Source organism: Diplocloster modestus (genome assembly GCF_019042245.1).
In the GTDB taxonomy this organism is placed as follows: Bacteria; Bacillota; Clostridia; order Lachnospirales; family Lachnospiraceae; genus Diplocloster; species Diplocloster modestus.
In genome coordinates, this window is the sequence record NZ_JAHQCX010000015.1 from 57,672 (window position 1) to 115,342 (window position 57,671).

At 50.0% G+C, this 57,671-nt stretch carries 43 protein-coding genes and 3 pseudogenes (2 of these 46 cut by a window edge); 12 read left to right on the forward strand and 34 right to left on the reverse strand.

Annotated features, from left to right (window positions below):
• Positions 1-374: the 5' end (the start) of a Gfo/Idh/MocA family protein gene (locus KTH90_RS18370; protein WP_238727237.1), read on the reverse strand. It extends 604 nt beyond the left edge of the window; 374 of the gene's 978 nt are visible here — the first part of the coding sequence; the start codon lies at positions 372-374; the stop codon falls past the left edge of the window.
• A 197-nt stretch (positions 375-571) separates the two neighbouring features.
• On the opposite strand from KTH90_RS18370, the gene KTH90_RS18375 reads away from it, so the two are divergent.
• Positions 572-2,056, forward strand: a complete 1,485-nt coding sequence (locus KTH90_RS18375) for a DUF1846 domain-containing protein (protein WP_158354288.1) — start codon at positions 572-574, stop codon at positions 2,054-2,056.
• A 305-nt stretch (positions 2,057-2,361) separates the two neighbouring features.
• Here the strand turns inward: KTH90_RS18375 and KTH90_RS18380 are convergent, their stop codons facing one another.
• From KTH90_RS18380 to ssnA, 5 genes are all read right to left on the reverse strand, one after another.
• A complete protein-coding gene (locus tag KTH90_RS18380; protein WP_158354287.1) occupies positions 2,362-2,745 on the reverse strand; it encodes a RidA family protein in 384 nt (127 codons plus the stop codon).
• Between the two features lie 80 nt (positions 2,746-2,825).
• The gene (gene xdh, locus KTH90_RS18385) at positions 2,826-5,390 is read right to left on the reverse strand and encodes a selenium-dependent xanthine dehydrogenase (RefSeq protein ID WP_158354286.1); all 2,565 of its coding nucleotides are present in this window, start codon (positions 5,388-5,390) and stop codon (positions 2,826-2,828) included.
• A 120-nt stretch (positions 5,391-5,510) separates the two neighbouring features.
• On the reverse strand, positions 5,511-6,299 hold the full coding sequence (gene yqeB, locus KTH90_RS18390; protein WP_158354285.1) for a selenium-dependent molybdenum cofactor biosynthesis protein YqeB: 789 nt from the start codon (positions 6,297-6,299) through the stop codon (positions 5,511-5,513).
• Between the two features lie 91 nt (positions 6,300-6,390).
• On the reverse strand, positions 6,391-9,381 hold the full coding sequence (gene ygfK / locus KTH90_RS18395) for a putative selenate reductase subunit YgfK (RefSeq protein ID WP_158354284.1): 2,991 nt from the start codon (positions 9,379-9,381) through the stop codon (positions 6,391-6,393).
• Between the two features lie 26 nt (positions 9,382-9,407).
• Complete coding sequence (gene ssnA, locus KTH90_RS18400) at positions 9,408-10,739, reverse strand: putative aminohydrolase SsnA (RefSeq protein ID WP_158354283.1); 1,332 nt, start codon at positions 10,737-10,739, stop codon at positions 9,408-9,410.
• 340 nt (positions 10,740-11,079) lie between these two features.
• On the opposite strand from ssnA, the gene KTH90_RS18405 reads away from it, so the two are divergent.
• The 5 genes from KTH90_RS18405 (at position 11,080) to arcC (ending at position 16,781) form a co-directional block, all read left to right on the forward strand.
• The gene (locus KTH90_RS18405; RefSeq protein WP_158354282.1) at positions 11,080-11,724 is read left to right on the forward strand and encodes a helix-turn-helix transcriptional regulator; all 645 of its coding nucleotides are present in this window, start codon (positions 11,080-11,082) and stop codon (positions 11,722-11,724) included.
• Positions 11,725-11,767: 43 nt separating this feature from the next.
• Positions 11,768-12,964, forward strand: coding sequence for a diaminopropionate ammonia-lyase (gene dpaL / locus KTH90_RS18410; RefSeq protein WP_158354281.1), 1,197 nt, complete (start codon positions 11,768-11,770; stop codon positions 12,962-12,964).
• A gap of 77 nt (positions 12,965-13,041) precedes the next feature.
• Complete coding sequence (locus tag KTH90_RS18415; RefSeq protein ID WP_158354280.1) at positions 13,042-14,235, forward strand: YgeY family selenium metabolism-linked hydrolase; 1,194 nt, start codon at positions 13,042-13,044, stop codon at positions 14,233-14,235.
• 111 nt (positions 14,236-14,346) lie between these two features.
• Positions 14,347-15,540, forward strand: a complete 1,194-nt coding sequence (gene ygeW / locus KTH90_RS18420) for a knotted carbamoyltransferase YgeW (RefSeq protein WP_158354279.1) — start codon at positions 14,347-14,349, stop codon at positions 15,538-15,540.
• Between the two features lie 299 nt (positions 15,541-15,839).
• On the forward strand, positions 15,840-16,781 hold the full coding sequence (arcC, locus tag KTH90_RS18425) for a carbamate kinase (protein WP_238727238.1): 942 nt from the start codon (positions 15,840-15,842) through the stop codon (positions 16,779-16,781).
• 8 nt (positions 16,782-16,789) lie between these two features.
• Here arcC and KTH90_RS25150 read toward each other — a convergent pair whose 3' ends face one another.
• From KTH90_RS25150 to KTH90_RS18460, 7 genes are all read right to left on the reverse strand, one after another.
• Positions 16,790-17,740: a DMT family transporter gene (locus KTH90_RS25150; RefSeq protein WP_158354278.1), complete on the reverse strand. Its 951-nt coding sequence runs from the start codon at positions 17,738-17,740 to the stop codon at positions 16,790-16,792.
• A gap of 242 nt (positions 17,741-17,982) precedes the next feature.
• A complete protein-coding gene (locus KTH90_RS18435) occupies positions 17,983-19,224 on the reverse strand; it encodes a threonine synthase (RefSeq protein ID WP_158354277.1) in 1,242 nt (413 codons plus the stop codon).
• Between the two features lie 20 nt (positions 19,225-19,244).
• Positions 19,245-20,729: a pyridoxal-5-phosphate-dependent protein subunit beta gene (locus KTH90_RS18440; protein WP_238727239.1), complete on the reverse strand. Its 1,485-nt coding sequence runs from the start codon at positions 20,727-20,729 to the stop codon at positions 19,245-19,247.
• Between the two features lie 177 nt (positions 20,730-20,906).
• A complete protein-coding gene (locus tag KTH90_RS18445) occupies positions 20,907-21,611 on the reverse strand; it encodes a LytR/AlgR family response regulator transcription factor (protein ID WP_238727240.1) in 705 nt (234 codons plus the stop codon).
• A gap of 219 nt (positions 21,612-21,830) precedes the next feature.
• Entirely contained in the window at positions 21,831-23,174 is a 1,344-nt protein-coding gene (locus KTH90_RS18450) for a uracil-xanthine permease family protein (RefSeq protein ID WP_158354274.1), read from the reverse strand.
• Between the two features lie 196 nt (positions 23,175-23,370).
• Positions 23,371-23,550, reverse strand: coding sequence for a (2Fe-2S)-binding protein (locus KTH90_RS18455; protein WP_158354273.1), 180 nt, complete (start codon positions 23,548-23,550; stop codon positions 23,371-23,373).
• Entirely contained in the window at positions 23,550-24,062 is a 513-nt protein-coding gene (locus KTH90_RS18460) for a ferritin (protein ID WP_158354272.1), read from the reverse strand. Before KTH90_RS18460 ends, KTH90_RS18455 begins: the two co-directional genes overlap by 1 nt.
• Positions 24,063-24,235: 173 nt before the next feature.
• Here KTH90_RS18460 and KTH90_RS18465 point away from each other — a divergent pair.
• Positions 24,236-24,522 (forward strand): annotated as a pseudogene (locus KTH90_RS18465) (ISNCY family transposase); the annotation flags it as partial.
• A gap of 101 nt (positions 24,523-24,623) precedes the next feature.
• Positions 24,624-24,758: pseudogene (locus tag KTH90_RS25350) on the forward strand (iron dependent repressor, metal binding and dimerization domain protein); the annotation flags it as partial.
• 8 nt (positions 24,759-24,766) lie between these two features.
• Here KTH90_RS25350 and KTH90_RS18475 read toward each other — a convergent pair.
• From KTH90_RS18475 to KTH90_RS18515, 9 genes are all read right to left on the reverse strand, one after another.
• Positions 24,767-25,411 carry a DUF4367 domain-containing protein gene (locus KTH90_RS18475; RefSeq protein WP_238727241.1) on the reverse strand — a complete coding sequence of 215 codons (645 nt, stop codon included), beginning with the start codon at positions 25,409-25,411 and terminating at the stop codon, positions 24,767-24,769.
• A complete protein-coding gene (locus KTH90_RS18480) occupies positions 25,404-26,018 on the reverse strand; it encodes an RNA polymerase sigma factor (protein ID WP_238727242.1) in 615 nt (204 codons plus the stop codon). Before KTH90_RS18480 ends, KTH90_RS18475 begins: the two co-directional genes overlap by 8 nt.
• A 67-nt stretch (positions 26,019-26,085) precedes the next feature.
• Positions 26,086-26,562, reverse strand: a complete 477-nt coding sequence (locus KTH90_RS18485; protein ID WP_158354270.1) for a DUF4367 domain-containing protein — start codon at positions 26,560-26,562, stop codon at positions 26,086-26,088.
• Positions 26,563-26,961: 399 nt separating this feature from the next.
• Positions 26,962-30,258, reverse strand: a complete 3,297-nt coding sequence (locus KTH90_RS18490; RefSeq protein WP_158354269.1) for a response regulator — start codon at positions 30,256-30,258, stop codon at positions 26,962-26,964.
• Positions 30,259-30,331: 73 nt separating this feature from the next.
• On the reverse strand, positions 30,332-33,121 hold the full coding sequence (locus KTH90_RS18495) for an ATP-binding protein (RefSeq protein WP_158354268.1): 2,790 nt from the start codon (positions 33,119-33,121) through the stop codon (positions 30,332-30,334).
• Between the two features lie 37 nt (positions 33,122-33,158).
• Positions 33,159-37,430, reverse strand: coding sequence for a hybrid sensor histidine kinase/response regulator (locus tag KTH90_RS18500; RefSeq protein ID WP_238727243.1), 4,272 nt, complete (start codon positions 37,428-37,430; stop codon positions 33,159-33,161).
• 38 nt (positions 37,431-37,468) lie between these two features.
• Positions 37,469-38,881: a GntR family transcriptional regulator gene (locus KTH90_RS18505; protein ID WP_158354267.1), complete on the reverse strand. Its 1,413-nt coding sequence runs from the start codon at positions 38,879-38,881 to the stop codon at positions 37,469-37,471.
• Between the two features lie 82 nt (positions 38,882-38,963).
• Positions 38,964-39,428 (reverse strand): Hpt domain-containing protein, encoded by a 465-nt coding sequence (locus tag KTH90_RS18510; RefSeq protein WP_330656092.1) that lies wholly within the window; start codon positions 39,426-39,428, stop codon positions 38,964-38,966.
• Positions 39,388-41,976, reverse strand: a complete 2,589-nt coding sequence (locus tag KTH90_RS18515; protein WP_238727244.1) for an EAL domain-containing protein — start codon at positions 41,974-41,976, stop codon at positions 39,388-39,390. Before KTH90_RS18515 ends, KTH90_RS18510 begins: the two co-directional genes overlap by 41 nt.
• A gap of 439 nt (positions 41,977-42,415) precedes the next feature.
• Between KTH90_RS18515 and KTH90_RS18520 the strand changes: the two genes are divergently transcribed.
• Positions 42,416-43,912: a GntR family transcriptional regulator gene (locus tag KTH90_RS18520; RefSeq protein WP_158354265.1), complete on the forward strand. Its 1,497-nt coding sequence runs from the start codon at positions 42,416-42,418 to the stop codon at positions 43,910-43,912.
• Between the two features lie 117 nt (positions 43,913-44,029).
• On the opposite strand, the gene KTH90_RS18525 is transcribed toward KTH90_RS18520, so the two are convergent.
• From KTH90_RS18525 to KTH90_RS18575, 11 genes are all read right to left on the reverse strand, one after another.
• The gene (locus KTH90_RS18525; RefSeq protein ID WP_158354264.1) at positions 44,030-44,569 is read right to left on the reverse strand and encodes a hypothetical protein; all 540 of its coding nucleotides are present in this window, start codon (positions 44,567-44,569) and stop codon (positions 44,030-44,032) included.
• A gap of 10 nt (positions 44,570-44,579) precedes the next feature.
• The gene (locus KTH90_RS18530; RefSeq protein WP_158354263.1) at positions 44,580-45,368 is read right to left on the reverse strand and encodes an ATP-binding protein; all 789 of its coding nucleotides are present in this window, start codon (positions 45,366-45,368) and stop codon (positions 44,580-44,582) included.
• Between the two features lie 429 nt (positions 45,369-45,797).
• Positions 45,798-46,937 carry an iron-containing alcohol dehydrogenase gene (locus KTH90_RS18535; RefSeq protein WP_158354262.1) on the reverse strand — a complete coding sequence of 380 codons (1,140 nt, stop codon included), beginning with the start codon at positions 46,935-46,937 and terminating at the stop codon, positions 45,798-45,800.
• On the reverse strand, positions 46,927-48,300 hold the full coding sequence (locus KTH90_RS18540; protein ID WP_158354261.1) for an aspartate aminotransferase family protein: 1,374 nt from the start codon (positions 48,298-48,300) through the stop codon (positions 46,927-46,929). The genes KTH90_RS18535 and KTH90_RS18540 overlap by 11 nt, the downstream gene beginning before the upstream one ends.
• A 5-nt stretch (positions 48,301-48,305) precedes the next feature.
• Positions 48,306-48,821, reverse strand: coding sequence for a DUF1097 domain-containing protein (locus KTH90_RS18545; protein ID WP_238727245.1), 516 nt, complete (start codon positions 48,819-48,821; stop codon positions 48,306-48,308).
• 26 nt (positions 48,822-48,847) lie between these two features.
• Positions 48,848-49,612, reverse strand: coding sequence for a 5-oxoprolinase subunit PxpA (locus KTH90_RS18550; RefSeq protein WP_238727246.1), 765 nt, complete (start codon positions 49,610-49,612; stop codon positions 48,848-48,850).
• A 15-nt stretch (positions 49,613-49,627) separates the two neighbouring features.
• Positions 49,628-49,849 (reverse strand): acetyl-CoA carboxylase biotin carboxyl carrier protein subunit, encoded by a 222-nt coding sequence (locus tag KTH90_RS18555; protein ID WP_158354260.1) that lies wholly within the window; start codon positions 49,847-49,849, stop codon positions 49,628-49,630.
• 90 nt (positions 49,850-49,939) lie between these two features.
• Positions 49,940-50,923: a 5-oxoprolinase subunit C family protein gene (locus KTH90_RS18560; protein ID WP_158354259.1), complete on the reverse strand. Its 984-nt coding sequence runs from the start codon at positions 50,921-50,923 to the stop codon at positions 49,940-49,942.
• A gap of 13 nt (positions 50,924-50,936) precedes the next feature.
• Entirely contained in the window at positions 50,937-51,920 is a 984-nt protein-coding gene (locus KTH90_RS18565; protein WP_158354258.1) for a 5-oxoprolinase subunit B family protein, read from the reverse strand.
• Between the two features lie 82 nt (positions 51,921-52,002).
• Entirely contained in the window at positions 52,003-53,967 is a 1,965-nt protein-coding gene (locus KTH90_RS18570; RefSeq protein WP_238727247.1) for an ATP-binding protein, read from the reverse strand.
• A gap of 172 nt (positions 53,968-54,139) precedes the next feature.
• Positions 54,140-55,000 carry a biotin--[acetyl-CoA-carboxylase] ligase gene (locus KTH90_RS18575; RefSeq protein WP_158354257.1) on the reverse strand — a complete coding sequence of 287 codons (861 nt, stop codon included), beginning with the start codon at positions 54,998-55,000 and terminating at the stop codon, positions 54,140-54,142.
• Between the two features lie 84 nt (positions 55,001-55,084).
• Here KTH90_RS18575 and KTH90_RS25515 point away from each other — a divergent pair.
• From KTH90_RS25515 to KTH90_RS18585, 3 genes and pseudogenes are all read left to right on the forward strand, one after another.
• A pseudogene (locus KTH90_RS25515) lies at positions 55,085-55,459 on the forward strand (PucR family transcriptional regulator ligand-binding domain-containing protein); the annotation flags it as partial.
• 15 nt (positions 55,460-55,474) lie between these two features.
• The gene (locus tag KTH90_RS18580) at positions 55,475-56,233 is read left to right on the forward strand and encodes a PucR family transcriptional regulator (RefSeq protein WP_238727248.1); all 759 of its coding nucleotides are present in this window, start codon (positions 55,475-55,477) and stop codon (positions 56,231-56,233) included.
• Positions 56,234-56,466: 233 nt separating this feature from the next.
• Positions 56,467-57,108: a PduL/EutD family phosphate acyltransferase gene (locus KTH90_RS18585; protein ID WP_158354255.1), complete on the forward strand. Its 642-nt coding sequence runs from the start codon at positions 56,467-56,469 to the stop codon at positions 57,106-57,108.
• A gap of 55 nt (positions 57,109-57,163) precedes the next feature.
• On the opposite strand, the gene KTH90_RS18590 is transcribed toward KTH90_RS18585, so the two are convergent.
• Positions 57,164-57,671: the 3' portion of a DUF4097 family beta strand repeat-containing protein gene (locus KTH90_RS18590; RefSeq protein ID WP_238727249.1), read on the reverse strand. 512 nt of this gene lie beyond the right edge of the window; 508 of the gene's 1,020 nt are visible here — the last part of the coding sequence; its start codon lies beyond the right edge, outside the window; its stop codon occupies positions 57,164-57,166.

A 57,671-nucleotide genomic window follows, 5' to 3' on the forward strand; every position in this document is an offset into this window, starting at 1 on the left:
GTCCATATCGCTTCCATCAGAAGTACGCCCTGCGCTTTGGCCATTTCGATAATTTCCCTTGCCTGGCCTGCGTTGGCGGTAAATGCCTTCTCACACAGGATATTTTTCCCGTGGGCCAGACACAGCTTCATATGCTCATAGTGATGGGAATGGGGCGTAGCGATGTAGATCAGATCCAGGCCGTCATCTGCCGCCAGCTCTTCGTAACTGCCATATGCTTTCTCAAATCCATACTTCGCGGCAAACTCTTTCGCCCGATCATAATCCCTTGCCGCCACCGCTGTGACCGCCGCCTCATCCATGCGCCCGATCACAGCCGTCAGAGTATTTGCGATACCGCCTGCCCCTAAAATTCCTATCCTGATTTTTTCCATAGAAAATCTCCTTCTCCTATTATAGATTTTAGTGTCGCCCTCTTTTTTGCTATGTGCGTTGCTATTCTTTATACATCATATGACAGCCCTTAAGCCGTCCGCAAGTCTTTTTTTCATAAAAGCGGTTGAATCGACAGAAAGAATTCTATATAATGGAAATGTTGAGTAAAGAAATGAACATTCGAGGAGAGAGATTGATGAGAACAGGTTTTGACAATGAGAAATATGTAAAATTACAGTCCGAGCATATCAGAGAGCGGATTTCGTCTGCGGGAAATAAACTGTACCTGGAATTCGGCGGAAAGCTTTTTGACGACTTTCATGCTTCGAGAGTGCTGCCCGGCTTCAAACCTGACAGTAAGATTAAGATGTTGATGCAGATGAAAGATCAGGCAGAGATCCTCATCGTCATCAACGCTTCCGATATTGAGAAGAACAAAGTCCGCGGAGATCTTGGAATCACCTACGATTCCGATGTACTCCGTCTGATCGATGCCTTTCACAGCATCGGATTGTATGTGGGAAGTGTCGTAATCGCCCAGTTCGCGGGCCAGAGCGCCGCGGAAACCTTCCAGAAACGGCTGGAGTCCCAGGGGATCAAAGTATATCTGCACTATCCGATTCCCGGTTATCCCACCAATATCCCGCTGATCGTAAGCGATGAGGGTTATGGGAAAAACCAATATATCGAAACCACAAAACCCCTGGTCGTGGTGACCGCTCCGGGTCCTGGCAGCGGTAAGATGGCCGTCTGCCTGTCCCAGCTCTACCATGAGTATAAAAGAGGCATCAAAGCCGGTTATTCCAAGTTCGAGACCTTCCCGATCTGGAACCTGCCGCTCAAGCATCCGGTCAATCTGGCCTACGAGGCCGCCACTGCCGACCTGAACGATGTGAATATGATTGACCCGTTCCATCTGGAGGCCTACGGTAAAACCACCGTCAATTATAACCGGGACGTGGAGATCTTTCCGGTTCTGAACGCGATTCTGACCAGGATCCTGGGTGAGAGCCCCTACAAATCCCCCACCGACATGGGTGTCAACATGGTGGGCAACTGTATTACTGACGACGACGCGGTTCAGGACGCCGCCCGCCAGGAGATCATCCGCCGCTATTACACAGCCCTCTACGAAAAACAGCAGGGGCTGGTAGACGATGAACAGATCTACCGCTTTGAGCTGCTGATGAATCAGGCCAACACCAGCATCGAAGACCGCCGGGTGGTAAACGCTGCTTTAACCCGCTCCGAGGAGACGGACCAATTGCCCGCCGCCGCTATTGAGCTGACGGACGGCAGAATTATCACCGGCAAGACCACTTCTTTGCTGGGAGCTTCTTCCGCCGTCTTGTTAAATGCCCTCAAGGCCCTGGCCGGAATCGATCACGATGAGCACCTGATCTCCCCCACCATCCTGGAGCCGATCCAGCACTTAAAAGTCGACCACCTGGGCAACCGGAATCCCAGGCTTCACACAGACGAGACCCTGATCGCGCTCTCCATCAGCGCCGCCACGAATCCTCACGCGGAGCAGGCCATGGCCGAGCTTGAAAATCTCCGGGGCTGCGAGGTCCATTCTTCGGTCATCCTGGCTCAGGTCGATGTGAACACCTTTAAGAAGCTGGGTGTGAACCTGACTTTTGAGCCTCGGTATCAGACGAATACTTTGTATCATAAGTAACCGGGGCCGGAAGGCGGGGGAGGCGCTCCAAAGGCAGCGGAACCCAAACCGCTTGAGGGCAGATCTTAGAATGGGTTACGTAGAAGGAGGAAGAACCTGGCAGGACCCGGGGGCGTGTCTGAGCCGAATGGCGAGTTTGCCCCCGGGTTCTGCTAATAAGAGGTTCTTCCTCCTTCGTAGTTACCCATTCTTAGATCTGTCCGAAGCGGTTTGGGTTCCGCTGCCTTTGGAGCGCCCCCTCCGGAATCCGCCCTTCGGTCCGCCAGACTCCCGGTCCCAGTCCCCCAGGCCCCGGCTCCCCAGGCTTAGTCCTCCTTAACAGCGACAGCCTCGATCTCCACCAGGCCTCCCTTGGGAAGGGCCGCTACCTGTACGCAGGAACGGGCGGGGGTGTCTCCTTCAAAATAGTTCGCGTAGATTGCGTTGACTGCGGCGAAATCACCTATGTTATCCAGGAATACTACGGTTTTAACAACGTTTTTTAAGGAAAGACCGGATGCTTCCAATACTGCTTTCAGGTTTTCCAGGGCCTGGGTAGTCTGCGCTTCCACTCCTTCTTTTAGTTCTCCGGATACGGGGTCAAGGCCCAGTTGTCCTGAGGTGAATAATACATCGCCTGCCATTACGGCATGGGAATAAGGTCCTACTGCTGCGGGTGCTTTCTGTGCGGTGATTACCGATTTTTTCATAATTCAATCTTCCTCTCTTTTTAGCTGAGTTATCTAGCATATATTATGGGGACATGCCCGTTTCAGACATGCCCTCCATCCTACTTTTTCGGCTTTCGATAGAACGTGTCGTCTAAGGGGAGCTTGGTTCGAAACGTCCCATCTAACCGATAGTAAGCATTCTGACAGGCCGGTGCGGTGGGGACACTGCATATTTCACCAATCCCCTTGGCACCGTAGGCCATTTCGGCAGGATTGCCGGAATTGACGAAGATCACTTCCACCGGCGGTACATCGGTGGCCCGAAGCAGTCCGAGCCGGCCGTATTTGAGGATGGGATACCCGCCTTCCACCGGGAAATCTTCGGTCAGGCCATATCCTAATCCCATGACTACTCCGCCTTCGATCTGGCCTTGTGCCGACTGCGGATTGATCACGGTTCCTGCGTCGTGTGCGGCAACTACTTTTTCCATCTTCCCCTCTTCATTCAGGATTACCACCTGGGTCGCGTATCCATAGGCCACATGGCTGACCGGGTTGGGTTTCTCAGATCCCATCGGATCGGTTTTGCCCAGGTATTCTCCCGTGAAGAGCCTGCCTTCTAAGGCTTCCAGGGAACCGGCTGTCTCAAGCGCTTCTTTTAATTTGAGCGCAGCCCTTCTGGCTGCCTCTCCCATAAAGAGTGTCTGCCTGGACGCGGTGCTGGTACCGGAATCCGGGGTTCTTGCGGTATTGCCCCGCTCATATACGGTCAGGGAAGGTTTGATTCCCAAGGTCTGGCAGACGATGTGGGTCGCGGTAGTTCCGATCCCCTGGCCCATACAGGCGGCCGAGGTCAGGATATGCACATGGCCGTCCCGGATCTCCAGGTTGCATCTGCCGGTATCGGGAATGCCTACGCCCACGCCGCTGTTTTTCATACAGCTGGCGATTCCGGCGTAAGGGCTGGATTCGTAGATTTCTTTTACCGCTTCCAGAGTCTCCAAAAGGGCAGTGTCGGGAGTGGCGATCTGGCCGTTGGGCAGTACCTGCCCGGGACGGATCGCATTCCGGTAACGGATCTCCCAGGGGGTGATCCCGGCCAGCTCCGCCAGCTCATTGATGTTGCATTCGGTGGCAAAACAGCTCTGGGTCACGCCAAAGCCCCGATAGGCTCCGGCCGGTATATTATTCGTATAGACACCGTAGCCTGTGATGTCCACATCGTGATAGTTATAGGGTCCGGCCGCATGGGTACAGGCCCTCTGCAGGACCGGTCCGCCCAGGGACGCGTAGGCGCCTGTGTCTGAATAGATGACGGCCTTCATTCCGGTCAGATATCCGTTTTCATCGCAGGCCGTGGTGAATTCCATCTCCATAGCGTGGCGCTTCACGTGGCAGCGGATGCTCTCTTCTCTGCTGAATTTTACTTTTACCGGACGTCCGGTAAGCCAGGCCGCCAACGCGGCGTGGTGCTGGACACTCATGTCTTCTTTTCCGCCAAATCCGCCGCCCACCAGCTTTGTCTCACTGATTACTTTTTCCACGGGCAGATTCAATATATGGGCGATCTCATGCTGCTCATCATAGATGGACTGGGAGGCTGTGTACAGATGCAGCTCTTCCCCCTGCCGGAAGGCGATCGCACACTCCGGCTCCATGAACGCGTGGTCGGTAAACGGTACCTGATATACGTGGGAAACGACGTATTTGGACCCGGCGATCGCCGCATCCGCGTCTCCTCGTTTCAGCACTTCCTTTGTCAGCAGGTTTCCGCTCTCGTGGATCTTCGGCGCATCTTCTTTGAGCGCGTCTCTTGGCGAGGTTACCGGAGGCAGCTCCGTATCATCCACCTCGATCAGATCCAGGATTTCATCCAGCGTTTCCTTATGCTCCGATACCACCAGTGCCAGCGCATCCCCGATATAGCGGGTAATATCGCCCTCCGCGATCATGACGTCCCAGTCTTTTTTCAGATGGCCGTGTTTATTATTCGGCACATCTTTTGCTGTGTAGACCGCGACACAATCCGGGTGTGCCTCCGCCTTTGACAGGTCAATTTTATTGATTCTGGCTCTCGGGTATCTGCTTCTTAACGCTTTGGCGTATACCATATCCGGCAGTACGATGTCATCCACAAACTGGCCCGTGCCCAATACTTTTTCTCTGGCATCCACGCGGGGAAACCGCTCGCTGACCAGCAGATGGTCCGGTTCCTTCTGCGGTATCTCACGGTTTTCCCGGAAATATTCCGCAGCCATAAGGATCGCGTCCTCGATCTTCTGGTAGCCGGTACACCGGCAGATATTCCCGCGGATTGCTTTTTTGACATCTTCCCGGCTGGGCGTGAGCGTCTCATCCAGCAGCACCTTCGCGGATATTACCATGCCCGGTATGCAGAAACCGCACTGCACCGCTCCGGCCTCCGCGAAACAATAGGCATAGACCTCTTTTTCCCGGCTGCTTAAGCCCTCCACCGTGGTAATGCATTTTCCGTCCATTTTCGAGAGCTTCTGCACACAGGCCTTGACCTTCCTGCCATCCGCGATAATGGTACAGGCGCCGCATGCCCCCTCACCGCAGCCCTCCTTTACGGAGGTCAGCCGAAGTTCATCACGCAGATAGTCGATCAGGCGGATATCTTTATCACTTTGACATTCCTTTCCATTTACAATAAATCGAAACATTTTCATGCTCCTTTCCTTAGATCTGCCTTGTATTTTAAGGCATCCAGGTATACCCGAAGGGTGTTTCCTTAGATCTGCCTTGTACTTCAAGGCATCCAGGTATACCCGAAGGGTGTTTCATTAGATCTGCCTTGCCTTTCGCAATATGGCTTCCAGCACACCGCCCCCGATGGCCCTGGCCTTATCTGAAATGGTAAAGCAATACTCTCTCTCGCATCTGGCGTCGATGTCGCCGCATTTCATCCCTTCTGTGACCAGGACACCCGCCTGCAGCATGCCCCGCACCATACCGGACATCTGTGCCCGGATAGGAACGCCGCCGCTGCTGGCGACCACCTGCCCTTCCTTTACGGTATCCCCGATCGAAACCACAGGCTTAAATGGCCCGCCAGACTCCGCCCGGATCAGCCGCTCGGACGTATAGCCGGCTACTTCACCGGGTATTCCCGTATTTGGTATTGCACTTCCCCGTTCGATCACCCTTCCAAGATAGTGACCCCTTTTTGTCTCCACTACCAGATGGCAGTCCTCCCCTGCCGTAAACCCTGGCCCGACTCCGATCACCAGCGCCGCGTCGTCTATCCGGGTTCCCAGGTTCTTTTTTGCCAGTATGGCATCCACCACCACGTCCGGCTGCCAGGTCTCTTTGATCTCCGCTTCCGGATCTGCCAGCACAGCGATGTCTCCCTCTTTCACGATCTGCCGCACCTCTTCGCTCCCTGCTGCAAAGACGGCCAAGAGCCCCTCAACTCTTGCCTCGCCTTCATATACCGCGCGGGAAAATGCCACGGTGCGCCGTACCGTAGTCGGCACGGCGATCTCCGTCATACAGATATCAAAACCGCAGCGCTTCAGCCTCCATGCAATTCCGGTTGCCAGATCCCCGGCTCCCTTAATCAAGATCTTCATATCGCGTCATTCCTTCAAGTTCTATTCATAAACAAACCATACTCAGCATGCTCTTTCAATGATTCAGCTCCGGCGAAACTACAGGAATAAACTACAGTAACAGGTAAGTGTAATCACAGATCACTGCCTGCATGAGCTGGATCAGCTGTCCCGGCAGTCCATTTTCGCCGTTCAATTCGATCTCGGATTCCCTGCCGGTAAAACGGACCTTTACCCTCTGTCTTTTCTGATCCAGCACCACAAATCCTTCATTTTCACTGTCTGCGAAATCCGCTGCATTCGCGAACAGGGTAAATTTCTCTTTGTACGGCGCGCTGTCGTATGGACAGAAGCTGGCGCAATTCCCGCATTCATTACACATATCATCTACATGGATAATCTGTGCCATCCGCATTCCCGGCACCTTCACCGAGATATTCGCCCTGTTGGGACATACGTCTGCACAGTTCTCGCATACGGCTCCGCATTCCAGACAGCGGTAATTCTCACCTGCCGCCTCATGGGCTTCTTTGAGCACACCCTTCTTTTCCGCGATCGCTTCTTCCAGTCCTGTCTCCTCACGGTCCGCTCCTACCGGATCTCCCAGAATCACAGCCGCGGCCAGGGATGCATCCCGGATCGCCTCCACCACCGTCGCCGGTCCATTCACGCCGTCACCGGCCACATAGACGCCTTCGACGCTGGTTTCCAGGGTCTGCTCATTGACCTTCGCCCGTCCCCTGTCATCGGTCAGAATCCCGTTCACCTGATACCATGCGCCGTTCACCTGTTCCCCGGTAGCGGCGATGAGTGTATCGGCTGGTATCGTAACCGTCTCTCCTGTCTCTACCGGCCTTCTTCGGCCAGAGGCGTCGGCATCCCCAAGCTTCATCTTATTACAGACCAGGACGTTATCTTCCAAAGACACAGGGGATAACAGTTCCGCAAATTCCACACCATCCTCGACAGCCAGTTCCAGTTCTTCCGCATCTGCCGGCATATAGCGCTTAGTCCTGCGGTAGACCAGGGAGACTTTCTTCACTCCATCCGCCCGTTTGGCTGCTCTTGCCGCGTCCATGGCCGTATTGCCGCCGCCGATGACCACGACTTCACTTCCCAGATTCAGATGGCCGTCCGCTTTCTTGAATTCTTCCAGGAAAGCCAGCGCATTTACCGCTTCCCCCTTCTCAAGGTTTAACAGCCCGGGTTTGGAAGCGCCCACAGCCAGTATGATTTTCCCATATCCCATTTCTTTCAGGGATGATATCGTCTTTATTTCCTGATTCAGCTTAACCTCAACACCCATCTTTTCCATCAGCGCCACATCTTTATCGATAGAGGCGGAAGGGATTCGGAATTCCGGAATCACATACCGGACTACTCCGCCAAGGGCGTCCCTCTTTTCAAACAGCGTCACTTTCCGGCCTGCTCTGGCCAGGAAATAAGCTGCCGCGATACCAGCCGGCCCGCCGCCGACTACGGCAATCGCTTCCGTCTGATCCTTCGGAGGCTCCTGAAGTTCTGCGATCAGCCCATCATATCCGCCTTCTGCCGCTTTTAACTTCATATCGCGGATACGGACCGGTTCCTCATAGAAGTTTCTGGTACATTTACTCATACAGTTATGGGCACAGATCGTGCCTGTAATAAATGGAAGCGGATTCTTATCGGTAATCACTTCCATGGCCTCTTTATATTTTCCTTCCCCGGTCAGCTTCATATAGGCGGTGATATCCTGATGAATCGGGCATCCCTCTTTGCAGGGCGCAACGAAGCAGTCAATCAGCGGAACTTTTCTCTTCATCTTACGGGAAGCCAACGGTTTGACCGCCTTCTTATGATGCCGGTCCTGTCTGGATGCTTCCGCCAGATCCTCCAGTTCCCTTTCGTCCACTCCGGTGTACGGATGATATCCGCCTTCCGCCAGAAGCTCTGCGATCTGCACCATTCTTTGATAACCGCCGGGTTTTAGCACGGTCGTTGCCACAGTGATGGGCCAGATGCCGGTATCGAATATCTGACGGATATTATATTTATCCGCGCCGCCGGAATAAGAGATCCGCAGTTTTCCGCCGAATTCTTTTGATAATCTGGCCGCCAGCGCGATAGACAGCGGATATAGAGAACGGCCGGACATATACATCTCCTCTCCCGGAAGCTCGGAAGCTTTGATATCTACCGGGAAGGTGTTGGTTAATTTCACACCGAAAGCCAGCCCCTTCTCATCGGCCAGATCCTGCAGACGGTGCAGCATCGGTACTGCGTCTTCATACTGCAGATCGTCTTTAAAGTGGAAATCACCAAAGGCTACATAGTCGTATCCCATGTCGTCCATGGTCTTTCTGGCAAACTCATATCCTAAGAGAGTCGGATTGCATTTGATAAAGGTATTCAGTTTCTTCTCTTTAATCAGGTAGGTGGCGATCCGCTCGATCTCCGCCGGAGGACAGCCGTGCAGCGTGGACAGCGTGATGGAATTACATACATGCGGGGAAATTTCCTCCACATCTTCCCTGGTAATATGCTCGAACCGCCCCAGATTGGCCAGAAGCCATTCCCGGCATTCCCGGAAAACCGGCGTTTCGGAAGCGTCTTTTAAGCCTTCAATAAAGCGGTCTATCTTCTCAGACTTGATGCCCTCCAGATCATAGCCCACACTCATATTAAACTGGAAACCGTCAGGGGATCCCAGGCCGAATTCCTTTGACAGTACCTTTATGGCCATCCACGCCTTTACATATTCATCAAAGGCCTGAGGAACATACAGCTCTGTTGACCATTCCACATTATAGCACTCATCATCCGCTTTAATACAGGGCTTGGAAACCGGCAGATCTTCGCCGTCCAGGATCTGTACGGTTTTCAGTTCAAAAAAACGGCTGCCTGCGCAGTAAGCGGCCACCAGATTCTGGCACAGCTGGGTATGGGGACCTGCGGCCGGTCCGAAGGGTGTCTCCAGCGCCCGCCCGAAGATCATCAGACTCTGCCCGGCGTCAGCCGTATATGGTTTTCGGATACCGAACACGGTTCCTTTTGTTTTCTTTTCTTCTAAAATCCAATTCATAAACCCGGCAAACGGGATAGGTGTCATACGATCGCTCATTCTTTTTTCCTCCTGATCTTTATGGTTTAACCGTTAATGGAATGCCATAATTTCTCTGCCTCTGCCCGGCAGTCCGCCATCGCTTTTTCTTCGTCCACGCCGGTCAATACCCTGTCTTTCATCAGAACTTTACCATTACACACCGTTGTCGTCACATCATGTCCGCTCATTCCGAAAAGGATATGTCCGTTACAGTTTTCGCCATTCATGGGGGTCAGCGGATCGTAGGCGGCCACGATCACATCGGCGGCGGCCCCTGCCTTCAGGACACCCAGAGTCTTTTTAAAATACCGGTTGGCGATCCTGGCGTTATTTTGGAACAGCATCTCAGGCACCTCCGCCCATGCTGCATTCGGGCTACACAGATGATGCTTGTGCAGAACATTCGCTGCTTTATATGATTCTAACATATCATGGGTATAGCCGTCCGTGCCAAGTCCTGTCAGAATTCCATGCCGGAAGATCTCCATGGTAGGAGGACATCCGCAGGCGTTCCCCATGTTGGATTCAGGATTATGTACGACCATGGTATCCGTATGTTTTAACACATCCATCTCGTGTTCATTTACATAAATACAGTGAGCAGTAATGGTCTTGGGTCCCAATATATTCAGATCCATCAGACGGTCAATGATCCGCTTTCCGTATTTCTTCAGGGAATCATAGAGATCTTCGATACCCTCAGCTACGTGAATGTGATATCCTGCCTCCGAGGGCTTATTCACCGCGCAGTATTCCAGCGTATCATCGGAAAGAGTAAAGGAAGCATGCAGCCCCATCATACCTGCCGACATATCGTCTTCTTCCGCCAATGCCGCCCTTATAAAAGCGGCGTTTTCCTGCACGCCTTCCCGCATCTTCTCCGTGCCGTCCCGGTCGGACACCTCATAACACAGGCAGGTGCGCACTCCCAGTTCCCTGGCCGCGTCCTGTATGGTAAACAGGCTGTCTTTGATGGAACCATAGCTGGCATGATGGTCAAACACGGTGGTGACTCCGTTCTTAATACAATCAATATAGGTAGCCATAGCGCTCTGCTTTACCTGTTCCAAAGTCAGATGGCGGTCGATGGTCCACCACATACCGTCCAGAATATCCAGGAAGCCGTCCGGGTTATATCCGTTGATGGAAAGTCCTCTGGCCATGGCGCTGTAAATATGCTCATGCGTGTTGATCAATGCCGGCATGATAACACCGCCTTTGGCGTCTATGTATTCCGCATCCGGATATTCCATTTTCAACTCCTGCGTTGTTCCTACTTTTTGAATCACCTTGCCGTCTATCAGTACAGCGCCGTTATCAAAAAAAGTATTCTTCTCATCCCTGGTAATCAGCCTGCCATTTCCTATTAACAGCATAATCCTATTCTCCTTTCAATTACAAATCTCTTCCAGAACTTCAAGCTTCCAGAACCACACCTACGATAATCCCTAGGTTTTTGCACAATCTTTGATTTCCCCAACCCAAAATCATTTATGCAATATCCACAGAATCCATTTCTATAATGATAGTTTACTACTGAAAACTATATAATGCAAGACAAAAATCAAAAAATTTTGAGGTTACCTAAAAATTTTTGTAAAAAACTATTGAATTTCTGAAATTATATGCTATGATGGATTTATAAGAAACAAAACTGCTGTGATTTTACACCCCAAAATCTTCGGCAGCCACTCTTTGCGCAGGGAGGATTCTTACATGAAATTTCAACTAGAGTTTCTGAAACAGGTAGCACGCGGAATAACCAAACAGTTCGGACAGAACTGTGAAGTCGTTATACATGATCTGACCACCGGTGACCTGGAGCATTCCATTGCTTTTATCGAAAATGGCCATGTCTCTAACCGCGCTTTAGGCGACGGACCCTCTCATGTGGTTCTGGAAACCTTGCGAAAAGGCGCCGATGAACTAAAAGATCATCTGGGATATCTGACCAGGACAACCGACGGCAGAATTTTAAAATCCAGCACGATCTACATAAGAAACGACCAGGACCAGATCCGCTATATTTTTTCCATCAATTATGATATTACCGCCCTTCTGACGGTAGAAAATGCTCTAAAATCGCTGACTGCCACCGAAACAACGGCCAAAGAGCCTGAAAAAATCACCCAAAATGTCAACGACCTGTTGGACGATCTGATCGAACAGTCCGTTGTCCTCGTCGGGAAGCCGGTAGCGATGATGAACAAGGACGATAAGGTCCGCGCCATCCAATTTCTGAATGAGGCCGGTGCTTTCCTTATTACAAAGTCAGGTGACAAAGTCTCCAATTACTTCGGTATCTCCAAATACACGCTCTACAGCTATCTGGACGCCGGGAAAGAAAATGACAACGCCTGATCCTTAAGTTACGAACACATTGTATATGGAAGGAGTTAATAAAATGAACGACATTTTATGGGTTGAAAACACGATGCCACAGACCGACGACAAGAACCTGGAGATCATGGCACTGGAAAATGTCCGCAAAGCCCGGGCTTTCCATGAGAGTTTTCCCCAGTACACCAGAACCCCTCTGGCCAAGCTGGAACGCATGGCGACCTATCTTGGGATCAAGGAATTATATGTGAAGGACGAATCCTACCGGTTCGGTCTGAACGCTTTCAAAGTATTGGGCGGTTCCTTCGCCATGGCCCGTTACATAGCAAAACAGATTGGCAGGGATGTATCGGAACTTCCCTACCGGGTACTGACTTCCGACGCATTGAGAGAGGAATTCGGTCAGGCCACTTTCTTCACTGCGACGGACGGCAATCACGGCCGCGGCGTTGCGTGGTCGGCAAATATCCTGAAGCAGAAAGCTGTGGTATTTATGCCGAAGGGCACGACCAAGACCCGTTTTGATAATATTGAACGTGAAAATGCGACGGTGACCATCGAAAACGCCAACTACGACGAGTGTGTCCGGATGGCCGCCGAAGCTGCGGAAAATACAAAAAATGGTGTCGTCGTTCAGGATACCGCTTGGGACGGCTATGAAGAGATCCCCTCCTGGATTATGCAGGGTTACGGAACCATGGCTGACGAAGCCAACGGGCAGATGCAAGCCTATGGCTGTGAATGTCCCACCCATGTATTCGTCCAGGCCGGCGTAGGCTCCTTAGCAGGCGCCGTACAGGGATATTTCGCCAACCGTTATCCGGAGAATCCTCCCATGGTGATCGTAGTTGAGGCACAGGCCGCTGACTGTCTGTATCGAAGCGCCGCCTCTCATGACGGCTCGGTCCATATCGTGGATGGGGACATGGAAACCATTATGGCTGGTCTGGCCTGCGGGGAGCCCAACACCATCTCCTGGGATATATTGAGAAATCATGTAAAAGTATTCACCTCCTGCCCCGACTGGGTGGCAGAACGTGGAATGAAGATGCTGGCCGCGCCTTTCCGCGGGGATCCGCAGGTGATCTCGGGAGAATCCGGCGCCGTCCCCTTCGGACTGCTGGCCTGCATCATGAAGATGAAACGCTACAGGGATCTGCGGGATGTATTAAATTTAGATGAAAATTCCAGGGTACTGCTCTTCTCCACTGAGGGTGATACCGATCCGAACCGCTTTAAAGATATCATCTGGGATATGTGATCTATTCTTAACTTTTAGATATTACTTTTTCAAATGTTACTCTATCAATTGAAAATGAAAATCAAGGAGGCAGCAAAATGGATTTCAACAAAATCAAAGAACTGGCACAGAGTTATGAAAAGGACATGACAAAATTCTTACGTGACCTGGTAAAAATTCCCGGCGAAAGCTGCGGGGAAAAAGGCCACATTGACCGCATCGCTGAGGAAATGCGCAAGGTAGGATTCGATAAAGTAGAAATTGACCCCATGGGCAACGTACTGGGGTATATGGGCAGCGGCGAGACTTTAATCGGCTATGACGCTCACATCGACACGGTTGGTATCGGCAACATCAACAACTGGGAATTCGATCCTTACGAGGGCTTCGAAACCGATACGGAAATCGGCGGCCGCGGAACCTCCGATCAGCTGGGCGGTATCGTCTCCAGCGTGTACGGCGCTAAGATCATGAAGGAACTGGGGCTCTTAAGCGACAAATATACCGTACTGGTAACTGGAACTGTTCAGGAAGAGGACTGCGACGGTCTGTGCTGGCAGTATATCATCAATGAGGACAAAGTAAAACCGGAATTCGTCGTAATCACCGAGCCCACCGACGGCAATATCTACCGCGGCCAGCGCGGACGTATGGAAATCCGTGTGGATGTCAAAGGCATCTCCTGCCACGGTTCCGCTCCGGAACGGGGAGAAAACGCGATCTACAAGATGGCTGACATCCTTCAGGAAGTACGCGAGTTAAATAACAAACTGCACTATGATCCTTTCCTCGGAAAAGGAACCCTTGCTGTATCCGAGATTTTCTTCACTTCCCCTTCCCGCTGTGCGGTAGCCGACAGCTGTGCGATCTCCATCGACCGCCGTCTGACTGACGGAGAGACCTATGAGATGGCATTGGATGAAATCCGCGCTCTGCCCACCGTCAGGAAGTATGAAGCCGTCGTCAGCATGTACAAATATGAAAGACCCAGCTACACTGATCTGGTATATCCGACCGACTGCTATTTCCCTACCTGGGTAATCCCGGAAGATCACGCCGCGACACAGGCCATGGTAGAGTCTTATCAGGGAATGTTCGGAGAGCCCAAGGTTGACAAATGGACCTTCTCCACCAACGGAGTTTCCATTATGGGACGCTACGGAATCCCCTGCATCGGATTCGGACCTGGCAAAGAAGCGCAGGCACATGCTCCCAACGAAAAGACCTGGAAAGCGGACCTGGTGAAATGCGCCGCAGTATATGCCGCGCTACCCACCTTATACTGCAAATAATTCTGTCCAACGAGACTGTGTGAACAGTTTCCATAAAATCATGGAGCCCTATGGCTGATTCCCCCAACAGTCAGCCATAGCTACTCATAAATATCTAAAGGAGATAAAAAAATGAAAACATTACAGGATTACATCGATAAGCTAAACCAATTGAATTTCAAAGAAATGTATAACAACGACTTTTTCCTGACCTGGGAAAAAACCGATGATGAACTGGAAGCGGTATGGACCGTAGCCGACGCACTGCGTTTCATGAGGGAAAACAATATTTCCACAAAAGTATTTGAAAGCGGTCTTGGTATTTCCCTGTTCCGCGACAATTCCACCAGAACCCGTTTCTCCTTTGCATCCGCCTGCAACCTGTTAGGCCTTGAAGTACAGGATCTGGACGAGGGCAAGTCCCAGATCGCCCACGGTGAAACCGTCCGGGAAACTGCCAATATGATTTCCTTCATGGCCGATGTCATCGGAATCCGTGATGACATGTACATCGGAAAAGGAAATGCCTATATGCACGAAGTATCCGACTCGGTAAAACAGGGCAATATCGACGGAATCCTGGAGCAGCGCCCTACTCTTGTTAACCTGCAGTGTGATATCGACCATCCGACCCAGTGTATGGCAGATATGCTGCACATCATCCACGAGTTCGGCGGTGTGGAGAACTTAAAAGGCAAGAAGCTGGCCATGACCTGGGCTTACTCTCCTTCCTACGGCAAGCCGCTCTCCGTTCCTCAGGGTGTCATCGGCCTGATGACCCGTATGGGTATGGAAGTGGTGCTGGCGCATCCGGAAGGCTACGAAGTAATGCCTGAGGTAGAAGAAGTTGCCAAGAAAAACGCGGCAGCATCCGGTGGTAGCTACCGCAGAACTAACGATATGAAGGAAGCCTTCAAAGACGCTGATATCGTATATCCGAAGAGCTGGGCTCCGTTCGCCGCTATGGAAGAAAGAACCAAACTGTACGGCGAGGGTGACACCGAGGGTATCAATAAATTGGAAAAAGAGCTGCTGGCACAGAACGCAGAGTACAAAGACTGGGCATGTACGGAAGAAATGATGTCTTTAACCAAAGACGGCAAAGCCCTCTATCTGCACTGCCTGCCCGCCGACATCTCCGGTTTAAGCTGTGAAAGCGGCGAAGTGGACGCCTCCGTATTCGACCGTTACCGCAATCCCTTATACAAGGAAGCCAGCTACAAGCCCTATGTCATCGCAGCTATGATCCTGCTCAGCAAATTCGAAGATCCGGCCGCTCTGATGAAAAAACTGGAAGAGCGTGACATTCCTCGTATCTTTAGATAAAACTGTCTGGGAGTATTGATGGGACTGGGGGCCGAGGACCGGGAAGAGAGGGAAACGGCGGAGCCCTGGAACCGGGCGGCTCCGCCGTTTCCCTCTCTTCCCTGCTTTACATAAGGCCGGTTTGCAGGTTCTGACAGATTAGTGTTATGTTATTGCAGAACTTATTGTGTTTTTCATTGTTGTCATGTGAATTGTAATTAAAATTTCGGTATTCAATATAATAAATTGGAGGCCGGTTTGACATCCCGGCCTCTCTTCTATACCTATATGTGCTGAAATACGCACGAGTGGAGGAAATTATGAGTAAAAAAAGAATTGTCATAGCCTTGGGCGGCAATGCCCTGGGAGATACCCTGCCGGAACAGATGGCCGCTGTAAAAATCACCTCCAAAGCCATCGCCGATCTCATAGAAGAAGGGCATGAAGTCGTCGTATCCCACGGAAACGGCCCACAGGTAGGAATGATTAACAATGCCATGGCCGCGCTGAGCCGTGAAAATCCGAAACAGCCCAACACTCCCCTCTCTGTCTGTGTAGCCATGAGCCAGGCTTACATCGGCTATGATCTGCAGAACGCTTTGCGGGAAGAACTTCGCAGCCGGGGCCATTATGATATTCCGGTTGTCACCATGGTGACCCAGGTCCGGGTAGATCCGGATGATCCGGCTTTTGAGAATCCCTCCAAGCCGATCGGGCACTTTATGACCAAAGAGCAAGCCGATATCTCGGCCGAAAAATATGGATACATCATGAAGGAAGATGCCGGACGCGGCTACCGCCGTGTAGTTGCCTCTCCAAGGCCCGTGGAGATCGTAGAATCAGACGCGATCCGCACTTTGGTGGAGAGCGGTAATATCGTCATCGCCGGCGGTGGCGGCGGGATTCCGGTAACCCTGCAGGGGAATCATCTAAAAGGCGCCAGCGCGGTCATCGATAAAGACTTCGCCAGCTGCCTGATGGCCCAGGAACTGGATGCCGACTATCTGATCATCTTAACCGCTGTGGAGAAAGTGGCCATCAATTTCGGCAAACCGGATGTAAAATGGTTGTCCGAAATAACCGTTGACGAGGCGAAGAAATATATGGAGGAGGGACACTTCGCTCCCGGCTCCATGCTTCCGAAGGTGCAGGCTGCTGTGCAGTTTGCCTCCTCGAAACCCGGACGTACCGCGCTGATCACCCTGCTGGAAAAGGCAAAGGATGGGATCGAAGGTAAGACCGGGACGATTATCCGTCAGTAATACTTCCATTACTTTCCGGGGAAGGCTTGCGTTACCCTTTCAGCGGCCTTCCCTGGAAAATGCGTATTGGCGATATATACGCCGGCAATAATCAAAAATGCCCCTATCATCTGCAATCCTGAAAAACCTTCTTTCAAAATCAGTATTCCCGCAACAATTGAAACTACCGTTGCTGCCCCGATAAATGAAGAGGTGCGATTGACACCTATCCTGGAAATAGCCACATTCGAAAGGAAAAAAGCGAGGACGGAGCAGCCAACACCCTGGTACAGGATCGCAATTAGAAAACTCATACTGGTGAATGGCAATCGTATTACATCATTCAGGTTTCCGTTCAAAGACGCTTCCAAAACGGCAAGAACTCCAAATACAATCGCCCCGGCTGCAAGCATTACAAATGTTATTTCGCCTCCGGTATATTCTGGTGCTTTTTCAACAAACACACTATACAATGCGTAGGAAATAACAGCGACCGTAAGCATTGCATATCCAACAAACGAAAAACTCGCTGCTGCGCCCACTGCAAACACAGTTACAAGAACGCCGGCTAATGTCACTAGAATTCCTATCACTTGCTTTTTTCGAGGTTTTTTGTGTAATATGAAGGTAGATGCCAGTAGAGAAATTACGGGTATACATGCCAAAAAGGCTCCGCTTTCCGATGCAGTCGTGCTGCGAATCCCGATTGTTTCGCCGATAAAATAAATGCAAGGGCTAAATAAAGCTACTGTTATCAGCGGCTTTAATTTTTTACCTTTTAGATGTATTTTTATAATACCGCCGAACGCACACAATCCCATCACAATTATGGCAACCAAAAATCTCCATCCTAACAAACTCAGGGTACTGGCGTCATTGGCTGCCTGTTTGGTGAATATATAACTTAACCCAAAAAGTGTCTCACACCCCAATGCACAAAGGCATCCGATTAAAACATCCTTATGCTCTCTTTTATTCACTGTCTATACTCCAAATCCCGATATATTGTGTCGTTTCAGCAAAAACATTGTACAGATAGAACTGTTTTCAAACGTCAGAGCAGATTACGCACAAAAGAGGACGAAACCTGGCGGGACACCCGGCACGGTCAAGCCGCCTTCGGCGTATTGCCACGGATCCTGCTGATCAGAGGTTTCGTCCTCTTAGAAGTTACCTGGTTTTTCTAAATGCTACATTTTCTATATCCCATGTTTTCTATATGCTACTGCGGCCCGCCGCTTTTTGCGAAAGCCTCCAGCAGTAAATCCATCTGCGGAGGTATGTGAATCGGTTCTCCTGCCGCTTTGACCGCATTATTTACATCCTTTAAGCCGTTACCCGTTACAATGCTGACCACGGACGATCCTTTCGGAATCAGACCCAGTTCCACTGCTTTTTTGACACCGGCGGTTCCGGTCACACCGGCAGGTTCACCAAAGACCCCGCAGGTTCGTCCCAGCAGCCGCATGGCAGCCAGTATTTCATCGTCGGACACTTCTACGGTGACACCGTTTGACTCCAAAATGGCGTTAACCGCCTTATCCGGGTTGCGGGGTACACCGACGGCGATACTATCTGCGATGGTGTTTTCTTCCATAGGCTCAAGCGGCATATTGGTTCTGGCCGCGCGGTTAATCGGATAGCAGCCCGATGCCTGTACGCTGATCAGCTTCGGTAAACGGTCGATAAATCCAGCCTCATGCAGATCCTTTAACCCCTTCCAGACTCCGGCGATGGAACAGCCGTCGCCTACGGAGATCGCTACGTAGTCAGGCATCTGAAAGTTCAGCTGCTCCGCGATTTCCAGCGCTACCGTCTTCTTTCCCTCCATCAGATAGGGATTGATCGCCGCATTCCGGTTATACCAGCCCCAGCGGTCGATGGCTTCCGCCGACAGCCGGAATGTGTCCTCATAGGTTCCCTGCACGCTGATCACCGTGGCTCCGAATATCATAAGCTGGGACACTTTTCCCTTCGGCGCCCTCTCAGGCACAAAGATAAAGGTCTTATAACCGGCGGCTGCCGCATTTCCGGCCAGGGATGAGGCCGCATTTCCGGTGGAGGAGCAGGCGATGGTATCGGCCCCTGCTTCGTAAGCCTTGGCCACAGCCATGGCTGAGGCGCGATCCTTCATGCTCGCCGTGGGATTGATTCCGTCATCCTTGATATACAGGGTTTTGATGCCGATCTTCTCCGCCAGACGGTCCGCTTTGTAGAGAGGGGACCAGCCCACCCGAAGCTTTGGATAATTTCCTTCTTCTCCTACCGGGAGGAACTCCCGGTAGCGCCACATGGAATAATCTTTCCGCTCTGTCAGCTGCTCTTTCGTCAAATGCCCTTTTATATGGTTATAATCATATTTGATATCCAAAATACCGCCGCATTTGTGACAGGTCGTCACGTTAGGGACAGCTTCATGCTCCGCGCCGCATCGGACACAGACGGCTGAAATAACATGTCTCATTCTCTTTGCACCCTTCCCTTCTACAGATTCTTAAGCAGTCCGGTGTTCTCATTGAATTCCTGAATCAGTTCATCGATCTGGGCGGCCTGTTTATGTACGGCGCCCCAGGTATTTTCATAGTCATACCACAGCGCGTTCAGTTCTTCCACCGTTCTGCCCTGCTGCTCTACCCAGGTGTAATATTTCAGATTATGAATCCGCTTCCTGCCCACGTAGGTCAGTTCTTCCAGGTTATCCGTCTTAATGGACTGCAAATGAGTATGATAATCGATCGCCGCCTTCCTCGTGCTATATTCGCCATCCTCTTCCCGCAACTCATCGATTCTGGAACCATACATAGCGGCGGAATCCGTCAGAACTGTGGCCACCACATCATTCTCCGTCAATTCGTAATATTTGGCCATCTTGATTGCGCACAGAACGTTGGCAATTCCTGAGATTCCCATGAAAGCAAGTTCATCCACCAGGTTCGGATCAACTCCCGCTTCTTTTATCAGATATTCGCGTCCTTCCGGTTCATTGAACAGGCGCAGCAATTTCTGGCTGTCTTCGTCATCGATAGCAATGACCATATCCGTATTCTTTACATTGTGAATCCACGGCACGTGCTTGTCACCGATCCCTTCGATCCGGTGGCCCCCGAATCCGTTGTTTAACAGGGTCGGACATTGCAGCGCCTCTCCCACGCCCAGCTTAAGTCCAGGGAATTTTTCTTTCAGATAATCGCCGGTTCCTGTGGTTCCCGCGGAACCGGAAGTAAAGCAGGCGCCGGCCAGATGACTATTCTCATCGGCTATGCTAAGATAAGCCTCTTCAACCGCGTTACCGGTCACCGCGTAATGCCACAGATGGTTGCCCATCTCCTCAAACTGGTTGAAGATCATGACATCATCTCTGGTGTTGCGAAGCTCCCAGGTTTTGTCAAAGATCTCTTTTACATTGCTCTCGCAGCCGGGTGTGGCAATGATCTCCGTAGCCACCGTCTTAAGCCAGTCGAACCGTTCCCGGCTCATCTGCGCCGGCAGGATCGCGATAGAGTCACAGGACAAAAGCTTGGAATTGAACGCGCCGCCCCGGCAATAGTTGCCGGTGGACGGCCATACCGCTTTCTGCCGGCTGGCATCAAACTGTCCGGTCACCAGCCTGGGCGCCAGACATCCGAAGGAGGCTCCTACTTTATGGCAGCCGGTCGGGAAGAATTTTCCGATCATACACAGGATCTTCGCATCCACACCGGTAAGTTCCTTGGGAAGCACGATAAAATTCGGGCTGCCGAACAGGCCGCCGCTCTCTTTCGGCTCATTTTTCCATGTAATCCGAAACAGGTTCAAGGGATTGATATCCCACAGACCTACACTTTTTAACTGTTCTTGAATCGCTTCGGGTACCTTATTAGGATTTCTCATCTGCTCAAAAGTGGGAATGATGATATTTTTTTCCTTTGCCCGCTCAATATTTCTAGCCAATGCCTCTTGTTTCCTGGTTAAATCAATCACTATATTCATCCTCCTGAAATATGTAGTTTTAGGCGTACCCCAACTGTAACCTATGTGTAATATTATAGCATCTGGAGGTGTTTTATTCAATGAATCTGATGGATTATCAAGAGTATTTGTGGATTGGGCTTCATTGGCCCCGTCCGGTTCAAGTTTTGATTCTGCCTGGAATTTAATCCGGAACCTTCAGCGGAATGAATAGTAATGAAGCAGACATTCTTTTACTGTTTTGTATCGGGCACGGCTGACAGGAACACTGCGGCCATCGGTAAATTCGGCGGACAGGGCCGTTAGTTTTCTTAGTTTTGCCATGTTTAGTGCATAGCTTTGATGGCATCTTACAAAATAAGACGGAAAACGTTCCATGATGTCGTCTAATTTTATGTAGCATTTCCACTGGCGGTTCTGGCCGTGGAGGTAGATTACATGTTTATCGCTTTCCAGATAGGAGATGTCTGCCAGGGGGATTTTCTGTATTCCGTTTCTGCTCTTTAGGATCAGGGTGTCTTTTTCTTCCTGGTGGCATCGGACAAGAGCGGTGTTTAGGGCTGCTTTCAGATCATCCAACGGAATTGGTTTGGGAAGGCAGTAGATAGGGTCGGTATCAAATATTTCCTCCGGCACATCCGGATCGGAACTCATCCAGATGAATTTGATCTCGGGACATTTTTGACGGATGGCTTTTGATTCATTTATGGAAGCGCTGGTATCTTTGGAGATATCAGACAGGATCAGGTCGGGGTAAGTTCTGCCCGCACTGATCTCTGCGGTCAGGGAGTCCAGAGATTCATAGATATCGTTTTTCATTTCCTGTCTGTAAGATGCGGATACCACTTTGGCGATTTCTTTTTGAATGCATTTGTTCCCATCACAAACGGCCAGTCTTATCATGCGGATTCCTCCTTGGTATGTTCTCAGACTATTATAACGTAGCTGGCCGCCGGCAACAAGACAGCCTGCATTTTTGCGCATTATTTCAGCATAAAATGAAAATTATTTTTTGATGACACTGTGATGCCGATACCTAAAAATAATTTTCGTGAAAAGGCGGGCGATAAGCGCTTCGCTTATCGCCCGCCTTTTCACGCGCCTGGTTTCCCTGCGCTGCGGTTAAGAATCCTCCTGCGGTTTTTCCTTTGGAATAATACAGTTCAGCAGAACTGCCACAATCGTCGCTACCACAACCGCTGATTTTCCAAAAATGGTTGTCACCCAGCCCGGAAACATAGCCAAGGCTTCCGGTACCAGGGTAATCCCCATTCCCAATGCGACGGCCAGGCCCACAATCGCCGTATTCCGGTAATTCAGCGGCTCCTGGCTGATCAGCTTAATCCCTGTCATGGTGATGGAGGCAAACACAGATACCGTGGCGCCGCCCAGCACGCACTGAGGAATCGTTGTGAGAATCGATGCAAACTTGGGTACAGAGCCAGCCAGGAAGATAATGACTGCGGCCAGACCCAGTACACACCGGTTTACCACTTTCGTGGTAGCTACGATCCCCACATTCTGGCTGAAAGTTGCAGTAGGCAATCCCCCAAAGAATGCGCCAATCACACTGGCCACGCCGTTACCGATGATACCGCCGGACAGCTCCCGATCCGTCGGCTCCCGGTCCAGTCCACCCGCTGTGGTCGCGGACAGATCCCCGATGGCCTGCACCGAATTAACGATGTACAGGATGGATATGGATATTATGGTCGAAACTTCGAACTTGATCCCAAAGTGCATGGGCTTTGCAATATAAAACCAGTCGGCCTGGGAGATCGCCGTAAAATCCACCATTCCGAGGCAGACCGCCAGCACATAGCCGACAATAATGCCAATCAGAATCGAAGACAGTTTGAAGAATCCCTTTCCGAAATGGTTCAGCCCTACCACCAGAATCAGCGTGACAATCGCCACAAACCAGTTTTTCGCGCTGCCATAATCCGCGCTGCCCTGTCCTCCGGCCATATAGTTAATCGCCGTGGGATACAAAGACAGCCCAATCGTGAATACCACCGTTCCTGCCACTAACGGAGGAAACAACGGCCTGAGCCATTTGATAAAAATGCCTACGACGACTGCCACGATACCGCCCACCAACTGAGCGCCAAAAATCGTAGCCACATCGAAGTCGCCTGCAATTGCCTGAAGCGATGCCAGGTAGGCAAAACTGACACCCATGATAACCGGTAATCCGGATCCGATATACTTTCCGATCGGAAACAGTTGGATTAACGTCGCAACCGCTGCGACCAACAGCGCTGCCTGCACAAGCACCACTTTGTCGGACGGAGTCATCGTACCCTTATCGATAGCCACCCCAGCCACGATAATCGCCGGTGTCACGCACCCCACAATCATAGCCACTACATGCTGCAACGCTAACGGCAGTGCCTGCCGCATAGCCGGAATCCCCTGGATCTCAAAAACTGAGGCTCCGGTCTTTAATTTGAGATGGTTGTTCATAAATCATGATCCTCCTGTTTTCATCTTCATCCAATGGAATGAATCACCCAAAACATTCTATCGGATCATTTGATTTATCATCACCCTATCCCATTATACCCTGAACCCCTTTCTATTTCAAGAATACCAGACGATTATTTATGGTTCCTTAACCTGGGGCATTTAGTCCACCGCGCGTTTTGGCGGGGCTGGTCGTTTACTCTTTCAGTGCTTTTTTCGTCAGCTTTTTCACTTGCTTTTTACACTTACCGCAGGCGCTGCCTGCTTTGGTGGCCTTTTTGACTTCCTTATAGCTGGAGGCTCCCTGTTCTACCGCTTTTAGAATGTCACCTTTAGTTAGTTTGCGGCAGGGACAGATTACCTTTTCTTTGTTCATTACAGTACCAGTGAGGGAGCGGTGTATACGCGGGCGCTTAGTTCGTTGTCCAGCATATACAGACCTTTGGCGTCTCCTGCAAAAAGCTCGTACTTTTTGATCAGGTCTTCCGCGTTGGTCTCTTCTTCTCCCTGCTCCTTTACAAACCAGTCCAGGAACTGCATGGTACGGAAGTCTTTTGCCTGGTAGGCTTCATTATAGATCTCGTGGATCAGGCTGGTGACATATTGTTCGTGCTCCAGGCCATATTTTAAGGGGGCCAGGAAATTTGAGTATTCTTTGTGAGGGCTGCCGATTTCTGTGAATGTAACCTGATGGCCATTGTTTAACAAATATTTCCGGAACAGCATCGCGTGGTCCCGTTCTTCCTGGGCCTGGATCTCGTACCAGTTGGCAAATCCTTTGAGTCCCTCATTTTCATAGTAATTGGCGAAATCCAAATAGAAATAAGCGGAGTAGAACTCTTTGTTAATCTGTGTGTTTAGTAATTGTGCTACTTTTTCTGCAAGCATTCTGCATTTCTCCTTTCGTTATTAAAGCTACTTTAGGCGTTTGCGAAACGCCACAAGCCGCATAAATACGGCATTGTTACTTCTATAAAACAAAACATCTCCTCAACGGATTGTGGTAAAATAGAGTTGTTCAGAAATCATTTAACCATCCGCCGTAAAGGAGATGTACCTACATAATACCATATAGACAACTCACTTTGGCAGAAGTTTTTGATAATTACCAAATTAAATTTGATAATGACAAATATCAATTTCTTTCTCTACTTGATCAGACCAGTGATCTCGATGAAATTGTTTCTGTTTCTTTTGTACTCATTTTTACGCTTCTACTGGAAGGCCCCGCAAACATCAGCTCTATCCTTTGTTAAAGGCTCTCTTTCTGAAGTTCTCTCAGGAATTACGTGATTTTTGTGGCTTTGATCTGGTTCCTGACTCCTCAAAATTCACTCGTTTCAAACAGGCACATCCGAAAATCTTTTCGAAGAGGCGCTGGGATTGCGTTTCAGAATCCGGTTCTTCCTGGTAAATAATTTCTGTTCTAGAATCTCATGCTCCGTAATACGGCATACGATTCTCTCTGATTCTCTAATTCCACTGGGGGTCAGCCCTGAGGTAGCGGCTGAAGATGCCTGCCGGATCGAACATGTGATCAGTGCGGAAACTTCTTTCCATGAAATTTCCCTTCACATTCTATGAACATCGGCTCAAATTTGCTTTTCTCCAGAATTTATCATTGTTTTCAATATTTTAATCCACTCTGCTTCTCCTATGCCCTCGCTTAGCGACAATGAATATGAAAACTCAGCGTCTGTCCAGATTGCCATGGTATAGGTTTCACCGTTGCCCTTTAACGTGGCATTGATGTCATTCACCGATATTTCGCCTGTCAATTCATAAGAATTGTAGTCACCACTTACATCATCAGACCCAATACCTTTACGAAAAACTGCTGTTTGATCATCATTTATATAGATAATTTCAGCCAACTCCGCCCAATAAGCAGTATAAACAATATTCTTGGCTTCAAACGGCAGATTTCCCGGTTCGACCACTTCAAAGCCTACAGTTTCCGACAGTTCTTCGACAGAAGACACTTCGACAATATTGTTATTTTCACTAACAGGTGGCTCGTTAGTGATGTTCCGTAGATTAGGCAGGATCAATGTTCCGACAAGCATGACAGCAAGGCAAGCCGCAAGCATGGCGAAGCGTTTTATATTCGGAAAACGAATAATCTTCGCTTGCTTCTTTTCTGCAAAATCAATGTTTTCGATATTGCCCAAAATCCGACTTTGCATTTCAGGCGTAACTTCGATATGTTCCATTACTTCATCATACTTTCTATTCAAAGTCATACGCCTCCTTTAACACCGTTTTCAACTTCTCTCTGCCACGGGACAGATTGGAGCGGACAGTTGTTTCTTTCATCCCAAGTATTTTAGCAATCTGCGCTGTTGGATAGCCCTCGTAATAAAAAAGATGCACTACCTCACGGTAGTTGTCCGGCAAAGTTTTTACTGCCTCCCAGACAAATGAAAGGTCGTCCCGATTTTCGGCTACTAATTCCTCCATTAGTTCATCTGTCTGTCGGATAGCATTGTACTTGATACGGTTTTTGCTCAGGTTGGCAGCAACATGAAGAAGCCATGCCTTTTCATGTTCTTTTGCATTCAGCGCAGGAGACGTTCTAAGAAATTGGACAAGCGTATCCTGTAATACTTCTTCTGCATCATCTGTATTGTGAAGATAGGAGTAGGCCAGACGCAAAACGGCATTGCCATACTCGCTGAGCATTCGTTCTGCCTGGTGATTGATCCTTTCACGGCTGCTCTCTCTTGGCAAATCAGTTTCACTGCAGGCGTTTCCAAACAGTGTTACCGCAATAAAAGAAAATAGTTTTTTTAGTATGTCTATGAAAGACGGCAAGTATCTTTCTGCTACCAGGCAATATTCCACATCATCCCTCCTGTTCATGCTTCAAAGGACAGAACCTATGAGCCTGTCCTTTGAGTCATATGAAACCTTATTTTACGCCGTCCACAAGTGCCATCATATCAACCTGAGAAAGGGCATTCCCAACGCTGATAGAATAAGTATACTCGCCGTCTGTCCACACGGCAAGAGAAAACTGTCCGTCTGCACCTTTGAGGGTCACGCCATCCACAGTTTCGGTCTGTGCATACTCATTATAATCTCCGCTGATGTCCTCGTTACCAAGTGCCTTACGAATCAGCATATCAGAACCATCCTCGCCATAGAAAGCCTGAATCATCTCGTTTTCAATCGCTTCCAGTTTGTCAGCGGTTTTAGGCAGGATCAGATCAAAGCCAGCCATTTCTTCGGCAGCATCCATTGTGTCGCAAGGCTGAAAGGGGTTGGCCGGCTGTACTGCACCGGGCTTGCTGTTATCGGCTGCGGGATTGTTATTGCTACCGCAGGCGACAAGAGAAAGTGCTAAAGTGGTGCCCAAGATAAGGGAAAAAATTGTTTTAAGTTTCATGTTTAAGTCCTCCTGATTATTATATAATTTTGAGTGGTGTTTTTGCCTCTCTGCTCTATATACAACTGGGAGGAACGAAATGTTGCAATGGTTTCTAAAAATTAGTTCAGATCCATCTATAGCCAAAAGTCGAAATCCTTTATAGGTTGAGCAAGGATTACAACGAGAATTGAATTCATGAAGTAAAAATTCCAAAGTTTCTGGAAGTAATTTATTTCCAGGCTGAACAAATGCAGAAACTGAGGAAATATCTTGTGCACATTGAAAACCCACTGTTTGCCAACTGAATTTAAAATATTACAAAAAAACACAGGGTACAGCTTTAACTCATACTCTGCGTTTTTTCTGCTATGCGTTTTTTCTGCTATGCCTCTAACGCCTTGGCTTAATGGCATTGGTTCATACAATTTTGCTGTTTACCAGTCGCTTTAACTCCTGAGTCAAAACTGAAACGTCGATGGGCTTCGCAATATATCCATTCATACCCACTGCGAAAGCCTGCTGTCTATCCTCCTCAAAAGCGTTGGCCGTCATGGCAAGGATAGGTACATCGGCCGCATCGGGCCGATCCAGCCTGCGAATAGCCTGCGTGGCTGCCAGTCCGTCCATAACCGGCATGCGGATATCCATCAGTACCGCCTGGAAATGATTCGCCGGCGCCGCGGCGAAAAGATCCACCGCCTGCTGCCCATCCTCGGCGGTAACGACTTCCATGCCGTAGATTTCCAAAATCGACTTGGCAATCTCCATATTCAGCGCATTGTCCTCAACCAGCAAAATTCTGTGTCCGGCCAACGGATTCGCCTGCACGATCTGTTTAGGGGATTGACTGCCAAAACGCAGCGCGGAGAAAGTGTCGCAGATCGTGGAGAAAAACAGGGGTTTGGAAATAAAGCTGTTGGCCCCGGCCGCCCTGGCCTCATCCTCGATGCTTCTCCAATCGTAAGCGGAGATGACAATAATTGTGGTTTCCGGACCCACAATCGTCCTAATCCGGCGCGTGGTTTCAATACCGTCCATATCCGGCATCTTCCAGTCGATCATGGCGATGTCATAGTGCCTGCCCTGGGCAGCCACGGCACGGACTTCCTCCACTGCTTTCCGGCCGGAATCCACCCATACGGTATGGGCGCCGATCTGATCCAAAATCGCAGCGCTTTGTTCTCCCACCAGTTTATCGTCATCTACCACCAGCACCTCGATCCCCCGCATCAAAGAGGCGTTCTTCCGCCGCCGTTCCACCTCCTGATCGTCCTCCACACGGCCCAGCGGAATGGAAACGGTAAATGTAGAACCTTTGCCTTTGACGCTGCTGATCTCTACGGTGCCGCCCATGAACTGAACCAGATTGTGCACAATGGAAAGGCCGAGACCGCTGCCCACCTTGTTGCGGGCAAGACTGGAATCCTCCTGCTCAAAGGGCTGGAAGATCCGCTCCAAAAATTCCCTGGACATTCCAATGCCGGTGTCCGAAACGATGAAAGTCAGGTAGGAATAGCCATTTGTCCGGCTGCTTTCCTTTATATGAAGGGAGACCCTGCCGTCTCGGCGGGTAAACTTGAGAGCATTGGACAGCAGATTCATCAGGACTTGATTCAGCCGCAGAGCATCGCCCTTATAGATTCGCTCCAGCGGTTCCTCATGGGTCAGTTCAAATGAGATCCCATGTTCTTCAAACTGCGGATACAGGATGGAACTTAGATCTTGCATCAGCTCTGAAAAGTCAAAGGGCTTTTTCTCGATTGCCATCTTTCCGGTTTCTATCTTGCTCATATCCAGCACATCGTTGATGAGGCTCAAGAGATACCGGGAGGAGGCGTCGATCTTTTGGAAGCAGTCCTGGATCCGCTGGGGATCGCCAGCCTTGAGTTGGCCGATGGTGCTCATACCAATGATGGCGTTCATGGGAGTTCGGATATCGTGGCTCATGCGGGACAGAAAATCGCTCTTTGCGTGGTTTGCCGCGTTGGCCGCCGCCAGCGCATCCCGAAGCAGCTGTTCCTGCCGGGACTGTTCCGCCCGCTGATCGTCCAGCACCTTGACCAGCATGATGCATAATTCATCGCTGCCAAAAGGGTTTTCCACGGAGATCAAGCAGAGGGATATCCAATGCTCTAAACCATTCACGTCTTTTGCCTGTATCTCGGTATAGAGTTCTTTCTCACCACCGGCAAAGCGGTGCAGGACGGTTTGCCGGTCAAATGTCGCAGTGTAGTTCTGCCGGAATGAGGGAGAGAGATGCTCATTTGTTTCCCGGACCAGTTTGGAATAACTTCCGCCCGCCGGCAGTGTACTTTCCCTTCCATTTTCTACAATACACTGATAGGTGTCCTGGGTCAGATTCACACTGACAATCAGCGGATAGGCGGTCTGGATAGCTGTCTGGAGCAAACGGTTCTCCAAAAGCTGTGCCTGCTCCCGTTCCTGCTGAAGCAGATGGATGTTGGTCACATCGGTAAATACTGCCTGAATGACATCCTGACCGTTGGCGTTTAAGAGCCGCTCCATCACCACATTGATCCACACCTGGGTTCCATCCTGCCGGACGCTTTGTCGGGTATAGGTGGTTGGGCTGCCGTTTAGGACGAGGCTGTCCGCCACACCGCGGATATGCGCGCGCTCCTGCTCCAGAACGAGCTGGAACGGATCGGGCACCGCGGCGCGGTAAGCCGCCTCGCTCTCATATCCGTAAAATTCCCAGACCATCCGGTTCACGCTCACGATGGCATAAGGGGACTCTGGTTCAAACTGCAGGATTCCGCAGGGGACCGTATTGTACAGCTGGGTTAAAAAGTGTGCCTGCTGCGCCGCCTCCTGGTTGGATTCCATGATCTGTTGTTCCCGAGCCTTTTTTTCCGAGATGTCGGAGATAAAGCAGTAGATCAGCTCTGTTCCCTGATCGGAGATGACCCGTTTGCCGAAATCCGCCACCCACAGCGTCCCGCCGTCTTTTTTCCGCACCCGGTATTCCGTGCTGTAGGTGTCTTTCCTTTGCAGAGCAGCTTTTGTCTGCGCCAGCATTGCATCGTAATCTTCCGGAACCACGAAACCACGGACAGTGCCGCCGCAGGCCCGATACAGCTCGTTGGTGCCGGCATAATCCAACAGGTCACACAAACCGTCGCTGACCCACTCAATGGTAAAATCGTCATCCGCCTGGCAGGTGAGCATCCCGCCGGGCAGCTGAGTGAGCATCAGCTCGATTTGCCGCTCTCTCTCGGACAGAATGCCCTTCAGCCGCTCATAACCGTCGCGGGCCTCCTGGATGGGGAACAGATCTCCCTCCCCAAATTCTTCCTGCATGGACATGGAGTTGTGGATATAGGTTGTTTCCAGCCCATGGGACGTTTCTCGAAAGATGAAAGTGCAGCGCTGGTGATAGCGCACATACATCTGCTGTCCCGGCCTGCTGGTGATCCAGCCAATCCCCTGGCACAGATAGATGCCGCCCCCCATATCCATGGTGTCGTAATGCTCCTCCGTCAGGTCGTAAGCGATCATCTCGCCGGCATTTCGGAAGGCGGCGGCCACGGCCTCGCGCCCGCGCGCACGCATTTCTTTCCCACCGCCCAACCATAAAACGTCGGGCGCGAGGGTAGAGATCAGGCATTCAACGTCGGAATCGCAGAAATAGCTGGTCAGTATCTTGCGGGCCAGGACTTCCGCCTCTTGGCATATTTGCTCTTTAGAATTCACTTTTGCTTCCTCCTAAATGGGACGCAGACTCAGTGCGGAAGAATCCGGACCTGTATAGCCAGCCTCTCATGTTTTAAATATTATTTTTATGAACAGCAACGTGAAGCTCATGATACAGCGCCTCAACATCCACCGGTTTTGAAATGAAGCTTGTCATCCCCGCAGCCGTTGCCGCCTCCACATCTTCCTTAAAGGTATTGGCCGTCATGGCGATGATGGGAATGGTTTTGGCGTCCGGCCGATCCAGCGCCCGGATGGCCTCGGTGGCCTCGAGACCATTCATCTCCGGCATCTGGATATCCATTAAAATCGCCTGGAAAGCGCCCGGGCCCTTGTCTTGAAACAGCTCCACCGCGAGCCTGCCGTTTTCCACCCGCTGTACTAGGGCGCCCTGGCACTGCAGCAGTTCTATGGCAATCTCAGCGTTCAGATTGTTATCTTCCGCCAGCAGGATATTGACGCCTGCAAGCGTCCATTCTCCGGTTGGCACTTCAACTGTCGGTACTTCCAGAGTCCCTTTCTCCAGCGTGATTGTAAAACAGAAGGTGCTGCCTTTGCCCAGCTCGCTTTCCAGGAGCAGGTCGCCGCCCATCAAACGCACGATGCTCCGGCTGATGGCCAGTCCCAACCCGGTCCCCTGGCTCTTTGAGGTACTGGTCCCCACCTGTTCAAAGCTGCGGAAGATACGCTGCTGATTCTCAGAGGATACTCCCACGCCGGTGTCGATCACCTTGACGGTCAATGTCCGCTCTGTATCTGTATCGGAATCCCCCTCGACACAAAGGCGCACCGTGCCGCCCTCCGGGGTGAACTTAAACGCGTTGGACAAAAGGTTTAAGATCACCTGCCGCAGCCGGATATTGTCCCCCAGGTAGACCTCGCCGCGCAGGTCGCTCTCCACATGAAAGTGTATCTTCCGGCGTTCCGCATCGGTGGTCAGCATGCTCTCGATGTCGCACAGCAACGCATCCACAGAAAACGCGGCATGCTCCAAATCCATCTTGCCGCTCTCAATGCGGCTCATATCCAGGATATCGTTGATGAGGCTCAGCAGGTAGTGGGAAGAGGATTTTATTTTATTCAGATTGTTCCGGGATTTGTCGGACAGCTCCGGCCCCCGCTCGGTCAGATCCGCCAAACCTACAATCGCATTCATAGGAGTGCGGATCTCATGGCTCATACGGGAGAGAAACTCACTCTTGGCACGGCTGTCCGCCTCCGCTTTCTCTAATCCCAACCGCATCTTGGCGGCCCGCAGCCGGAAGTGAAGATAAAGGCTCGCCGAGAGCAAAATCAACAGCAAAAACAGAGCTACTACCCCAATCGCCAGCTGGGGATTGGCGACAACGATGCTGGACAGCGTGATATGTGTGTCCCCAATGGAAACCATATTCAAGCTGCTGATCGCTTCTTTTTCGGATTCCGACAAATTGTTGACGGCCTTATTCAAGATAGAGAACAGCGGCGAGTCCACCGGCTTGGAAACCGCAAAACTGACCTCCGTGTTGTTGTTTGGCAGGCTTACCTGAACCACGTTGGTGAGATTTCCCGTTCGAATGATGTTTTCTATATGGGCGCCTATCCCATAGAAAAAATCAATTTTCCCGCTGTTGACGTCGCTTAATCCCTCTTCGACGCTGTCGTAATATATGATCTCTTCCGCAACAACAGACTTTGATTTGCTCCGGCCGGTCATCACGCCGCATACCCGGCCCTCCGAGGGATAGGTGACATTTTTGTTTCGGACCAAAATCGGGGAAAGGCCGGCATAAGCTGTCGTTCTGGCTAAATCGTGATCAGACGCGCTCTCCTCGGTGCCTAGGAAAAAGCCCAGCATATCGGCTTTTCCCTCTTGTACCATAGTGATTGCGTCCATATAGGAGTCGCAGAGAAGATAGGTGAATTGCAGGCCGGAATAGTCGGTCACTTTCTTCAATACGTCCGGCACAAAGCCCTCATGATAATCGTCGATGTCCACGCAATACAGGGGATGCCAATTATCCGGGACCGCAACGGTAACAGTGTCTTTCTCCGCGATGTAAGATAATTCCCGCTCTGTCAAAACCGCATATCCGGTCATGTTGTCTGCGAAGTTCTTCGCCTGCTCTTTTTCCGAGAATTCCGGGTCTGCGGCATAGATCTGCTCCAGCGCCATATTTAACCCATCCAATATCTCCTGGTTATCCGGCTGGGTGACAATGTAATGGGCCTGGCCGCCGAAGGACGCAGCTGCGTATAAGGTATCCGGCATGTCTGTACCATAGCCCAGCAGCAGTTCCACCTCTCCGCTCTCTAATCGGTTATATAGATTCCCATTTTCAAGATCACCACGGCTGTAATAGTGGATCTCACAGTCCAGAGCCTGAATAGCCAGCCATTCCTTGAGACGTTGGATATTCTCGGTGGACCGGTCATACACGCCGATGGTCTTGCCGTTCAGCGTCCCTGTGTCATAACTGCGGATGGATGCGTCATCCTTCCTGGCCATCAGCTTTGCCTCTGTGTAGCCGCAGTTATAGTCCGGGTATCCAAATATTTCTTCCAGGCTTTCGTTGTAAAAGGTTCCGCCCATCAGATCAAATTTTCCATCCTGGAAGTCTCCCACCGCATTGCTCGTGGAGACATATTCGTATTTCCAGCCGGTGTATTTGGAAATCTCATTGAGATAATCCACCACCACACCGACGGGCGAACCATCCGCTGAAAGAGAGGTGTAACCCTCCGCGTTGGGGAAGGCTACCCGCAGAACAGTCTCCTCTGACTCCGCCGCGGCCGCGCAGGGGGAGAAAAGAGACAGGGCCAAAAGTGTCGGCAGAAACACCGCGGCAAGGCGGTGGACACCTCTATGTATTTTATCTTTCATATAGTCACCTCAGTTGGCGCTCCTCGAGCCTCAGCTTTTATAACAGCGCGTTTTTTAGAGTTGTTTTCAGCACATCCAGATCAATGGGCTTGGCCACATGGGCATTCATTCCCGCGTTCAGCGCCGCCTGCACATCCTCGGCAAAGGCATTGGCCGTCATGGCGATGATGGGGATCGTGCCGGCATCCTCCCGGGTCAGCGCCCGGATGGCTTTTGCCGCCTCGTAGCCGGTCATCACCGGCATCTGAATGTCCATCAAAATCGCGTCATAAGTCCCCGCCGGGGACGCGGTGAACGCCTGTACCGCCTGGGCGCCGTCCGTCTTCACCAGCGCGGTGCAGCCAAACATCTCCAGAAGGCTTGTGAGAATCTCCGCGTTGATCTCGTTATCCTCCGCAATCAAAAACCGCCGCCCGGCTAAAGTACTGTCATCGTCGGGGCCAGAAAGTGCCTGCGCCTTTGTCTGGGATATCTCTTCCGGTTCATGGCAGAGTTCAAATTCCAACTCCACGCGAAATACGGATCCCTTGCCCTCGCTGCTGCTCGCTGAAATAACGCCGCCCATCCGGTCTACCAATCCCTTGGTAATGCTCAGACCAAGGCCGGTTCCCTCAATTCGCCCCACATTCTCACCACGGGTGAAAGGTTCAAAAACATGGGATAATACATTCTCAGACATTCCAATCCCTGTGTCCCGAATGGAGAAACGGTAACGAACGAGGTCCGCTGCTGCCACCGGGCATTCCTCTGTTAAAAAGTCCACACTGCCGCCCTCGGGGGTGAATTTGACCGCGTTGCCCAGTATGTTGATGAGTATCTGATTGATCCGCAGGGGGTCGCCATAAAAATACGCATGAGAAATGGAATCAGCCCTGGCCTGGAACTGCTGTTTCTTTTCTTCCGCCTGGGGGCGGATCATCGTGGAGACCTGCTCCACCAGCTCCCGCAGGAAAATCCGTTCCCGCTTCAGCTCCACATCCGTCCGCTCGATCTTGCTCATCTCCAAAATATCGTTGATGAGATTCAGCAGGTGTCGGGAGGAGACCGAAATTTTCCCCAGGCAGTCTTCCACATAGACCCGGTCATCCATATGGGCATTTGCGAGTGTCGTCATCCCCATGATGGCGTTCATGGGGGTGCGGATATCGTGGCTCATGGAAGAAAGGAACGCGGTTTTTGCCTGGTTTGCCTGTTTCGCCAGGTCAAGGGCGTGTTCCAGCTCCTCCTTGGTTTTCCGCTCAGTCATCAGCATTTCGGTTACATCCGCGCGCACAATACACACAGTCTGATGATTCCGGTCGCCCCACAGAATATTGAGCTTTTTGTATCGAAGCCCTCCCTCGTCATTATAGGGACGCACAAAATCATAACCCAGGGGGCTCTTTTGCAGCTGATCCAATATGGTGTTTAATTTGAATTGATGGCGGATCTCTTCCTGCTCTTGCGGTGATTTTCCATAGCGGTTCATCGCCAACGCGATTTGCGTGTCATAGTCCTCCATAATATACGGCGACAGATCCTCCAGCACCGTCTGACGGGTATGCATGACCATCCGGCCTGTGGCCACATCAACAAAGCTGGCCAGCTCAAACGTATAGGCCAGCATATTCAGCAGGCTCTGCTGCTCCCGTACCGACTCCGTCACATCCGTCCGGGCCAGGCACACCCGTCCCAGCCGCGGGTCGATGGAAAAAACAGTCATCCGCTTTACCCGAATATTCTTATCTTCATCCACAACGGAATAGTCGAAGGTGTAGGTCCCGCTTTTTGCCAATCGTTCGGCCATATAAGCGGCGCCCAGATATTTCTTGTAATTCTCCCGGTCTTTCGGAACGACCCAGTTCTCCAGCATATAATCCATCCATCCGGAGTGGGAGCCGCCGCCAGGGAGGGGGACACAGCAGGCGCTGGCGTCACTGGTGAAGATCTCGTATCGGTCACGGGTTAAATCAACGATTACAATGTGGTCGTAGCCCGTGTTGGAGAGCCGGTGAAGAACCCGGTCGGAGACCATCTGTTCCGTAATATCCGTTACGGTCAAAATGCCGGTGATATCACCGGTGTCGGGCTCCTTCACCAGATTGACCTTACACTGCGCATACCGTCCCGTTTCCTCGCCGGGAATCTGGATAAAACAGAAGCAGACCTGCTCGGTGTCCTCGCGGCGGTAAGCCGCCAGAAGCGGCTCGTTGAGGTAGGTATCCAGAAATTTCTGCCGGTCTTCCGGCTCAGTGATAAGGTCGGCCAGCGCGGTAAAGAACCCTTCCCGGTTTGGGCCGAATGACTTCGTGGCCTGTGAGGCGGTATAGTCATTGATTTCCAGGATCAGATCTTGGGTAACGTTGCAGTGACCCACAATCAGCGCGTTGGGGCCGGGCGTCCGGTAATGCTGCAGCAGCATTTCTTTATATTGCTCGCGTATCCGCCTTTGTTTCTCATGTTCCTCCGTGATATCCTGCAAAAACATATACAGCCGCCGGTCTCCATCCTTGCCGGGCATGATGGAAAGCGTGTTTTTGATCCAGAGATAGGTTCCTTCCCCATTCTTCAGCCGATAGGATAGCTCTCCGCGGGTACTCTGCTGAGAGAACAACGCCTCAAGCTGCTGGACCAGGTATGGCCGGTCTTTCGGATGGACTGGTGCCATAGTGTCCTCTCTATAAATTTCCCATGCCCTTTCCGGTGTGACGCCGATCATGGCTGAAAAGCCCGCCGACAAATACTCCGCCGCGAGATCTTCACCCGTTTTGCCCCGCACCACAACGACCCCGCCGGGCAGAGTTTCCACCAGCGTCTGAAAGTACTGTTCCAGACGCTCTTTTTCCCGCTGAATTTCAATCTCCTCGGTAATATCCCGCAGATATTGGATATAGGCGGGGATCCCGTTCCAGACGGTCTTCCGGTAGTGCAGGCGGTAAGTTCGGTCATTCCAGTGCGAGACGATTTGGAAATTCTCACCGGGATTGCCTTTTAGAAAATTGCAAAAAGAGCAGGGGGATGTCTGGCCCTGCAGGGCCTCGTAGCACTTTTTCCCAATGCAGTTATCCGCGCTTTGGAACAGCTTCTTTGTTTCATAAAAATAGAGCAGCTCATAATTTTCTTGATTGATAATATAGATGGAATCCGCCAATTCCTCGGCAAGCTCCTGGTACATGCGGGATTCCGAGGACAAACCGGTAATGGAGGCGTAAAACCGCGTGGACGCAGTGAGAGGCCCGATTCTGCGGCCGTTGAAATGGACCCATACCAGACTGCCGTTTTTATGCCGTGTCCGATAGGAGATATCCAGGATGTTCCCGGTACGAAGGGCCTCCTCCGCCGCCCGGGCCACCCGGTCAAGATCGCCTGGGTATATGGCGCTGTATGCGTCTCCGGCGATCATTGCGTCAAATTCCGCCGGGGTGTAGCCCGAGAGGGCGGAAACCCCATCCGAATAAAAGACGGGAATAAATTTTCCATCCACTACCCGGTAGCTGGCGACGCCGCCGGGGATGGAACCCAACAGATGACTCATCTCCCACTGGACCTCTTTCAGCTCGGAGATATCATGGAAAACGCAATGGATCAGCGGCGCCCCATCCGCTTCTCCGATTTGTCTGGCCTGGATTCGCACCCACACAATATGGCCGTCACGATGCCGCTTGCGGAATTCGAATTTCGCAACCGTATGGCTCCGGACGGCCTCCTGTAATTTTTCTATGACGACGGGAGTATCCTCTGGGTAGGTCATTTCAGCGGCGTCGCGTTTGCACAGCTCGCGGTATTCTTCCACCGTGTAGCCGGTCAGCTTGGGGATGCCGTCAGAGAAATAGACGGTTTCAAAGATATCCGTCATTTTATAGATGGCCACGCCGCCGGGTATCGCGTTGATAATATCCTGCATTTTCTCATTGGCGGCCGCCAATTCCGACTCTACCTGTCTTTCTTCCGTAACGTCCGTGTAGATGATATATAAAAACACCGAACCGTCCGCCTGGATTTGGCGGGAACCCTCCAAATGGATCCAACGGCGGCTTTGGAGCCGGTCGTTGAAGACCCGCAGGGTATAGACCAGTTCTTCGCCGCTTTTCAGCGATTCCATGGTCTTTTCTAAAAGGGCAGACTGGTCCTCCTCAATTATATTGATGAAGAGCTGTCCAGCTTCGCTCTGGGCAATATGTTCCTCCCCATATCCCATCACCCGGTAAAAAGCCGGGTTGCGGAATACAGAGCAGAGTTGTCCGTTATTAAGTTGATAAATTGCCAGCCCACTGGGAAGCTGATTGAGTGTGGCCTGCAGCTCAGCGGAGAGGTGATCAGTCTGCATCATATCGATTTCCTTTCTATGCGGGAACATCTAGCAAGGCATTACCTTTGCCCCTTGCTTGCTTTCTCCTCCATGAGAGATTGCCAGTCGTCTGTGAAGGTCTGCAGTTCCATACTGTCGTTTTTCAAATGTGCTTCCATCAGCGACTGGCAGCCGTCCGCAAAGGCTGCCAGGTTATTATTTTTCAAATAATGTTCCAACTGCCCAATGCCTCTGTCGTGCATCGTCAAAAATTCTTCTGACTTCAGCAGCGGCAGCACCATGATACAGCCCCAAATAATGAATTCCTTTAACCTTGAATAGCATTCCCGCACAATCATAGAAGGACAGTTTTCACAAATAAAATTTAATATCACGCCAAAACAGAGAAAACCCCGTTTTTGCGCACGAATCTCAAATAACTCCTGCATCAATTTTTCCCGCCGCGCCGCCGGAACACTTTCCAATGTAAACAGCATCACGCCCCGGATCGTCAGCCCCATCAGATGCAGGCTTTCCCGGTGCAGCCGCAGGTCCTCCCGCACGTCGGACGGAGGCAGGTCTGCTGCGGCGGAGTCCATAAGGACTTTTGTTCCGCTTCCGTGGTAGGATCTGGTCACGCCAAGAGAATTCAGCAGTTCTACCGTGCGCCGCGCCGTGGTCAGAGAAATATCATATTGTTCCGCCATTTCGGTCAGGGAAGGGAGGAAGGAACCGACCGGATACCGTCCCCAGAATATCTCACTGATCATTTGGGCTGCTAAGGTATAACGCAGCTGCGGGCGCTGGCGATACACATTCCATTTGAAAGGGATCTGCTCCACACCCTCCAGATGATACTTCCGGCGCGCTTTGGAAATAAACTCAAATATTTCGTTTTTTACGTCAGAATAAGCGCCGTCCTCAAGCTGAATCGTCCTGCTTGCCGTTCCCTGGCGTGGGATTCTGCTTTTCGTTGTTGGGGAGTAAAAGAGGTGTACATACCGTGTGCATTCCCAGTAGAGGTTTGTTAAAAGTTCATTTTTCAAAGGAAAAACGTAGTCGATGCAAAACTGCACGACAGGCGGCAGGTCATCAAAAAGCTTTCCGGCGGTTTCGCGGTTGGCGACCACACGATACGGGTTCTCTGTGTTTTCTAACGCTGTTTCCCAGATTGGAATAAACAGCAGTCTTGCCGCTTGGAAGAAGTCCCGGATACCGTCCTTACGCGGCACAAAATAATCCGCTTTGTTTTTTTCAAAATCCGCCGAAGTCCCCCTGTAGGTGACAACGGACGCTTTGCGCTCTTCCGATTGAATATATCCTTTTTCTCTCAAACGCCTGAACGCTCCGCGCACCGTGTTCTCCCCCAATTGGGATATACTGCTGAGTTGAGCGATGGACGGCAGACGCTCCCCATATTTGCAGTATCCAAACAGGATTTTTGATTCGTAATAATCAAAAATGAGATCGCAAAGCCCGATATCTTTTTCCATTTCACTTTACCTCATAAAACACTGTTGTTATTCGGCCCACATGGTTGACCGGAGCTTCTCGCAATCCCCGTCCGTTTTGTCATCAGATCTGACGAATGCTGTTTATCGTTTCCACAAAGGCTTCCGCCTTTTGATATTCCGCTTGAACCGCTGTGTAGAGCTGTGCATAGTCGCTGCGTTCTTCTCTCTCGCGCAGTGGCTCCACAATGGTGTGGACCGCCTCAAGCAGTGGGGTCAGGCCCAGGTTCCCCGCGACGCCTTTCAGCGTGTGCGCGGCCTCAAAAGCGTTGTCCAGATCCCCGCTGTCGATGGCGGCACCGAGTTTTTCCAGACTTTTATCGTTTGGCAGCATCCCCAGCACGCGCAGATATAAAACCATGTTGCCGGCGAAGCGCCTCAGCGTGGCATCATAATCCACGCCATACGCTGCAAAGATTTCCTTAAAATTATCCATAAACTGATCCCTTTCTGTCGGCGGCTTTTGCGGCCCCGCAGGTTCGCCGGTTTTACAATATGACGCATTGGCCGTCATGGGTTGTCTTTGCATAATAGAGGGCAGTGTCCACCTGCTCGACGATATCCTCCAGGGAACACTCCGCGTTCCACATCACAATCCCGGCGGAGGCAGTGGCCGGCATCTTCTCAATGATGGGAGTTTCCCGGAACGCGTTACAAATCTCCTGGCATTTCTTCAGTGCGATTTCCGGGGACTGCATTCGTTTCATCACCACAATGAACTCGTCGCCGCCCAGCCGGGCCACAATGTCTGTGTCTCGGATATTTTTCCGGATTGCTTTGCTGAACTCGACAATCAGCCGGTCGCCTTCTCCGTGGCCGCAGATATCGTTTATTTTCTTGAGGTTGTCCAGGTCGAAAAAGCACACGGCCATTGGAGCGTCCGCTTTGTGAAGAGTTTCCGCCGCAGCCTGCCAGCCTCGACGGTTCAGCGCGCCGGTCATATGATCCCGGAATGCTTCTTCCCGTAATATTTCTTCCCGCATCCGGGAGGTGTTCAGCCGGATGGCATGTGCGACCCGCTTTGTGAGGCTTTCCGGCCAGTGGGGCTTGGCTGCGTAATCCAGCGCTCCAGACTTCAGCGCTTTTCTCTCAAGGTCTCTGTCTGCCGGTCCCGTAATGATGACGGGGATCTTCCACAGATCTCTATTCTGCCGGATCAGCTCCAGCACCGTGAAGGCGCCGTCTTTTGAAAGGCTCTGACTGAGCAGCACAAGGGCGATCCGGTCGTTGTACGCAGCGACAAGGCTCAGTGCTGCATTGACGTCTGTCGCGGCCATGACGTGAAACAACGCTGAAAAGTTTTCCCGCACCTGCTCTATGTACTGCTCGTCCTCATCCGCAATAAGGAGTACCTGCTTGCGATATTCGGGACGGTCCTCGTCATGTGAAAGGGTGATTCCGCCCAGCTTACCACGCAGCTTTTCTTTCTCCAGAAACTGTTCGAACTCCTCTGCCGGCATGGGCCGGGCAAAATAATATCCCTGCACATAGTCGCAGTCCACTTCCAGCAGCCGGTCCAGCTGTTCCCGCGTTTCAACGCCCTCGGCTACCACGCTGAGATGCATCCGCCGGGCCAGATCCGTTACAAACTGTAATATCCCATGCTCAAGCGGCTTCGCCGTTTCACTCTGTATGAATTTCATATCCAGTTTTAAAACATCGATGGGCATCTGGTTGAGCATATTGAGGGAGGAATACCCGCTTCCGAAATCGTCCATCTCAATAATGAACCCAAGCTCCCGCAGACGGTTGACCACCTCGATCAGCTGTATTGAATTCTCTGTGTACGCACTTTCCGTGATCTCCAGATGAAGCTGTTCCGGCGTCAGCCCATATTTTTGAACAATACTGATTAAGAGGTCCGCAATATCCACACTGTAGATATCCGCCCGGGACACATTGACAGATACAGGAAAGTCGGAGTATCCTCTTTTTTCCCAAGCCTTCAGTTTCCTGCATACCTCTTCCCAAACGAACTGATCCAGCTTGGTGATGAACCCATTTTTCTCAAACAGCGGGATAAACTCCGCGGGGGACAGCATTCCCCACTTAGGGTGCGTCCACCGCACCAACGCCTCTGCGCCGGCCAGTTGGTCGTCCCGGATTCGGTACTTGGGCTGAAAATAAATTTGGAACTGTCTGTCATGGAGTGCGGATTCCATACTATCGATGATAGCCTGCTGGCGCAGCAATTTATCCCGGAGACTGTTGTTGTAGAACGCAAAATAACAGCCATATTTTCCTTTGATACTCTGTACCGCCAGCATGGCTCGGTCACACATCTGTTCCACGGGCAGGTCCCGTTCCTCAATGGCGTAAATGCCCCATTTGATATCGACGCTTTTGTTGTTGGACAGGAGACCGATTTTTTTGCTGAGATCAAGGAATACCTGATCGCTGTAAGTCCTCCCACGCTCTACCAGGCAGACAAACCGGTCTGAATTCAGCCGCCCGCATATGCCGTTCGCGCCGGCATATGTGCGGCAGCAGCCAGCAATTTCCCGCAGCAGATCATCCCCGGCCTTATTGCCCAGCACATCATTGATGAGCTTGAAATTTTCAACATCAGAACAGATGATATCAAAGTTCTGTTTCGGATACCGCATCAGCAGTTCTTTGGTGCGCTGGCAGAAGAAAGTTTTACTGTAAAGGCCTGTCAGACGGTCATACTGAAACTGATTGATCATGGCCGCTGTTTCCCGAAAGCGAATGGTGCTGGAAATGCGTTTCAAAAGGATTTCAGCTTTGTAAGGTTTTGTGACGAAATCCTCGGCGCCGTGAGTCAGCGCGGCCACCTCATCGGTGTCACTGTCGCTCTGGGTGGTCACGATGACTGGAATTGTAGATAGATCCGAATCCTTTTTCACGATGGAAAGAAAGGTGTATCCATCCATAACAGGCATAGTGATGTCAAGCAGAATTAAAGAGATATCATCCTTTTTTTCTTTTAGGATGTCCAACGCTTCCTGTCCGTTTTCCGCTTCCAGGATTTGATATTCAGAGGCTAACAGCCCACAAAGAGTCACACGGTTGATTTCGTTATCCTCCACAACCAATATACATTTCCGCTCGAGCATACGAAAATCTCCCCTTTTTCACGATTCAGGTATGGAAAAAAGGCAGATGAACCGACCTTTCTTTCATAAATTTTTACTATTTGTAGCAAGCAACTCTGTTCATGTTAGACGCAGTTTGTTTCGATAATATTATAGCATAATTTGGAGAAAATACAATAAATAAAGTGTAAAATGTTGTAAGCGAGGTCTGAGTTCTTAATCTTTTCACAGGACAGCAAAACATCTTTTATCATTTTCTCCGGCTAAGGCTAAGTCATGTGAAAATCATGGCACTACCCTTGTCCATGTGTGTATATATGACCTCATTGTACCAATTCCCATGGCATAAATCAACAGAATATTACTTTCCTCTCGCCATTCACCCAAAAAAGTGTATAATTGATAGTGATTCAACATGAAGAAACCGGTGTGATTTTCTAAAAACAGAGGTGAGACGATTTTGGAACGTGGAAAGTACAACTTGATTTACGAATATTATAAATGTCACATTCTATTTGGGCACCTCCGGAAGGGCGATTTTCTGCCCACCATAGAACAGATCGGCGGTACATTCCAAGTAGCGCCTCAAACTGTACGGAATGCTTTGAAAAAATTGCAGCAGGATCACTTGATCGATGTTTCTCCCGGCCGCCATACCTCGGTGGTGTATGAAACCACCCCCGAAGAGACGCTCCAAGTTACGCAGCAATATTATCTGGCCCGCAAAGAGGCCATCGGCACCGTTTATCAAGTGACCGAGCTGCTTTTAACACCTGTGTTCCGCGCGGGAGCTCAAAAGCTCACTGACCATGAGCTGCGGGAGATTTTGCGGATATGCAGGCAAAAAGATGCGGGCATCGTATCCATCTCTATGTTCTGCTGTAACAGGATGCTGGATGCTGTCCAAAATCAGTTGATAAAATCCCTTTTTGCGGATATGGTGTCTTTTTTTCAGTTTCCCTATATTACGTCCTTTGATGAGGGGACCAGTGAAGAATATCAGGAATACCACAGAAACCTAATATCAAGCTGTGATGCTCTTGATCGAAACGGCGCTTTCCAGGCGTTCATGGGGTTACAGTCAGTGACCCAAAAGGTTTTACAGGGATTTATTGACGGCACTTCCCGAACCGTGGCAGTGCCAAATCAAATTCCCTTTCACTGGCAGACCTATCGTGACAGGCCGCAGCACTGTCATACCCTGGCCGCGAGAATCATTTACGGTCTTATAAAAGGAAAATACGCAGAGGGGGAAATGCTTCCATCCTATGAAAACATGTCGCTGGAGTTCTCTGTTTCAGTAAGCACTGCGAGGCGTACGATTGGGCTGCTGCGTGATATGGGCTTAATCCATTCTATAAACGGCGTGGGAAATCAAGTGCTGTTTACCGCCCCAAACTGGAAGAAATTGCGGCGGCCGTCTATACAAAAAAATATATTGATGGCAAGAGAGAGCATTGAACTCCTTTTGTTCACTGCTGAGGAAATAGTCAGCAAGGATCTGCTAAGACTCGATAAGAAACAAACTCATGAGCTGAAAAATATCCTGACAGACAGCAAAGGTCTTTGTGGACTGGAAGCCATTGTTTTAGTAACAGAATATATACTGATCCTTCATCCGTTTACGTCTTTCTTTGAAACCTACGGCAAATTGCTTGAATTTTTGCTTTTTACCTATCCGTTCCTGTCGGATCAACAGCAGACAAAGGGCGTCAGTCAATCCGCGCCGATTGAGAAGCTGACTCGAGCAATTGACGCAGAGGACACAGATCTGTTTGCCCAAGGGTATATTGAGCTGCTGCACGAGGTGGGAGCGAAGATAGGCAACACCGTAAATTTTCTCCAAAACGGAGTTGAGCAATATGCTTCGGGATGTGAGTCGCGTGAATCGAATAAGCTCAAAATACTGAGCAACGGGAAAAAATCTGGCGCAGCGGAGAATAAAGGAACACCTTAGTGCATCAATGCTGCGCACACTCCTCGTGATCTCATGAGGGATGTTCTGTTGGTGTCTCTTTCCGTAAAACTGCTCCTGTGGATGAACGGGGAGTTTTGACCAAATTCCCCCATGCCTTTATTGCCCGACAATATCCCAATCAAGCACCAGACGCCCCTCGGTAAAGGGCCTGATCTCACCGCTTTCTTGAATAGCGGAGGTCATCAACTCTTGGTTGCTGCCCAGCTCTTCATAGGTTCTTATGGTATTTAGAGAAGTCAGGTTATACCGGCTGAGAAAACTCTCCGCAGACAGATCATACAAAAAATCGCAGTCCTCTGCCTCCACCTTGCAGACCTGGATATCGGGCAGTTCTCCTTGCTGGTCCTGCAGAGCCATGTACGCAAACGGGTCCGGCCCCGCCAGCGTCTCCACGAAGACTACATCTACTTCCGGGAATTTGGCCTCCAGTACCGCTTCCAGGGGGGCCTCATCAAAGGAATCGTATTTTCCAATGGTAACGATCCGCTTTTCTGTATCTACCGGCACATAGGAGAAAATATCGTTTTCAGCAGTGAATGGGCTGGCGGCCGCGGTTGGTCCGCTGCCGGAGCAGCCGGCCAGAAACAGGGCCAGCGTGGTCAGCAGAGCAGTAAGTTTCACAAATTTATTATTCATGGTTCCTCTCCTATCTGATGTGCTTTTTTAGAGCTTTCGTCAATTCCGTCATATCGATGGGCTTGGCCAAATGTCCCTGCATCCCCGCATCCAGCGATTTCCTGGCGTCCTCGTCAAAGGCATTGGCCGACAGAGCCAGGATGGGGATGCTCTTGGCATCGGGATGACTGGAGGCCCTGATGCGCCGCGTGGCGTCATAGCCGTTCATTACGGGCATTTGAATGTCCATGAATATCAAACTGTAACAGCCGGCCTCGGATCGCTCAAAGGCTTCTACGGCCGCTTTTCCGTTCTCGGCGGAGTCCACCAAAAGGCCCATCTGCTCCAGAAGATTGACGCCGATCTCCCGGTTAAGCAGGTTGTCCTCCACGAACAAAATGCGCCGCCCTTTGAGCCTGGAGGTCAAATTGGCTCCATTGCTTTCTTTCTCTGCCTGCGCCATAACAGAGTGGGGCAGGGGGAGCCGCAGCGTGAACGTGCTGCCCTTGCCCAACTGACTCTCTACGGAAATGTCTCCGCCCATAAGTTCCACCAAATTTTTGACAATAGCCAATCCCAGGCCGCTCCCAGTGTGGAAACCGGTCATGGAAGAATTCTCCTGCTCAAAGGGCTGGAACAGCCGGTCACGAAAATCCTCGCTCATGCCGACGCCGCTATCCTTCACCCACAGCGTCACCAAAGAGCGTCCATTGTCCATCGGCTCCGATAAATAGCCCAGCCGGATCGAGCCGCCCTCCGGTGTGAATTTCATGGCGTTGGATACCAAATTCATCACATAATGCAATAAGAACAGTTTCAACTTTATCTACTAAGGAAATGGAAAGTTACCGTACACAGGCTGACTGGTAAAGAAAGAACCGATGGTGTAGACTGATAATAGTCGATGGCACCATCGGTTCTTTATGCAAACTGTTCTGAGAGTTTCTTAAAAACATTCGTTTCTGTATTTTTTCGTTTCTCAAATAGCATGCTCATGCACCTGCAATGTAGACTCGTGATCATGTACCATAATTCCCTGATATGTTTCAGCGGGTGTTCCTTCTACGCCAGTATGTCCTTTCTTAGCGCTTGCTTCTGTGCTATCTGCTGCAGGCCGAAGAACCTGAAGTTAATTTCAACTTCCTTCTGCCGTTTTAAGCCGTTTTTCAAATGTGGAAATATCAATGGCACCGCTCTGCTGAATTCTATCTTCCTCTCCGTATAAGCCTCCGGCTCCCCTCCGTTTATGTTATATCCCAGCCAGAGATTTTATATAGATTTCCCGTATTTTTTCTCTGTCCGCAGGCATAGGATGGGTTGCAATACTTCCAACAGATACCTTCAGACAATTTTCGGTCATCCAGTCCACATCGGATTCATCAAAGCCCAGATCGGCCAGTGTTATATCCAGCCCCAGCTTCTTCTGAAAATTCTTTAAGGCCGATACCAATGTATGCTCATCCTCTCCCCCGAGGATCCGGGCAATTATCCCATATTTTTTCGGCGCGTAGGGGATGCTTTCCTCCAAGACCACCGGAGTAAGGGCTGCCAATCCTTTGCCATGGGAAATGTTTTTCAGTCCGCTGGCCGGATGTTCCATGCCATGGGGCAGCCCTACGCCGGCACAGTTGATGACCATTCCTCCAAGAGTACTTGCCCATGTGATCGCCTCCCAGTGTTCCGGAGCATTATCTCCCCCATAGATCGGAAGCAGGTGTTCAGCAATTAAACGCATACCTTCCCGTGCGTACATCTCTGTGATTGGCTGACCGATTACAGAGATGTAGCCTTCCATATTATGGCACAACGCGTCATATCCAACCGAGGCCAGAAGCTCCTTTGGCATAGTCATCATACATTCCGGATCGATGATAGATGTCTTGGGAATAATGGCATTGCAGCGCAGCGATTTTTTATCGCCGTTGGAGGGATTTGTCAGTACTGCGAAGCCATTTCCTTCGCTGCCGGTTCCACAGGTCGTAGGGATAGCGATCAAGGGCAGCGCCTGTGTGCCGGAACGCAGCCCAAAAATATAATCCATGATATCCCCGTCGTTTTTGACGATAAAGGCGACTGCCTTTGCACAGTCAATAATACTGCCGCCGCCCACAGCAACAACTACATCACACCCGTTTTCCTCAGCCTTTTTCGCTCCGGCATAGGCGATGGTGGTGGTCGGATTTGGGGTTACTTTATCAAATACAAGGCTTTCCACCCCGGATAACCTCAGCTGCTCCTGTACGCGATCCAGCAGCCCGGATTTTCGGGCGCTGTTTCCTCCGGTTACAAGCAATGCTTTTTTCCCCCAAGAGGAAACTACAGCTCCCGCTTCAGCTGTCCGCCCGTTTCCAAACAGTAGGTTCACGGGAAGATTAAAATCAAACTTCATCCTTCATCTCCTCCAGGCAGGTGCACAGTGACTGTTCCATAATCCGCAGGCCACATTCCAGCTGTTCATCCGTGATGACCAGCGGCGCAAGGAAGCGGATAACATTTCCATATGTTCCCGCGCTTTCCAACATCAGCCCATTTCTGACACATTCCGCAATCAGAGCGTTTGTAAGCTCCGGCGCCGGCTCTTTGGTCCCTTTGTCCTTAACCAGTTCCAGGCCCAACATTCCGCCAAGGCCGCGGATATCTCCAATACAGAAATACTTTTCACGCCACTGCATGTAACGCTCCGTTATCCTTTTTCCGATTTCCAGTGAACGCTCTGCCAGCTGATCCCGCTCCATAATTTCAATCGTTTTCAGCGCCGCGGCACACGCTAAAGCATTTCCACAATAGGTCCCTCCGATGGTTCCCTTAGCTGGAGCCTCCATAATCTCCTCCCTGGCAACAATCGCGGAAAGCGGAATACCGGCCGCAATGGATTTTGCGGTGGCAATAATATCCGGCGCCGCGTTGATCTCCTGCCAATACATCGAGGCGAACATACGTCCCGTACGGCAAAAACCGGACTGCACTTCATCCGCAATAAGCAGGATACCGTAAGTATCGCAGATTTCTCGGACGGTCCGGATCCACTCAAAGGGCGCCGGGATAAAACCGCCCTCGCCCTGTACCGGCTCGACAACAATAGCGGCAATGGTGTCCGCAGGCGCGCACTGTTCAAAAACCGCGGCGATGGAATCGAGATAATACTGGCAGGCTTTTTCTTTAGGCATCCCTTCCGGATTCCGGTAATAATACGGAAATTGGGCGCGGTACACCCCATCTGGAAACGGTCCCATGCCGGTGGCATAAGCTTTCTTTGAAGTCATAGACATCGTCAGCAGGGTGCGCCCGTGAAACGCGCCGGAAAAAACAAGGATATTATTTCTTTTTGTAAATGCCTTGGCAATTTTTACTGCGTTTTCCACAGCTTCAGCTCCGCTGTTGGCGAAAAATGCTTTTTTCTTCCGGCCTCTGACCGGAGCGATAGACGTAAGTTTTTCCGCCAGAGCCACATACCCTTCATGCGTAACAATATTAAACATCCCGTGAAAATATCTGTCTGCCTGCTCTTTGACGGCAGATATAACTTCCGGCTGGGAATATCCAATATTCAGGACGCCTACTCCGCCAATCCAGTCCAGGAATTTATTCCCATCGACATCTTCGATAATTGCTCCCTGGCCCCGGGCCGGCACCACCGGATACATACATCCTATGGCACTGGGAGTGCTTTCTTTCCGGCGCTTTATCACCTCTGACGCTTTCGGCCCCGGCAATGTTTCCGTAATGATTTCCGGCATATCTGTTCTTAACATAATAACTAATTTCCTCCCATTTGTTTACTGCTTTTAAATATCTGTGTTACTTTGACGCTTGCATAGCCAAACAGCATTCCGATAAAATTGGCTCCGGCAATCCAGATCAGCGCGTTAATCAGCGGCGGCATGCCATCAATTGACATATATTCTCCGGCGCCGTATCCGACAAAGATGCAAGAGTAGGCGTTAAAGGACACCAGGGACGGATTGCACGCCGGTATTTTCAATGTCAGCATCAATACAAATACCGTAATGATAACTGCCGCAATCGTTGCTGCCATAGAAGGCATGAATGCTCCGAAGGCGTCGATCAGCACAAAGGCGAGAACAGCCAGTACCGCTCCCGTAAGGATTGGAACAATACTTTTAGCAATAAGATCTGCGCTGGCGCCCAGGGTAAAGTACCAGGCCCAGCCAATAAAAAGTGCCCATACCGGTACTGACAAATACATAAACAAGCAGGATATCCCCGCTAGGATTGCCACAGAAAAGTCTAGTGATGTAAGTTTTTTCATCATCGTGCCCCTCCAGTCTTTTTTTATGATTACGCGAAGTAACCGTCCAGATTCACAACTTCAATTTGTTCCCTTTCAAACGCTTCACGCACAGCTTGCGCTACCTCACTGGCATTTGGCGCGTCTCCGTGAATGCATACCGTACAGCCCTCCACGGGGATCTGCTTTCCCTGTATGGTGTCAATTTTCTGCTCTTTTGCCACGGTGACCGCTCTCTGGGCTACTTCCTGCGGCGAACGGGCTTTTTTTACACGTTCCATTACCCAGTTGCCATTTTCGTCATATCCCAAGTCGATCAATACCTCCGGAGCGGTTTTCAGTCCCCGCGCTTTCGCCCGTTTTAACGCTTCGCATCCGGTATGGAGCATAATATAGAGCTCAGGGTTATAGCTTTCAATGGTGTCCAGAAACGTATCGATATATTTTTCCTGTTCGCCTACCATGCGGTACAAAATCCCATGCGGTTTTACGTGCTGCATTTTTAATCCATACTGTTTCAAAAAAGCGTCCATTGCTCCCAGCTGATAAATGATATCCGTCCGAAGCTCTTCCGGAGAAAGATCCATCTGCCGCCTTCCGAAACCCTGACGGTCCGGAAGCCCGATATGAGCCCCCACCGCCACCTGATACTGTTTTGCCCAGCGAATCGTCTGCTCTAAGACGAGGGGGTCCCCCGCATGAAAACCAGTGGCTATGTTCGCGCTTGTCACGTATGGCATCAAGCTTTCATCATTTCCAAGGCTATACCGGCCGAAGCTTTCCCCCATATCCACATTAAAATCAATTTTCTTCACGCTCTTCACGCTCCTTTATTCGGCATCGAGAATAATCATCGGTGTTCCCACATCCATCTCATCCCATTCGTCTACTAAAATTTCCTTGACGGTGCCTGCTTTTTCTGTCTGGCAGCTCATCTCGGTTTTCATGCAGTTAATGACCGCCAGCTCCTGTCCGGCTTCTACTGTATCTCCGACCTCACAAACAACTCTCGCTACTAACCCAGGCATATGCGCTTTCAGTGTGTATTCCATAATTTCTATCTCCTTTTTCTGTTTTTATATGGTTTTGATTCTCTCCTGCGGATTTCCAAACCACCCGCTTATTTCTCCCCTTTGCCGCAGCTAGGCAAACAAGTCTTTTGCTTCAAACAGCTTCTCCCTTTCCTCTCTTGCGGCAAGGGCTTCCTCCATTGTTGTCAGCTTAAAATGAACTTTGTCGCGGGCCGGGATACCCTGGCCGATTTTCCAAAGATCAGTGTTGATCACATTGGCAACACAGACAAATCCCCCCAGCGTAGGGCCGTCAGCGACCAACAGGGACGGGGTATTTCCGGTACAGTTAATCGCTCCCCGCATATTATAGCCGTGGTCTACAATATTGGATGGATGGGAGCCGCCTTTTCCGCCGTCCTTTCTCGCCCAAAACATATCTCCCGGAATCTCTTCCAGACGATACGCGGCCCGGTTCGCGTTATGAGAAATTTTGAAGCTGTGGCTAAACAGATAATCCATGCCTGTTTCTGTCACATAATCCGGAACGGAGTTTGGCCCGGGAATTGTGCGAAGCTCCCAATCGTTTTCATATACCGGGATATACTTCGGATTCAATTTTTTCCCCGCCAATCCGGCAAGATCCTTTTTATAAACCTTAAGGGTATCGCCTTTTGCCAGTTTTCTCCCCTCATAACCGCCATAACTGCCGAACAGACAGGTAGAACGGCTGCCCAAATAAGGAGGAACGTCGATGCCCCCGGCCAGGGTCAGATAAGAACGAAATCCCTTTGCCCCAAAGTGAGAAAGCTTTAAATGGTCGCCTGCCTTTACAGCGACTGCCTCCCACATGGGCATCGCCTCTCCATTAAGGGTCGGGGACATATCCGCTCCGCACAACGCCGCTATCCCATCTTCGGAAAATTCAAACTCACAATATCCGCCCGCTATTTCCAGCCCGGCATCTGTTCGCTCATTTCCCACAAGCTTATTCCCCAGCTGTAACGCCAGATTGTCCATTGCTCCGGCAGCCGCCATTCCAAGACCCATGTAACCCAAACGCCCGGGCCAATCTTCCACGAGAATTTCAATTCCGCCATTGATCACTTTAATCATAACCGTTACCTCCTTATAATGTCGGCGCCGTCTTTGCGCCAATTTCCTGCTTCCTTGCGAATTCTTCCGCTCCGCGGATCACCTCAGGTTTTGCCAGGAAATCCAGGTAATCTTTAACCGACAGCTGACTTTCTTTAATGTCGTAAACATAATCTGTCTTGTCATGGACGTGGGTATAAATATCCAAAATTTCTTTTTCGCTTGTCTCCACAAAGCGGATCCTGTCGCCGGAAGGACGATATAAAAACGGGCCGTTCTTAAACTGTGGATGCTTCATGGAAAACTGGAAGGTGGGAATTGTCCGGCCAAAAAGCTGGTAGCCTCCTCCGGTGGCTGTCGTATAGGTAAAGAGGCAGGCGCCCCCGATGCCAACCGCGCCCTCCGGGGTCCAGATGCGCGGCGGGTTATATTTAGGAACAATCATCTTGCACCGGGGATCCATCGGCCAAAAAAAGCCGCCGCCGGGCCAGAAGCCGCATCCGCTGTTATACCAGTCGGTTGTCAGCAGCATTTTTTTGATATCAGCCACTGTACAGCCGTTGCACTGCGCCATGTATTCCAGATTATATCCGTCGGCACAGTTGGGGGCCTCCGGGCGAACCTGCTTTAAATACATTTCCACCGCTTTTTTTGTTTCACTGTCTTCAAAAGCAATCGGCAGAGTAATGATCCTGGAGTCAATGACCATGGTGTTTATTCCGCTGATTGTTTCCTCTATCTCTTTGATTTTATCAATCATCTGCCGCGGAGAGATTTTCAGCGGATCAAAATGAATCATATTGGCCCTCAGGCTCGGAAGAGTTTCGATCAAGCCGTAAATGTTCGCGGCTTTTATCTTGGCGTCCACCGCTAAGATCCTGAAAGAGTCCAAAAGCTCCACTCTTTGTTCCTGCCCGTACTCAACCTGGATAAATCCATCGCCGGCCTCGCGAAACAGAATTTCTATCCGGTCGCCCTTTGCCGGAAGCGTGTCAAGAATCACATCGTACTTGCTCATAAACATGTCCTCCTATAGTTTGATTTGCGATAAAAATAAAAGAGATATATAACTTTCGTGATATACCCCTTTGCATATCCATTTACATGGCCAAATGAAATTTTCTTCTTATCATGGCGACTAATATTTCCGCCGTTTCGTCCACACTGCCATACAGGCTGGAATCAATCAAAATATCTTTATACAGAATATTCTCGCTGTAGGTTTTCGCATAGTGCAGCGTGTAGGATTCCCTCGCCTCATCCACGTCGCGTATCATTTTTTCGGCCTCCTCCGAAGTCATTTTAAGGATCTTCACACAGTTTTCCCTGCGCGCTTCGTATGGAGCGTAAATATAAATACTAAAATGGTTGGTATGATTTCTTAAAATATAATCTGAACAGCGCCCGATAAAGATGCAGGATTCTTTATCAGCCAGTTCCTCAATCAACTGCTTTTGTACCTCAAAAATACGATCCTGCTCTTCCTCCGAGTGTATGCCCAGCGGATAAGCCATTTCCCCAAAGTCAGACTCATACAGCTCCGCGCCCTCATCCACGCTTGACACCGGAAGATTCATTTTCTTGGCGAGAGCATCTACAATATCCCGGTCATAAAAATTAATGTTTAGCAATTCCGCCATTTTCTTTGCAATCGGCCGGCCAAGAGAACCAAACTGCCGGGAAATCGTAATACAATAGTTTTCCAGTCCGATATTGACTTTTTCAATATCAAGAAACGACGTATTGAAGTTCCCGCTGACAAAACTACGATTTCTCATAATTGCCAGATCGGTTACTATGTTCGTGGAGACACCCTCGATGGCAAATTTTTTCAGAGCCTTAATCATGTTGGCAATGCAGGCGTCCCGATCCTCTCCATAAGCGATTAGTTTGCAGAGCATTGGATCATAAAACGGTGAAATCCGATAAGATTCTTTCAAGGCGTGCTCGATGCGAATATTTCCCTGATTCTCCGGCGGGAATACCAACTTTTTGATCACACCCGGCGCCGGCTTGAAGGTTTTGGGGTCTTCCGCGTAAATTCGGCACTCGATGGCATGGCCTTTGAGCTGAATATCTTCCTGTTCATAATTTAGTCTTTCGCCGTTAGCCACACGAATCTGCTGTTCAACCAAATCCATTCCCGTCACATATTCAGAAACAGGATGTTCTACCTGAAGTCTCGCGTTGATTTCCATAAAGTAATAGGTGCCCTGTTCACTTCTCAAATATTCGATGGTGCCGGCACCGGAATATTTTATTGCCTTAATTATTTTTTTCGTATAAGAATAGAGTTTATTCCTATCTTCTCCCGATACTATAGGGGATGGCGACTCCTCTATAATCTTTTGAAAGCGTCTTTGGATAGAACATTCTCTTTCTCCAAAACACACCACATTACCATAATCGTCCGCCATAAACTGAACTTCTATGTGCCGTGACTGAGACACCATTTTTTCGATGTAAATATCACCGCTGGCAAAAGCCATCTGCCCGATACGCTGCATACTTTCAAAAATGGCTCTTGTTTCCTGTTTTGACTCAAAATGATCGATTTTTTCGATGCCTTTTCCTCCGCCTCCCCGATCTAGCTTAAGTAAAATTGGCAGCCCTACACGCTCTGCAGTTTCATAAATTTCTTTTATACCGGAAATTGGCCTGACTGTTCCAGGCGTAACTGGAACCCCAAGACGATCGGCAACTGTTCTACAATATACTTTGGACTCAATGCTTGATAAAATTTCAGGGTCAGGACCAATCCACTTAGCCCCCGTCTCCGACACAGCTTTGGCGAAATCCGCCGACTCAGACAAAAAACCGTATCCGGGATGTACCGCGTCAGCGCCGGATGCTCTGAGGGCCCCTATCAAAGCATCGATATTCAGATAACTCTTGACCGGCGCCGAAGAACCAATCGGATAGCTTTCGTCCGCCTTTTTAATATAATCAGCATCTTTATCCGATTCTGAGTATACAACGACGGTTTTTATGCCCATTTTTCGGCAGGTGCGCATAACGCGATTAACAATTTCACCACGATTCGCAATCAGAATTTTCTTAATCATAGCCTGGCTCCTTCCATCATAATGAAAAAGAAAAGGCAAAGAAATCTTGTTCAGACCTCTTTGCCTTTTCTTTTGATGAACGAATTATTGCACAACGCCCTCCGGAATACAATAGGGGCGGTAAACATTTTTTTTCGTTTGGGTTGTGCATCGTGCACAATCCGATTATAGATTATACAAGTTTTATACTGATTTCCTGATGGGACAGAAAACCGCAGCGTCCATCCGCATACCGCACATATAAGCGATATTGTTTATCCAGATCTAAGACTTCCGCCTCTTCAGGCAAATCTTTAAGTATTTGCTCCGTTGGCAGGGAATCACTTTTTTTCTTGATTTTTTCCGGTACCGGCAAAATCCATATTCTTTTTCCGATAACAAAACAGCGCTTTTTATATTCGGCAAAAAATGTATCTTCTGGTAACTGCCTGTAATAAGCAAAAAACTTCTTTAATAGCCCGACCACCAAATCATTTTTCAAATTTTCCTGCCATTCATCCGGCCCATAGAGGGCGCCGGCAATTTTCTCCACCGGCTTGGGAAAACCCTGCCGCGGTTCATAAACATTGATCCCTATTCCCACAATCACCCCGCTGACCTGGCCATTTTCATAAACACCGATGATTTCCGTAAGTATCCCGCTGGTTTTTTTCCCATGAAGCCATATATCGTTAGGCCATTTGATCTGAATGGCCTCTCCCTTGAGGCGCTCAATCGCCCGTGCCTGCGCCACAGCAGCCATAATCGTCAGCCTCATACTCTGCAGCGCATCAGCCTTTGGATGCAAAAGAATACTCATATAAATGCCCGTGGATTCAGGTGAATAAAAGCTTCTTCCTTTTGTTCCTCTGCCGTAGCTTTGCTTCCCCGCGATCAGCAGAAAATCCTCCTTCAATCCCTGGCGTGCCATACGCTTTAGCGCTTCATTTGTAGAGTCAATCTCCTCTACTACCCGAACCGCTATTGGTATGTCATATTTCTGTAATTCTTCGCGGATATAATGCTCCGATATCGTGTCCCTGTTCCTCATCATCTCACCATGTTTTTCTATTTGCTTGAGTTTTCCTGTTCAATTTATTATAATACAAGAAAATTAATTTTTATCAAGGAGTTTTTTATGGCTATTCTATTATCCGCCTTATATGAAAATTATAAAGATCAGTATCAGCTGCGTCTTGTGGCCGGCGTCTCCGCTCTATCCATTTCCGTTTCATGGGTATATGTTTTGGAAGATTTAAACAATATCCCTTTCCTGAGGGGAAATGAACTGCTTATTTCTACAGGATTGGCTATCCGAAATCACAGCGACTGGCTGTGGCAGCTGATAAAGGCTCTGGAGGGTAAGGCTTTTGCCGGGCTGATATTAAACGTCGGAAGCTATATAAAAAACGCTGATTTGACTCCTGATATCTTGGCTTATTGCGATGAACATCAAATTCCTCTGCTGACAATGCCGTGGAAAATACACATATCAGACATTATGCAGGATATGTGCACACTGATTTTCATGAGTAATTATCAGAAAAACCAGCTCACGACGGCTTTCCAGTCACTGATGTTTCCGTTGCCTGTCCCCCAGGATACGCTGTCTGTGCTTGCGAAAAATGGGTTTATGGAAAAAGATATTTATACAGTACTGCATATTCAAAATTTGATCTCAGCCGCATATATGGAGCGGCTCCTTACCGAGGAAAATATTTCCTACCATTTATTTGTAGATAAAAATCGCCTTGTTCTTGTTCTGCATAATTGTTCCGCCGGCCAATTGCAGGCGTTTATCCGGACGCTTTCTGAAAATACTTTATCTTCCGCTCATGCGTCTTTAATGATCGGCGTTGGGGAAACCGTGTCTTCCGTTTTTAACATCCGTTTCAGCTATGAAAGCGCCTTGACCGCTCTAAAGATTGCCCAAAAGCGGCGGCAGCCAGTTGTTTATTTCGATAGGCTCGGCCTGGAAAGGCTGCTGCTTTCTATACCGGATAAACAGATATTGCTTCACTTTTATGAAGATCACCTCAAAAATATAGAAAAGTACGACCAGAAAAATCATACAGAGCTTCTCCACACACTGGAAACCTACCTCAGTTCCGGGAAAAACATTTCAGATACCGCAAGCGCCCTTTATACCCACCGCAACACGATCCATCACCGGTTACGCAAAATTTCCGAACTGCTGGATACAGACCTAAATGATCCGGAAATAAGCCTGATGCTTAGTCTTGCCTTCCGGATACGTCCGTATATTTTACGTCAAACTGAAAACTAGATCTACGCCACCCTGTGGGATAACATCGCCATCTGACCGGGGCAGTTTACCACCGACTCTTCCATTCTCCAGGAGCCCGCCGGAATTGCGTGCATCCACTTATGACTGCCAATATCGCTATCGTCAGGATCTCTTCCAGCTTATGCTTTTTTGCATTCCCTTTCTTTCCCATCCTTATTGCTTTTGGCGGCTGTCTCTGGTACAATAGTCAGCAGAAATGGAGTGACAAGCTTATGGGAATGAGAATTCCGATAGAGACCTCCGCCAGGCATGCGCATATCAGCCAGGAGGATTTTGAAATATTGTTTGGAAAGGGAAAGGGCCTGACTTTTGTCAAGGAGTTAAGCCAGCCGGGACAGTATGTGGCGAAGGAACGGATCACGATCACAGGCCCCCGCGGGACTTTCCGGAATGTGGCGATATTGGGGCCATTTCGAAACGAGACACAGATAGAACTGTCTGTTACGGATACCCGGAAGTTCGGAGTGCCTGTGGTTATCCGGCAGTCGGGGGATCTGGCGGATACTCCGGGATGTACGATTCAGGCCGGACGGCGTTCTATTGAGCTGGATCACGGGGTGATTGTGGCAAAACGCCATATTCATATGACTCCGACGGAAGCATTAAAGATGCATGTTTCCGATAATGAAGAGGTGTTTGTTATAACCCAGAGTTATGAACGGGCGCTGATCTTTGCGGATGTGGTGGTTCGTGTCAATCCGAATTTCAGGCTTGCCATGCATGTGGATACCGATGAGTCTAACGCCTTTGCCGGCGATATCTCTCCCTATGGGGTTCTTTTGAAAATGTTTGACGGTGATGTATATAATCTGGCTTCCTGGGCAGAAGAATTACAGGATGGCATCAAGCGCTGATGCCATCCTGCTTTATTTAAGATTTTATGAAACTTTGATATTTTGATGGATTCTTCTAATTATTATCCAAAACTTTGATATTTCCGCTGGTAGATTCCAGGGTAATAACCAGATCTGAGGTACCGTTGCGCGTGCCCGATGCTTTGTTTCCTTTTTTATTATATTGCAGCTGGTCATCAAAAAAGGTTTTGATATCTCCGCTTGTGGTGGCAGCATCCAAAGTAAAGGCTGTATCTTGGGGCATCTGGAGCTTAACATTCCCGCTTGTGGACTCAGCATCAATGTTTGTAGTAATTTCGTCAAACTGGAGCGAGACATTCCCGGAAGCTGTTTCAAATTCGCCTCCTCCGACTGCTCCCATGACCTTGATATCGCCGCTGGCACAGCCTAATTCTAAGATACCCTGGGCATTTTCCAATTTAATATTTCCGGATGCCGTATCGGCTTCGGTGTCTCCTGTGCCGCCCAGGACGGTAATATTTCCGCTGGCGGTGGACAAATCTCTGCTGCCTTCCGCCAGATTCAAACTGATATTACCGCTTGCGGTTCCCGCATGAATGGAT

What these genes read in the sequence shown, in the direction of transcription:
- KTH90_RS18515 (WP_238727244.1), bottom strand. Translation starts at nt 41,976, where the DNA reads ATGCTCGAGCGGAAATGTATATTGGTTGTGGAGGATAACGAAATCAAC.
- KTH90_RS18485 (WP_158354270.1), bottom strand. Translation starts at nt 26,562, where the DNA reads ATGAAACTTAAAACAATTTTTTCCCTTATCTTGGGCACCACTTTAGCA.
- KTH90_RS18525 (WP_158354264.1), bottom strand. Translation starts at nt 44,569, where the DNA reads ATGAATAATAAATTTGTGAAACTTACTGCTCTGCTGACCACGCTGGCC.
- KTH90_RS18555 (WP_158354260.1), bottom strand. Translation starts at nt 49,849, where the DNA reads ATGGAATACACACTGAAAGCGCATATGCCTGGGTTAGTAGCGAGAGTT.
- KTH90_RS18565 (WP_158354258.1), bottom strand. Translation starts at nt 51,920, where the DNA reads ATGAGCAAGTACGATGTGATTCTTGACACGCTTCCGGCAAAGGGCGAC.
- KTH90_RS18375 (WP_158354288.1), top strand. Translation starts at nt 572, where the DNA reads ATGAGAACAGGTTTTGACAATGAGAAATATGTAAAATTACAGTCCGAG.
- arcC (WP_238727238.1), top strand. Translation starts at nt 15,840, where the DNA reads ATGAGTAAAAAAAGAATTGTCATAGCCTTGGGCGGCAATGCCCTGGGA.
- KTH90_RS18495 (WP_158354268.1), bottom strand. Translation starts at nt 33,121, where the DNA reads ATGAAAGATAAAATACATAGAGGTGTCCACCGCCTTGCCGCGGTGTTT.
- KTH90_RS18560 (WP_158354259.1), bottom strand. Translation starts at nt 50,923, where the DNA reads ATGATTAAAGTGATCAATGGCGGAATTGAAATTCTCGTGGAAGATTGG.
- KTH90_RS18535 (WP_158354262.1), bottom strand. Translation starts at nt 46,937, where the DNA reads ATGAAGTTTGATTTTAATCTTCCCGTGAACCTACTGTTTGGAAACGGG.
- KTH90_RS18440 (WP_238727239.1), bottom strand. Translation starts at nt 20,729, where the DNA reads ATGAATATAGTGATTGATTTAACCAGGAAACAAGAGGCATTGGCTAGA.
- KTH90_RS18545 (WP_238727245.1), bottom strand. Translation starts at nt 48,821, where the DNA reads ATGATGAAAAAACTTACATCACTAGACTTTTCTGTGGCAATCCTAGCG.
- dpaL (WP_158354281.1), top strand. Translation starts at nt 11,768, where the DNA reads ATGAACGACATTTTATGGGTTGAAAACACGATGCCACAGACCGACGAC.
- KTH90_RS18580 (WP_238727248.1), top strand. Translation starts at nt 55,475, where the DNA reads ATGAGTAATTATCAGAAAAACCAGCTCACGACGGCTTTCCAGTCACTG.
- KTH90_RS18510 (WP_330656092.1), bottom strand. Translation starts at nt 39,428, where the DNA reads ATGCAAAGACAACCCATGACGGCCAATGCGTCATATTGTAAAACCGGC.
- ygfK (WP_158354284.1), bottom strand. Translation starts at nt 9,381, where the DNA reads ATGAGCGATCGTATGACACCTATCCCGTTTGCCGGGTTTATGAATTGG.
- KTH90_RS18380 (WP_158354287.1), bottom strand. Translation starts at nt 2,745, where the DNA reads ATGAAAAAATCGGTAATCACCGCACAGAAAGCACCCGCAGCAGTAGGA.
- KTH90_RS18570 (WP_238727247.1), bottom strand. Translation starts at nt 53,967, where the DNA reads ATGATTAAGAAAATTCTGATTGCGAATCGTGGTGAAATTGTTAATCGC.
- KTH90_RS18415 (WP_158354280.1), top strand. Translation starts at nt 13,042, where the DNA reads ATGGATTTCAACAAAATCAAAGAACTGGCACAGAGTTATGAAAAGGAC.
- KTH90_RS18405 (WP_158354282.1), top strand. Translation starts at nt 11,080, where the DNA reads ATGAAATTTCAACTAGAGTTTCTGAAACAGGTAGCACGCGGAATAACC.
- yqeB (WP_158354285.1), bottom strand. Translation starts at nt 6,299, where the DNA reads ATGAAGATCTTGATTAAGGGAGCCGGGGATCTGGCAACCGGAATTGCA.
- KTH90_RS18445 (WP_238727240.1), bottom strand. Translation starts at nt 21,611, where the DNA reads ATGATAAGACTGGCCGTTTGTGATGGGAACAAATGCATTCAAAAAGAA.
- KTH90_RS18435 (WP_158354277.1), bottom strand. Translation starts at nt 19,224, where the DNA reads ATGAGACATGTTATTTCAGCCGTCTGTGTCCGATGCGGCGCGGAGCAT.
- KTH90_RS18505 (WP_158354267.1), bottom strand. Translation starts at nt 38,881, where the DNA reads ATGGAAAAAGATATCGGGCTTTGCGATCTCATTTTTGATTATTACGAA.
- KTH90_RS18450 (WP_158354274.1), bottom strand. Translation starts at nt 23,174, where the DNA reads ATGAACAACCATCTCAAATTAAAGACCGGAGCCTCAGTTTTTGAGATC.
- ygeW (WP_158354279.1), top strand. Translation starts at nt 14,347, where the DNA reads ATGAAAACATTACAGGATTACATCGATAAGCTAAACCAATTGAATTTC.
- KTH90_RS18585 (WP_158354255.1), top strand. Translation starts at nt 56,467, where the DNA reads ATGGGAATGAGAATTCCGATAGAGACCTCCGCCAGGCATGCGCATATC.
- KTH90_RS18500 (WP_238727243.1), bottom strand. Translation starts at nt 37,430, where the DNA reads ATGATGCAGACTGATCACCTCTCCGCTGAGCTGCAGGCCACACTCAAT.
- ssnA (WP_158354283.1), bottom strand. Translation starts at nt 10,739, where the DNA reads ATGCTGTTAATAGGAAATGGCAGGCTGATTACCAGGGATGAGAAGAAT.
- KTH90_RS18460 (WP_158354272.1), bottom strand. Translation starts at nt 24,062, where the DNA reads ATGCTTGCAGAAAAAGTAGCACAATTACTAAACACACAGATTAACAAA.
- KTH90_RS18455 (WP_158354273.1), bottom strand. Translation starts at nt 23,550, where the DNA reads ATGAACAAAGAAAAGGTAATCTGTCCCTGCCGCAAACTAACTAAAGGT.
- KTH90_RS18575 (WP_158354257.1), bottom strand. Translation starts at nt 55,000, where the DNA reads ATGATGAGGAACAGGGACACGATATCGGAGCATTATATCCGCGAAGAA.
- KTH90_RS18540 (WP_158354261.1), bottom strand. Translation starts at nt 48,300, where the DNA reads ATGTTAAGAACAGATATGCCGGAAATCATTACGGAAACATTGCCGGGG.
- xdh (WP_158354286.1), bottom strand. Translation starts at nt 5,390, where the DNA reads ATGTTTCGATTTATTGTAAATGGAAAGGAATGTCAAAGTGATAAAGAT.